Consider the following 54,600-nt stretch of genomic DNA (forward strand, 5'->3'; position numbering starts at 1 on the left):
GAGCCGGACACCTGGTAACCCAGGTTCAGCAACACTTCGGCGATTCCGCACATGCCCACGCCGCCGATACCGACGAAGTGGATGCGACGGATGCGGCGCATTTCCGGCTGCGGCATGGCTTTCTGATTCTCAACCATGGGCCACCTCCAGGCAGATATCGACCACGGTGCGGGTTGCGTCAGGTTTGGCCAGGCGGCTTGCGGTGCTCGCCATGCTGTTCAGTCGTTCCGGTTGCATCAAAACCTCGGTCAGGCGTGCGGCCAAATCGGCGGCGCCAGTCGTTCTTTGCGGCAGCAGGAAGGCAGCGCCCTCCCCGGCCAAATATTCGGCGTTGCGGGTCTGGTGATCGTCGATCGCGTGGGGCAAAGGCACCAGCAAGGACGGCAGACCGGCGGCGGCCAGTTCACTGACGGTCAACGCACCTGCGCGACAGACCACCAGGTCGGCCCAGCCATAGGCTTGGGCCATGTCTTTGATGAAGGGCTGCACATTCGCCTCCACACCCGCTTCGCGATAGCGCGTGGCGGTCACTTCATCGTGGTTCTTGCCGGCCTGATGAAAGATCTCGGGGCGCAATTCTTCAGGGAGTTGCGACACCGCTTCAGGCAGCAATTTGTTCAAGGGTTCGGCGCCCAGGCTTCCGCCCAGGATCAACAGGTGCGCCTTGCGACCGGCCAACGGCTGGCGGGCAATGTCCATGAACAGCTCGGTACGCACCGGGTTGCCGGTAGTGCGCAGCTTGTCCGCAGCACCAAAGGTCTTCGGGAAGGCCTCGCACACCCGGGCAGCCAAAGGCACCAGCAGGCGGTTGGCGGTGCCGGCCACGGCGTTCTGCTCGTGAACGATCACCGGCACACCGGCGAGTTTTGCCGCGACACCACCAGGGCCAGTCACGTAACCACCAAAGCCCAGCACGCACACCGGCTTCACTTCACGGATCACCTTGCGCGCCTGCCACACCGCTTTGAGCAACACGAACGGCGCCTTGAGCAGGGACAACTTGCCCTTGCCACGCAGGCCGGTGACGTTGATCAAATGCAGCGACAAGCCGGCATTCGGTACCAGATCGTTTTCGATGCCGCGCGGCGTACCGAGCCAATGCACGGTGTAGCCGCGGTTCTGGAACTCGCGGGCACAGGCCAGCGCCGGGAACACGTGGCCACCGGTGCCGCCCGCCATGATCAGCACGTTAGCGCCCATGGTTCGGCTCCTCGGCGAAGTCGCTTTCGCTGAACTCCATCTCTTCGCTGCCCAGGTGGGTTCGACTCTCCCACTCGATGCGCAGCAGTAACCCGAGACAGGCGCAGCAAATCACCAACGAACTGCCGCCGTAACTGAGGAACGGCAAGGTCAGGCCCTTGGTCGGCAGCAAGCCGACGTTCACCCCGATGTTGATCAGGAACTGGCCGATCCACAGGAACGACAAGCCGTACGCTACGTAAGCGGCAAAATATTGCTTGGCCTTTTCGGCCCACAAGCCGATGTACATGCCGCGTACACACACGAATACGAACAGCGCGACGGTGCACAACGAACCGACCACGCCCAACTCTTCGGCGAGCACCGAGAACACGAAGTCGGTGTGGGCTTCCGGCAGGTAGAACTGCTTCTGCACGCTGTTGCCCAGGCCAACGCCCAGCCACTCGCCGCGACCGAAGGCGATCAACGCCTGGGTCAGTTGGTAGCCGGAGCCGAATTGATCGGACCACGGGTCGGTAAAGGTAATCAGACGGGCCATCCGGTAGGGCTGCGCCTGCACCAGAATGGTCACGGCGGCCACCGCCAGCACCACCATCAAGGTGAAGCGGAACAGGCCCACGCCACCGAGGAACAGCATCGCCGCCGCCGCCCCCATCATTACGACGGTGGCACCGAAGTCCGGCTCCATCAGCAAAAGGCCGGCCATGGGCAGCAGCACGATGAACGGCTTGAAGAAGCCCATCCAGCTTTCGCGTACTTCTTTCTGGCGCCGCACCAGGTAACCGGCGAGGTAGATCACCACGAACACCTTGGCGATTTCCGACGGTTGCACGTTGAATGCACCGAAGCCGATCCAGCGCATCGAACCGTTCACCTCACGCCCGATGCCGGGCACGATCACCATGACCAACAGGCCGAACGCTCCCACCAGCATCAGCCAACCCAGGCGCTGCCAGGTGGCGATCGGGATCATCATGGTGACGATGCACGCACCGAGGCCGATGACCAGGTACACCAGGTGGCGGATCATCATGTACAGGGTGTTGCCCGACTGCACGGCGGCCACTTCCGAGGACGCCGAGGTGATCATCACCAGGCCCAGGCCCAGCAGCGCAAGGCAACCGGCGAGCATCGGGAAATCCAGGTCGATACCGCGCCCGGTAATGAGCGGCGACGGGTACGGCTTGATGATGTTCCGCAAATTGATACTCATGCCAAGGCCTCCACGGCGCGGGCGAACAGCTGGCCGCGCTCTTCGTAGTTCTTGAACATGTCGAAACTCGCGCAGGCAGGCGACAGCAGCACCACGTCACCCGGCTGGGCCAGGGCTTTGGATTGGGCGATGGCGTCATCCAGGGACTGCGCACGCACCTGCGGTACGGCGTCGCCCAGGGCATCGGCGATCAAGCCGGAATCACGGCCCATCAGCACCACGGCGCGGCAGTTAGCGGCGACCGGGCCTTTAAGGTCCTTGAAGTCAGCACCCTTGCCGTCGCCACCGGCGATCAGCACGACCTTGCCTTGAATATCGGCACCCAAACCTTCGATGGCGGCCAGTGCCGCACCGACGTTGGTGGCCTTGGAATCGTTGTAATAGCCGACGCCATCCAGCTCGCGAACCCACTGGCAGCGATGCTCAAGGCCGGCAAAGCTGCGCAAGGCCGAGAGCATGGCGTCGAACGGCAAGCCAACTGCGTGACCGAGCGCCAGCGCCGCGAGGGCATTGGCCTGGTTGTGGGCACCACGGATTTTCAGTTCGCGCACCGGCATCAGGTTCTGGAATTCGAAGGCCAGGTATTTCTCGCCGTTCTCTTCCCGAAGGCCGAAAGCCTTGAAGTCGGGTTTGTTCAGGCCGAAGGTCCAGCACGGCAGACCTTCGCCGATCAGCGGACGGCTCAGGGCGTCCTGACGGTTCACCACCACTTGCCGCGCGCCCCGGAAGATCCGATGCTTGGCCAGGTGATAGGCCGGCAGCCCGCTGTAGCGGTCCATGTGATCTTCGCTGACGTTGAGCACGGTGGCCACTTCGGCGTTTAGCTGGTCGGTGGTTTCCAGCTGGAAGCTCGACAGCTCCATCACGTAAAGCTCGACGTCGTCGTTGAGCAGGTCCAGCGCCGGAGTACCGAGGTTGCCGCCCACTGCCACGCGCTTGCCGGCCGCAGCCGCCATCTCGCCCACCAGGGTGGTGACGGTGCTTTTTGCATTGGAACCGCTGATGGCCACGATCGGCGCCTTCGCGTTACGCGCGAACAGCTCGATGTCGCCGGACAACTTCACGCCACGGGCCGCCGCCGCTTGCAGGGCCGGTGTCGCCAGGGCTAGGCCGGGGCTCACGTAGAGCTCATCGGCACGGCACAGAAACTCGACATCCAGCTCGCCACAACGCACTTCCACGTGCGGGTAGTCACGGCGCAGCGTGACCAGCTCCGGTGGATTTTCCCGCGTATCGGCCACGGCAAACGACGTGCCCCGGTTCGCCAGGAAGCGAACCAGGGACATGCCGCTCTTGCCGAGGCCGACAACGATGCGGAAGTGGTCTGAAGCGATCAGGGACACTCGTTTCTACCTCAGTTTCAGGGTGGCAAGGCCGAACAGAACCAGAATCACGGTGATAATCCAGAAACGGACAATCACCCGCGGCTCAGGCCAGCCCTTGAGTTCAAAGTGGTGGTGAATCGGCGCCATGCGGAACACGCGGCGCCCGGTCAATTTGAAGGAGGCAACCTGGATCACCACCGACAGGGTTTCCATCACGAACACACCGCCCATGATGAACAGGACGATTTCCTGGCGGACGATCACCGCGATGGTGCCCAGGGCCGCGCCCAGCGCCAGTGCGCCGACGTCGCCCATGAAGACTTGTGCCGGATAGGTGTTGAACCACAGGAACCCAAGGCCCGCACCGATCAAGGCGCCGCAGAACACAATCAGTTCGCCCGCGCCCGGTACATACGGGATCAGCAGGTATTCAGCGAATTTCACGTTACCCGACAGGTAGCAGAAGATGCCGAGCGCGCCGCCCACCATCACCGTCGGCATGATCGCCAGGCCGTCGAGGCCGTCAGTCAGGTTAACCGCGTTGCTCGAGCCGACGATCACGAAGTAAGTCAGTACCACGAAGCCAACACCCAGCGGGATGCTGGCGTCCTTGAGCATCGGGATGATCAGGGTGGTCTCGACCGCGCTTGGCGCAGTCGTATAGAGGAAGATTGCCGCCGCCAGGCCGAACACCGACTGCCAGAAATACTTCCAGCGGCTTGGCAGCCCCTTGGAGTTCTTCTCGATCACCTTGCGGTAGTCATCCACCCAGCCGATGGCGCCGAACAGCAAGGTCACCAGCAGCACGGTCCAGACGTAGCGGTTATGCAGGTCAGCCCACAGCAGCGTACTGATGCCGATGGACGACAGGATCAACGCGCCGCCCATGGTCGGGGTGCCGGACTTGGACAGGTGCGACTGCGGGCCGTCGTTGCGCACGGACTGGCCAATCTGCAGGTTTTGCAGGGTACGGATCATCCATGGCCCGAGGAACAGCGACAACGACAGCGCGGTCAGCACACCCAGAATCCCGCGCAGGGTCAGGTACTGAAAGACCGCGAAGCCTTTGTGGAACTGTTGCAGATACTCAGCCAGCAGCAGCAGCATTAATGTTTCTCCGTACTTGAGGCACACAAGGCCGCGACGACGTTTTCCATCACCGCGCTGCGCGATCCCTTGATCAAAATAGTGGTGTGTTTGTCTTGTTCAGCCGCACTCAGTGCCTGGATCAGTTCGGCCTGGCTGGCGAAATGCCTGGCGCCCGGCCCGAAGGTGTCCACGGCGTGAAGCATGTTCGGTCCAACGGCGTACAAGGCGTCGACCTTGCCGGCGGCATAGGCGCCGACTTCACGGTGAGACTGTTCGGCCCACTCGCCCAGTTCGGCGATGTCCCCCAGTACCAGCACCTTGCGACCGTCGAAGCTGGTCAGCAGATCGATGGCGGCACAGATCGAAGACTGGTTGGCGTTGTAGGTGTCATCAATCACGCGCATGCCGTTGCTGGCCAGTTGCGCGACGGTGCGACCCTTGACCGGTTGCACTGCGCCAAGGCCGGTGGCGATGCCAAACAACGACACGCCCAGCACATGGGCAGCAGCAGCGGCGGCCAGGGCGTTCGCGACGTTATGGTTGCCCAGCAGGTTCAGTTGTACGTGCTCGTCACCTTGCGGGGTATGCAGAGTGAAAGACGGGCAGCCACGAGCGTCGGCTTTGATATTCGAGGCATGGAAATCGGCAGCGGCGTTGTGCACCGCAAAGCTCAAGACCTTGCGACCGGCGGCACGTACACGCCAGGTTTCGAAGGCTTTGTCGTCGAGGTTCAGCACGGCGGTGCCGGACGCGTCGAGGCCTTCGATGATTTCGCCCTTGGCTTCAACGATCTTTTCAGGGCCGCCAAACTCGCCGACGTGGGCGGTGCCGGCGTTGCTGATCACCGCGACGTGAGGCTTGGTCATGGCCACGGTGTAGGCGATTTCGCCGACGCGCGAAGCACCCAGTTCGATCACTGCCGCCGTGTGTTCCGGGGCCAGTTCGAGCAGGGTCAGCGGAGCGCCGAAATCATTGTTCAGGTTACCGCGAGTCGCCAGGACCGGCCCGCGCGTGCGCAGGATCCCGGCCAGCAATTCCTTGACCGTGGTTTTGCCGCTGGAGCCGGTGATTGCCGCGACAGGATTGGTGAAAGCGGCACGGTTCAGCGCACCCAGTTGGCCGAGGGCCAGGCGGGTGTCGGCTACCAGCAATTGCGGCAGTGTCGAGCCAGCAACTTCGCGCTGCACCAGAGCGCCGACAGCGCCTTTGGCAGCGACGTCATTCAGGTAGTCGTGGCCATCAAAACTTGGGCCGGCCAAGGCGACAAACAGTTGCCCGGGCTTGATCGTCCGGCTGTCGATGCTGACGCCATCAAAGCGGCAATCAGCCGACAGCACGCGGGCCGACAAGGCCTGGGTCAGTTCGCTGAACTTGAGCGCCTTAAGCATGAGCCACCTCCCATGCGGTCAAGGCGTGATCGGCCTCGACCAGATCAGAGAAAGCGTGACGTTCGCCGTTGATTTCCTGGTAGTCCTCGTGGCCTTTACCGGCCAGCACCACCACGTCGTCAGCACTCGCGCTGGCGATCAGTTGGGCGATGGCTGCACCGCGACCGGCAACAAATGTGGCCTTGGACGCATTTTTAAAGCCGACACGAATGTCATCAAAAATCTGGCTTGGGTCTTCACTGCGCGGGTTGTCGTCCGTAACCAGAACACCATCAGCCAGGCGCTCGACGATTTCAGCCATCAGCGGGCGCTTGCCGCGATCGCGGTCACCGCCACAGCCGAACAGGCACAGCAACTTGCCCTTGGCGTGAGGACGCAGGGCTTGCAGGATTTTTTCCAGGGCGTCCGGGGTGTGGGCGTAATCGACCACTACCAGCGGCTGTGTGCCTCCGCCAAGACGCTGCATGCGACCGGCCGGGCCTTCCAGCTTCGGCAACACTCGCAGGATTTCGTCGAGGGCGTAATCCAGGCCGAGCAAGGCGCCGACGGCGGCCAATACGTTGCTCAGGTTGAAACGCCCGAGCAAGGTGCTGCGCAAATGGTGCTCGCCCTGCGGCGTCACCAGGGTGGCGCGCACGCCTTCGTCATCAAAGGTGGCTTCACGGCAATACAGGTAGGCGCTGGAATCTTCCAGGCTGTAGCTGATCAAGCGACCGTCACCTTTGGCGGCGGCCAACTGGCGACCGAATTCGTCGTCCAGGTTGACCACTCGACACTTCAGGTCATTCCAGGCAAACAGACGGGCCTTGGTGGCGGCGTATGCCTCCATGGTGCCGTGATAATCCAGGTGATCGCGGGACAGGTTGGTCATCACCGCCACGTCGAACGCCAGAGCGGTTACGCGGCCCTGGTCCAGACCGTGGGACGAGACTTCCATGGCAACCGCCTTGGCACCGGCCTTTTTCAGGTCGGCCAGGGTCGCCTGTACGGCAATCGGGTTAGGCGTGGTGTGCAGGCCGCTTTGCAGCGCGCCGTAGAAACCAGTGCCCAGGGTGCCGACGATGCCACAATGCTGGCCCAGCAGGTCAAGCGCCTGGGCAACCAATTGGGTCACGCTGGTCTTGCCGTTGGTGCCGGTCACGCCCACCAGGTTCAGGGTGCGGCTCGGGTCACCATAAAAGCGCCCGGCGATGTCCGACAGCTGCGCCGCCAGGCCCTTGACCGGAATCAATGGCACGTCGGTGATCGGCAGCACAGTGGCGCCTTCCACTTCATAGGCTACTGCCGCCGCACCGCGTTTCAGCGCGTCGGCAATATGGTCACGGCCATCGAACTTGCCACCCGGTACAGCCAGGAACAGGTCACCGGCACGCACGTTACGGCTGTCCAGCGTCAACTCGCGAATCAGCAGATCGCGGCCAGCGTGGGCAAAAATCTTGTTCAGGCTAAGAGACATCAGCCGCGCCCTCCATTGGCTTTTACCGCAGCGGCCGGTGGACCGGCGTTCGCTTGTTGGGTAGCCGGCAGGTTGTCCGGCGTGATGTTCATCAGGCGCAACGTCCCGGACATCACTTTGCTGAACACCGGCGCCGAGACCAGGCCACCGAAGTAACCGGCTTTGCTCGGCTCATCGATAACCACAACGATGGCGTAACGCGGATCGCTCATCGGGCCGAAGCCTGCGAACAGCGAGCGGTAGGAGTTCTCGGCGTAGCCCTTGGTGCCGACTGCGGTTTTACGCGCAGTACCGGACTTGCCTGCCACGTGATACGCCGGCACCTGGGCACGGAATACGCCGCGCGGTGCTTCGATCACTTGTTGCAGCATGCCTTGTATGGTCTTGGCGACGTTTTCCGGGATGACCTGGGTCGCAGGCGGTGCCTCGTCGAGGTGAATCAAACTCAGCGGCACCATGCGGCCATTGTTGGCCAGCACCGAGAAGGCGTGGGCCAGCTGGATCGCGGTGACCGACAGGCCATAACCATAGGAAAGCGTTGCGGTCTCGGCCTTTTTCCAGTCGCGGTAGTTCGGCAGGTTGCCTACACGCTCGCCCGGGAAGTCCAGGCCAGTGGGTTGCCCCAGGCCGACTTTTTGCGCGAGGTGGTAGATCGCTTCGCCGCCGATATCGAAGGCGACTTTACTCATGCCCACGTTACTGGAGTTGATCAGGATGCCTGTCAAATCCAACACCGGGCCTTCGCTACGGGACACGTCACGAATGGTGTATTTGCCCAACTGCAGGGTGCCCGGGTAGACCTCGACCTTGTCGGAGGGCTTCCAGCGCCCGGTTTCCAGGGCGGCACTCATGGAGATGGCTTTCATGGTCGAACCTGGCTCGAACACGTCGATCATGGCGCGGTTGCGCATCATCGCCGGCTGCAGGTTGCGACGGTTATTCGGGTTGTAGGTCGGCTGGTTGACCATGGCGAGAATCTCGCCGGTCTTCACGTCCATGATCACCAGGCTGCCGGCTTTCGCACCGTTCTCGATGATCGCGTTACGCAGCTCGCGGTTGGCCAGATATTGCAGGCGCAGGTCAATCGACAACGCCAAGGGCTTACCGGCCTTGGCGTTTTTGGTGACCTGGACATCCTTGATCAGTCTGCCGCGCCGATCCTTGATGACCTGCCGTTTGCCGGGAACCCCGGCCAGCCATTCGTCGTAGGCGAGTTCCACGCCTTCGCGACCGTGATCATCAATGTCGGTGAAACCCACCATATGGGCAGTGGTTTCGCCGGCCGGGTAGAAACGCCGAAATTCCTCGATGCCGTAGACACCGGGGACTTTAAGGTCGAGCACCTGCTGGCCTTGTTCAGGGGTAAGCCCGCGAACCAGGTAGATGAATTCTTTATTGGCCTGGGCTTCGAGGCGTTCGCTCAGGGCTTTCGGGTCCTGGCCCAAGGCAGCAGCGAGTTCCGGCCACTTGTCCTTGGCGGTCTGCATTTCCTTGGCGTTGGCCCACAGGGTGGTCACCGGAGTACTGACGGCCAGAGGCTCGCCATTACGGTCGGTGATCAGGCCGCGGTGCGCAGGAATCGGGATATGCCGCAGGCTACGGGCATCGCCCTGGCCGATCAGGAAGTCACGGTCCACCACTTGCAGGTCGATAATCCGCCAGGCAATCGCGCCCACCATCAGTGCCAACAACCCCAGCACCAAACGGAAACGCCATGGGTAGAGTGCGCCCTCAAGTTTCATCATGGCGCCACCATGCGAACTTCTGCAGCGCCAGGGATGTGCATCTTGAGCTGTTCAGTGGCCAGCACTTCGATACGGCTGTGGGCTGTCCAGGTACTTTGTTCCAGGATCAACCGGCCCCACTCTGCCTGCGCCTTGTCGCGCACACTCAGTTCCCCGTACAGGGTATTGAGCAGTTGACGGTTGTAGTGGGCGCTGTAGGACACCGCAATCGCGGACACCAGCACGCCAACAAACAACAGCAACATAAAGAAGCTGCCGCCCGGGAGGGGCTTGGCGAAAAGCTTGCTCACCGCAACTTCTCCGCAACGCGCATGACAGCGCTACGGGCACGTGGGTTGGCCTTGAGTTCGGCTTCGGAAGCGAACTGCGCTTTGCCATGGATTTTGATTTTCGGCACAAAGGCTTCGTAACGTACCGGCAGGTTGCGCGGCAGGTTGTCGGATTCGCCCTTGACCAGACGACGCATGAACAATTTGACGATGCGGTCTTCCAGGGAGTGGAAGCTGATCACCACCAGGCGACCGCCCACTTCCAGCGCTTCCAGAGCGGCTTCAAGGCCGGCTTCCAGATCGCCCAATTCGTTGTTTACGTGAATGCGCAGGCCCTGGAACGCACGGGTTGCCGGGTTCTTGCCCTTTTCCCATGCAGGGTTGGCGACTTTCAGCACTTCAGCCAGGTCAGCGGTGCGCTCGAACGGCTGGATTTCCCGGCGCTCGACCACGGCACGCGCCATGCGGCCAGCGAAGCGCTCTTCGCCGTATTCCTTGAATACACGGGTGATTTCTTCGTGGGGTGCGGTGGCGATGAACTGCGCGGCGCTGACGCCACGGCTTGGGTCCATGCGCATGTCCAGCGGGCCGTCGTTCATGAAACTGAAGCCCCGCTCAGGGTCGTCCAGCTGTGGCGAAGACACGCCCAGGTCCAGCAGAACCCCGGCCACCTTGCCCGCCATGCCACGCTTGGCCACTTCTGCGCCGAGCTCGGCAAAGCTGCGCTGCACAACGACAAAGCGGCCGTCTTCGGCCGCTAGCGCTTGCCCGGTGGCAATCGCTTGAGGGTCTTTGTCGAACCCGAGGAGCTTACCGTCCGGACCCAACTGGCTGAGAATCAGCCGACTGTGCCCGCCCCTGCCGAAGGTGCCATCCAAATAGCAGCCATCCGCGCGTACGGCGAGAGCCTCAACGGCTTCGTCAAGCAGTACGGTGATGTGGTTAAAGCCGCTATCAATAGTCACAGGATCAAATCACGCAGTTCATCAGGCATAGCGCCCGGTTGTTGAATAGCAGCCAGGTCAGCTGCAGAAACAGCATCCCAGGCATCTTCGTCCCACAACTGGAACTTGTTCAGTTGGCCTACCAGCATCGCGCGCTTGTCCAACTTGGCGTATTCGCGCAGACGCGGTGGAACCAGGAAACGACCACTGCCATCGAGTTCGAGGTCGACGGCATTACCAATCAGCAAACGTTGCAGGCGGCGGTTCTCTTCACGCAGTGAAGGCAGCGCACGCAACTTGGTTTCAATCAGCTCCCACTCATCGAGCGGGTAAACACATAAACAAGGGTCAACGGCATCGATGGTGATGATTAACTGTCCGGAACTTCGCGAAATGAGCTCGTCACGATACCGGCTCGGCATGGCGAGACGGCCTTTTGCATCGAGACTGATAGCGTTAGCTCCGCGAAACACAGATGCGTTTCTCCAAATTTTAGCGTTTTACGTTCAAAAAACCCACTTTGTGCCACTTTCCGCCACTTGCGCACACTATAGGAATGCGCCCACCACACCGTCAAGGCGCGGATTCAAGGAAAAGCCTTACAGAACGGAGATTTAGGAAGGTAAAAGGAGGAGAAACGAGAGTTTGACGGCAATTTTGACTCAACAACGCCAAATAGCTCAAAGAGCTAGGGCTTAAAGTTAAAGTAATTTATTAAGAGTAAGATTTTTTCGGTATTACGAAGACGCATCTGCTGATGATTCAGCAGGGAGGGATTCTCGCGTTACTACCAGGTTCCTGCCCGAGATTCGGACAGAAGGGAAAAAGGTGGAGAGTCGATCTATAAGCCGGGTTCTGTCTTGAACAGTCATTCGTCTACGATGGCCATCACTGGACATCTTTAGCAACCTACCCGGTCCCAGCGCGGGCCACGCCTTGGGACCCTATTTGGTCTTGCTCCAAGTGGGGTTTACCTAGCCACGAACTGTTGCCAGTCGTGCGGTGCGCTCTTACCGCACCTTTTCACCCTTACCGGTACCGAAGTACTTAGGCGGTTATTTTCTGTGGCACTTTCCGTAGGCTCACGCCTCCCAGGCATTACCTGGCACTTCGCCCTATGGAGCCCGGACTTTCCTCCCCCCTCTAATTTTCATAGAAGGCAGCGACTGTCCAATCGACTCTCCGCCGCGCAGGTTAACGGCACGGCGGCGTTAGAACAAGTATTAAAAGACACTAATGCCATCATGTTCAGACGGAGTGCAGGCTGGAACCCGGAACTATTCGCCCTTTTGTTTATCAAGCGCGGCTTGATACAACACGTTCTTGCGCACACCGGTAATTTCCGCAGCCAGGGCCGCCGCGCGCTTCAATGGCATCTCCTTGAGCAGCAGATCCAGAATGCGCATTGCCTCGCTGCCGACCGCGTCTTCACTTTCCGGCGCCGACCAGCCCGCTACCAATACCACGCATTCCCCGCGCTGCTGATTGCTGTCGCCTTCAACGAACGCCCGCAGCTCTTCCAGCGGCAGCCCCTTGAGGGTTTCGAAGGTTTTGGTGATTTCCCGCGCCAGCAAGGCCAGGCGATCGCCGCCGAATACCAGCTCCATGTCCTGCAGGCATTCAAGGATGCGGTGCGGGGCTTCGTAGAAGATCAGCGTGCGCGGTTCTTCTTTCACCAGTTCCAGGCGCGCCCGACGACCAACAGCCTTGGCCGGCAGGAAGCCTTCAAAGATAAATCGGTCCGACGGCAGGCCGGCTGCAGACAATGCAGCAATCAGCGCGCACGCTCCCGGAACAGGCACTACATTGATACCAGCGGCCCGCGCCTGGCGAACCAGGTGGTAGCCAGGGTCGGAAATCAGCGGCGTCCCCGCATCGGAGATCAATGCCACATCATCGCCCGCCAACAAACGGGTGATAAAACGACTGCCTTCTTCACGCTCGTTATGTTCATGGCACGCGGCCAAGGGTGTTGGAATGCCAAAATGCTGCATCAACCGCTGGGAGTGCCGAGTGTCTTCGGCGGCGATCAGCTTAACGTCACGCAGTACTTTCAATGCGCGCGCACTGATGTCGTCCAGGTTGCCAATGGGCGTCGCCACGACAAAAAGCGAGCCAGCAGTGGAATTCAAAGGACCTGGAGCAGTCAAAGCGCACACCTCTATGATTGGCAAAAGCCACATTGTAGCGCGTAGACGCCTTGAATATATGCCCTCGGGGCAAGCTCCATTTCAGCCAACTGTAGGCTCTTGCAACATTTACACGACCTAAATAGACGGTTTCACGCCAGTAACATCGCGCCCCGGCCAGTGCTTGGGTACAATTCCACGCTAATTTGATCGGTATCAGGAACACTTACATGATCGCTTGCCTGCGGCTGTTCTCTGCCCTCTGCCTCGCTGCCCTGTTGGCGGCTTGCGCCAGCTCGCCCTCGTCCAGCCTTGGCGACCTCCCCCGGACCCCGGATGCCAGCATCGAGCAACTGCTCGAACAGGCGACTTCGGCCAAGACTCCGGAAAAAGCCGCGCTGTTGCGCTTGAGTGCGGCTGACCTGGCGTTCCACCAAAACAACCCGGGACGCTCGGCGCAGATTCTTGCCCAAGTGCCACTGGACGCCCTGAAACCGGCGGCGCAGGTATTTGCCAGCACCCTGTCGGCTGAACTGGCGATGGCCCGCAACCAGCCCAAGGCCGCGTTGACGGCGTTGAACCACCCAAGCCTGCAAAACCTGAAGGAGCTGCCGCCTGAACAGCAGATCCGTACCGGTACCGTGCATGCTCGTGCTTATGAAGCCGACGGCCAGACCCTGGCCGCCGCTCGCGAGCGTGTCGCCATGGCTCCGCTGCTGACGGGCGACGCCTACAACAGCAACCACGAAGCCATCTGGGCATTGATTGCAGCCTTGCCTGCCGATCAGCTGCAAGCCAGCGGCAACCCGACGCTGGACGGCTGGATCAGCCTGGCCCAGGCGGTCAAGAGCGCCGGCACCCTGGAACAACAGCAAGCGGCCATCGACACCTGGCGCGCCCAGAACCCGGGCCACCCGGCGGCCTCGCAATTGCCGCAGCCGCTGACCAAGCTCAAGGAACTGGCCAGCCAGCCGTTGAACAAGATCGCCCTGTTGCTGCCACAGGAAGGCCCGCTGGCCGGCGTCGCGAAGGCGCTGCGCGAAGGCTTCATGGCCGCGCACTACCAGGCTGAACAAGCCGGGCAGAAGCCGCCGGTGATCGAGTTCTACGACAGCTCCCGCCTGACCTCCATCGATGACTTCTACGCCAAGGCACAAGCTGCCGGCGTGCAACTGGTGGTCGGCCCCCTGGAGAAACCGCTGGTCAAGCAACTCAGCGCTCGCCCGCAATTGCCAATCACCACCCTCGCCCTGAACTACAGCGAAGCCGACCAGAACCCGGCGCAACTGTTCCAGTTCGGCCTGGCCGCTGAAGACGAAGCCCGTGAAGTGTCCCGTCGCGCCCGTGCCGATGGCCTGCACCGCGCCGCCGCCATGGTGCCGAGAGGCGAATGGGGCGAGCGCGTCTACAAAGCCTTCCGTCAGGATTGGGAAGCCAATGGCGGCACCGTGGTAGGCGTCGAGTACGTTGACCAGCCGGTAGCCCTGGCCCAGCAGATCGCCGACCTGTTCCAGTTGCGCAAAAGTGAAGGCCGCGCCAAGAGCCTGCAAAGCACTGTAGGTTCGGATGTATCCGCCCAGCCGTCGCGCCGCCAGGACATCGAGTTCATCTTCCTGGCCGTCACGCCGCAACTGGCCCAGCAGATCAAGCCGACCCTGAACTTCCAATACGCTGGCGACGTGCCGGTGTATGCGACGTCCCACGTGTTCAGCGCCAGTGGCGACAAAAACCAGTACCTGGACATGACCAACGTGATGTTCTGCGAGACGCCTTGGCTCCTGAACACCACCGACCCGCTGCGCAACCAGGTCGCCGCCCAATGGCCACAAGCCAACGGCAGCCTCGGCCGTCTGTACGCGATGGGTGTGGATGCATACCGCCTGGCGCCGCGCCTGGGGCAACTCAAGGCACTGCCGGACACTCGCGTTGACGGCCTGTCGGGCAACCTGGGCGTCAGCGCCAACCAGCGCGTCGACCGCCAGATGCCATGGGCCAAGTTCGTCGGTGGCGAGATCCAGCGCCTGCCTGATACCCCGCGCTGATGCCTGAGCGGTCAAGCGCACAAAGCGGCAAGGACGCCGAACTTCAAGCCCTCGAGTACCTGCAACAACAAGGTCTGCGCCTTCTGGCGCAGAACTGGTTATGCAAGCGCGGCGAGCTTGATCTGGTCATGCTTGACGGCGATACAGTAGTATTTGTCGAAGTCCGCTACAGAAAACACGCACAATGGGGTGGTGCGCTCGCCAGTATCGACGGGCGCAAGCGCCAGAAGCTGATACTCGCCGCGCAGTTTTTCCTGCTCAAAGAGCGTCGCTGGGCCGATCATCCCTGCCGTTTCGATGTGGTTGCCATAGAAAGCACTCCCCGGGGAACAGCCGATCTGAACTGGCTGCAAGATGCCTTTGACAGCTGATTCGCCGGACATCTACACCGCACACTTTTGCTCTTTGCTTTGCGGGCTGCACATTCCTGTGCCAAACAGCCGCGCTACTTAAGGTCACACAGATGGACATGCAATCCCGAATTCGCCAGCTTTTCCAGGCCAGTATCGATACCAAGCAACAGGCGATGGACGTACTTGCACCGCACATCGAGCAAGCCAGTCAGGTCATGGTCAACGCCTTGCTCAACGAAGGCAAAATGCTTTCGTGCGGCAACGGCGGTTCGGCCGGCGATGCCCAGCATTTCTCCTCCGAGCTGCTCAACCGCTTCGAGCGTGAGCGCCCGAGCCTGCCGGCCATCGCCTTGACCACCGACACCTCGACGATCACCTCGATCGCCAACGACTACAGCTACAACGAAATTTTCTCCAAACAGATTCGCGCCCTTGGCCAGCCGGGTGACGTACTGCTGGCGATCTCCACCAGCGGTAACTCGGCGAACATTATTCAAGCGATCCAGGCCGCACATGATCGTGAAATGATTGTCGTAGCATTGACCGGACGCGACGGCGGCGGCATGGCTTCGCTGCTGCTGCCCGAAGACGTGGAAATTCGCGTCCCGGCCAATGTCACCGCACGTATTCAGGAAGTCCATCTGCTGGCGATCCACTGCCTGTGCGATCTGATCGACAGCCAACTGTTCGGGAGTGAAGAATGACCGTTAAACGCCTTAGCCTATTGGCAATCACGCTGTGCCTAGGCATCAGCGGCTGCAGTTCGGTAATCGAAGCAAGCCGCGACACGCCCATCCAGGACGACAAAGGCACCCGTACTTTCGGCAGCAAAATCGATGACTCGCTGATCGAAACCAAAGTATCCGTCAACGTTTCCAAGGCCGCTCCGGACCTGGGCAACGGTGCGTCGCGCATCGTGGTCGTCAGCTTCAACGGCGTGGTGCTGCTCACCGGGCAAACCCCGCGTGCCGACCTCAAGGCCCAGGCTGAACAAGCCGCCTCCGCCGTACAACGGGTCAAGAAAGTCCACAATGAATTGCAGGTGATGGAGCCGATCACGCTGCTGGCGATCAGCAACGATGCGCTGCTGACCACCAAGATCAAGACCCAGATGCTGACCGACAGTGCGATCCCCGGCTCGCGGATCAAGATCGTCACTGATAACGGCATCGTCTACATGATGGGCCTGCTGACCCAGGCAGAAGCCACCCGCTCTGCCAACCTGGTACAAGGTGTGTCGGGCGTACAGAAGATTGTGAAGGTGTTCGAATACATCGACTGATGTCATCAACGACCACAAAAAAGGGCGCCGTGCATTGATTGCACGGCGCCCTTTTTATTGGCTGGCGGTTACTGGTACTGCTGGTACGGGTTGCCTTGGAACTGGTTGTTCTGTTGCGGCGCCTGTTGCTGCTGGGCGCCCGGCTGACCGTATTGCTGGCCAGGAATCGGACCCAGGTTAACCTCTACGCGACGGTTCTGGGCACGGCCATTGACGTCGGCGTTGCTGGCAATCGGGTTATCCGGGCCGGCCCCGCGGGCACTCAGGTTGGTCGGGCTGACACCTTGGGACGTCAGGTAATTAGCCACGCTCTGCGCACGACGCTGGGACAGGTCCATGTTGAGCTGGCGGCTGCCGGTGCTGTCGGTGTAGCCAACGATCTGGATGGTGTTCTGGTTGAACTGCTTGAGGGAGTTCGCCAGGTTGTTCAGCGGCGTGTAGAAGCTGCTGGAGATCGCGTCCGAGTTGGTGGCGAAGGTGATGTTACCCGGCATGATCAGCTTGATCTGATCGCCCTGGCGCTGCACTTCAACCCCGGTATTGGCCATGCTTTCGCGCAGTTTCTTTTCCTGCTGGTCCGCGTAGTAGCCATAGCCGGCAGCGCCGAGGCCGGCGATAGCGCCACCGATCAGCGCGCCCTTGCCGCGGTTGTTGTGGTCAATGGCGGCACCTGCCAGCGCACCGGCCAGGGCCCCCAGGCCACCGTATTTGGCGGTTTTGCTGATGCCGCCCTCTGAACCATTATTCGCCTGTCCCTGGCTGCCGTCATAAGGATTAGGTGAAGCGCAGCCGGACAACAAGGCTACGGCGGTAGCGACAACAAGCAGACGACGAGAAGTGAACATGAAGGAAGCTCCTACTTTTGCATTCTGTGATGCAGAGGACATTGGCAATGGACCTGTGCCGAGCTTGGAACACGACAAACGGCAAAAATTCCATGTCCGGTCACCGGTGTGCACAGTCAAACCCTAGCAGAGACTTGCTGAACGGTAATTGTCATTTTTTCTATAAGTTTCGTCCGATAGTCGCCATTTGGTATCCGAAAAACTACCCCGGTTTCCCTTCACGCCCGCACGAACGGATTCTCACGCATTTCATCTCCCAGGCGCGTGTCCGGACCATGCCCCGCCACCACAACCGCCGTCTCATCCAGGGTGTAGAGCCGTTGCTTGATCGAACGCACAATGGTCGCCTGGTCTCCGCCCCACAAATCCGTACGCCCGACGCCACGCCGAAACAGGGTGTCGCCGGCAATCAGCAACTTCGCATCGGCGAACCAGAAACTCATTGAGCCCGGTGTGTGTCCAGGTGTGTGCAAGGCGACCCCACAACCGCAGGCCAGCTCCTCTTCATCCTCCAGCCAGCGATCCGGCGGCGGCACGGGTGTGTACGGCACGCGGAACATCTGGCACTGCATTTCCAGGTTGTCCCACAGAAACTGGTCCTCCTTGTGCAGGTGCAACGTGGCGCCGGTCTTTTCCTTCAACTGCCCGGAAGCCAGGAAGTGATCCAGATGGGCGTGGGTGTGAATAATGCTGACGACCTTCAGGCCCAGCGCATCGAGGCGCGCCAGGATCAACTCGTGATTGCCGCCCGGATCGACCACGATGGCTTTCTTGGTGACGGGGTCGCCGATAATTGTGCAGTTGCACTGCAACGGGCCAACCGGGAAGGTTTCGCGGATCAGCGCGGGGGACTGAATATTCATGGCTATTCCTGCAAATTCGAAGACACACTCTTGGGCACAGTATGTTCGACGAGACGCCCGATCCGAAAGCACCCGCAAGTGCACGGGTATCAAACCAGCCAACTGCTAAGCTACTCTGGCGCCAGACGTACAACGCGCAACCTATAGCGCTTGGAGTGGGACTCGTGGCGACCCTCAGCCCATTGATCATCTGTGAACACTGCGATTGCGTGTACGAAAAAGTCACGCTCGGCAAACATCAGAAAACCCTCTGCACCCGATGTGCAGGCGTGCTCCAGCGCTATAACGGGCTGTCGGTGGAGCAACGCATGGCGCTGACCCTGACTGCCGCCATGCTGTGGGTTTTCGCCAACTTCTACCCGGTAATGAGCATCAGCCTGCAAGGCCTGAAAAGCAGCGCCACCTTATGGGACTCCGTGGTTGCGCTGGCCCAGGGCCCGATTACCTTTATCGCGCTGGTGGCGGCGATCTCCATCATCATCGCGCCAGTCTTCCAGTTGCTGCTGCTGATGTGGGTGCTGGGCTTTGCGATGAAGGGCAGGCGCTCACCGGCGTTCAAAGTCTGCATGCGCTGGCTCGAAGCCCTCCGGCCCTGGAGCATGCTGGAAGTTTGCCTGCTGGGCGCGATGGTGGCGGTGTTCAAGCTCGCCGGGATGCTGGATGTATTGCCCGGCACCGGCCTGTTTGCCCTGGCGGCGCTCAGCCTGTTGCTGATCCGCATTGCCGGGCGCGATATTCGCGACTTGTGGGATACCTTATGAGCCGGCCACCGACCGCCAGCGAGCTGAACCTGTGCCTGTGCCACAGCTGCGGCCAGGCCTGTGACACCCGCGCCAACCCCGATGCGTGCGAACGCTGTGATGCGCCCTTGCACCGGCGCAAGGTCCACTCATTGACCCGCACCTGGGCCTACATGCTGACGGCACTGGCGTTTTACGTGCCCGCCAACCTGCTGCCGGTGATGAACACCTCGATGCTCGGCTCCGGCGCCGACAGCACCATCATGAGTGGCGTGCTGGAGTTCTGGCAGCACGGCGCCTGGGACATTGCCCTGATCATTTTCATCGCCAGCATCGCGGTGCCGGGTATCAAGTTCGTTGCGCTGACCCTGCTGCTGGTCACCGTGCAACGCAATAACCAGTGGGCACGCAAGCAGCGCTCGAAGCTGTTTCGCTTCGTCGAGGTGATTGGCTACTGGTCGATGCTGGATGTCATCGTAGTGGCGCTGGTGGCGGCCCTGGTGCGGTTCCAGGCCCTGGGTACCATCGAGCCACGTTTGGGTATTCTGTTCTTTGGCCTGGTGGTGGTGTTCACCATGCTCTCGGCAATGAGTTTCGACCCCCGCCTGATCTGGGAAAACCCCCACAACGAGGAGATGCCGGATGGCGTCGCAAACCACTGACAAACCGCTGCCCCCCGGCCAACCCGCGATCAAGACAGGGCGCTTCAGCGTTTCGCTGGTGTGGATAGTGCCGATTGTCGCGGTGCTGGTGGGCATTTCGCTGGTGGTGCACAGCATCCTTCAGCAAGGGCCGAGCATCACCATTACCTTCAAGACCGGCAGCGGCCTGACCGCCAACAAGACCGACGTCAAATACCGCAATGTGGTGATCGGCCAGGTGACTGACGTGGAGTTGAGCGATGACCAGAAAAGCGTCAACGCCACGATCAAACTGTCCAAGCAGGCTGAAAGCTTCACCCGGGAAGACTCGCAATTCTGGGTGGTGCGCCCGCGTATTGGCGCGGGCGGCGTTTCCGGCATCGACACGCTGCTCTCCGGGGATTACATCGGCGCCGACATCGGCCAGTCCGATACCCGCGCCAACCGCTTCACAGGCCTGGAAAACCCGCCGCCCATCACCTATGGCGAGCCTGGCAAGCGCTTCACCTTGCACACCCAGGATTTGGGCTCGCTGGACATCGGCTCCCCGGTCTATTACCGCAAAATCCCCGTCGGCCAGGTGGTGGCCTATGCCTTGGACACCGACGGCAAAGGCGTGAACATCGATGTGTTCGTGCATGCGCCGAATGACGCCTACGTCACCGAGAACACCCGGTTCTGGAACGCCAGCGGGATTGACGTGAGTGTTGGCGCCAATGGGTTTGCGCTGAAAACCGAATCCTTGTCCTCGATGCTGGTGGGCGGCATCGCTTTCCTGGCCCCGCCGTACAGCCCCAACGACAAACCGGCAGGTGAGGAGCACTCCTATGAACTGTTCGCCGACCAGCAATCCGCGCTGGCCCCGCCCAATGGCAAGGGGCAATACCTGAACCTGCGTTTCGATCAAGCCTTGCGCGGGCTCACCGTCGGTGCGCCGGTGGAGTTCCTGGGCATCGAGTTTGGCAAAGTGGTGTCGATCAACCTGGATTTCGACGAGAAAAAACGTAGCTTCCCGGTGAACGTCGGCATCGTGATTTACCCGCAACGCCTCGGCGAAGCCAACACCAAAATGCTCACAGTCCTGAAGCATGACCCTAACGATGAGGCCGGCGGCGTGCGCCTGATGGGCAACTTCATTGAACACGGCCTGCGGGCCCAGGCTCGCAGCGGCAACCTGCTCACCGGCCAGTTGTACATCGCCCTGGACTTCTTCCCCAAGGCCGAAAAAGTCGTGTTTGACCCAAACCAGCGCCCCGTCAATATTCCAACCATCCCCGGCAACCTGGAACAACTGCAGGAAAAACTCGAAGGCATCGTCAACAAGATCAACCAACTGCCGATCGAGCGGATTGCCGGCAACCTCGACGGGAGCCTGGTCGAATTGCGCAAAAGCCTCGGTCAGGTCAACGCCAAGACACTCCCGCGCGTGCAGAACACTCTGGCCGACGTGAGTAAAACCTTGCAGTCAGCCAGTTCGACCCTGGCCGAGGATTCGCCGCAACGGGAGCAGTTGACCCAGACGCTGGATGAACTGAGCCGCATGTCGCGCTCCCTGCGAGAGCTTTCGGATTACCTGGCACGCCATCCCGAATCCCTGATTCGTGGTCGCCCCGACAACGCTGCGCCATCGGACCTGCAAGGGCCACCGCGCAAATGACCACAGGAGCAACCACCATGGCCTTCCCGCTGAAGATCACGCTGCTCGCCGGGTTGCTGCTGCTTGCGGCGTGCCGCAGCGAGCCGATTCAATTTCACACCCTGACGCCGGTGCATCGCAGCAATGCGTCCCTGACCGCGGGGGGTGAAATCCGCATTGAAAGCATTACGGTGCCGCCGCAGGTCGACCGGCCGCAGATTGTCATCCGCCAGGGCGACAGCGGCGTGGCGATTCTTGAGACGCAATGGTGGGCCGCCAGCCTGGTGGATGAGCTGCGCAGCGCGCTGGTGGACCAACTCGCCAGCAACCGGAAAAACCTGGCGGTGCGTATTGAAGTACAGCGCTTTGACTCGATCCCCGGGCAGTACGCCCTGCTCGACGTCAAATGGCGACTGCGCCAGACGGGCACAGACGAACGCACGCCGCTGACGTGTCGCACGGTGGTGCAGTCGCCATCCGGCCCAACCATTGATGACCTGGTGATCGCTCAGCAAAACAACGTCAAACGGTTTGCCGCACTGCTCAGCCAGGCCGCCGACAAGTTACCGAGTGAATGCCCTGCCGCGCAGTAAACATCGAGCCAAGGATTGAGCCATGCGCACATTCTGGAAATGGTATTTGCAACTGCTGGAAAATGATTTCAGCACTCAGGTCTTCGACAATGTGAAGAACCTGCTGGTGTGTGCGCTGCTGTTTGCCGCGGGTACCAACGCGCTGTCCGGGAAGCATGAGCTGTTCCTCGGCGTCCTGGCGTCAAGCGTGGCCGGTTGGGGCTTGATCGTGGTTTCCACCTTGCTGATGGTGCTGAATGTCAGCGACGGAATCCGCAGGCTGGCCAAGCTTCGTTATCACTTGGTGCTTCAGCTGCTGCTGATCCTGGTTTATGTGCTGGTAGCAGAGCGCGTGGTGGAAATCGTTTGGGGCTTCCGGTCCCATTGATCGAGGTGCCTACCCCAACAACCCCATCTCCTGCGCCCGCGCTACCGCCTGCGTGCGCCGCTCCACTCCGAGCTTGCTGTTGATATGACTGGCGTGGGTTTTCACGGTGTGCAGGGAGATAAACAGCTGATTGCTGATCTCCTGGTTCGAACAACCCTGGGCGATCAGGTGCAGCACCGCCAGTTCGCGGGAGCTTAGGGTTTCAAGGGTGTGTGGGGTTTCAACCACCGCAACATCCGGCAAGCGTGCCAGCAGGCTCTGGTTCATCTGACCATAGGGATCCCGCAAAAGCTGCTCCCGCGTCCAGTCGGGATAGCGCTCCAGCAAGCGCTGAAAGGGTTGCATCGCGCCACCGGCAGCCGCTGCAAGCGCGCGGGCAAACACGGGGCGGGCCAGCGCTTCCTGACCACCGTCCAACAGCAACTGCGCCTGCTGGGTCAGCGCCATCAGGCTGATCATCTGCCGGCCGCTGTTATGGGCCTGGTGCGCCAGTTCGTCGAGCCGTTGCAGTGAGGCCGCCGGCTGATGCCGGATGGCGTCGAGCGCTGCCTGTTGCAGCTCGATATGTTGCGGAAGGTGCGGGTGAAACTCCGGCGCGGCCGCGGCCTGTTCACCGTTGTACGTTTGCCCCAGCCGTGTCAGCCAGGCGTCGGCCAGGTCGGTGCGACCCTGGGCCAGCCAGAGTTCGCATTTGACCAGGGTGATCATCGCCAGGTAGAAAATCGGCGGCACGTCCCAGATGTGCATCAAGCGCTCGGCCTCGGCCAGTTCGGCAAAGGCCATGGGAAAGTCGCCACGGCGACCTTCGAAGCTGGCGATCACGCAATGACCGATCAGCACGCTGATATCCCGGCAGGCCCGCGCCTCAGCCAGACCGGCACGCAGGCGAGCCAGCCCGGCTTCAGGCTGGCAACGCACCAGCAGCAGATAACCTTCGTACAGCGCCAAGCGGGCACGCACCGCATACAGGCGTTGCGGCGCGAGGCCCTGCAAGCGTTGCAGGCCCTGACGCACTTCATCCAGAGAGCGCAGGATCTCGCCACGGGCTTGTAGCACCCGCGCCCGGTCGTAATGGGCCAATGCCTCGAACAACGGATTGCCGACGCGCTGCGCCAGCTCCAGGGACTCTCGGTTCAAGCCACGGGCGCGCCACAGGTCAGCATCGACGATGGCCAGGTTGGACAGGGTCGACAGGCACATCAACCGCTGGCCATAGCGTTTGTGCGGCAGGCTTTCCAGGGCCTCGCTGCAGTACAACTGGGTCAACTCGCGGTCGCCACGCCCCCGGGCAATGATCCCGCTGAGGGCCAGCCATTGGGCCAACATCGACTTTTGCGCGGTGGCTGACGGCGCCGGCAGAAAGCGGCTGAGATGGCTGGCCAACTCTTGCGCCGCGTCCAGTTGGCAGGCCAACCCCAACGCCCAGCTGTAGAGCACGATCAGACGGGGCGTGCTCATCAACAGACTGTCGGGCAAGTCCATTTTCCAGCGCAGCAACATGCCGACGTTTTGCTCCGCCAGCAGTTGCTCTTCGGAGAGGTTCTGCACCAGGTTTGCCGCCACATCCAGGTGACCGGCCCGCAACGCCTGCTCCACCGCCTCATCGATCAAGCCCTGGGTATTGAACCAGCGACAGGCCCGCAGGTGCAGGCTGGCAGCCGGCAACACGGCATTACTCGCGCGCCGAGTGCGCAGCAGGTCGGAAAACAGATGGTGATAACGGTACCAGTGGCCCTGTTCGTCCAGCGGGACCAGGAATACCTGGTGGGCCTGCAGGTAGCGCAGGATTTCGGTGCTGTCGTGGGCTTCGCGCACGGCGTCGCACAGTTCGCTGCAAAAGCGCTCCTGGGACGCGGTGTCGTAGAGAAACGCCTGGACTTCCGCTGGCAGGCAGTCAATGACTTCCTCGAGCAGGTAATCGCGGATCAGCCCTTCCCCGCCGTGCAGGCCTTGGGGCAAGGCGCCTTCGCTGCCGGCTTCGGAGGCCGCCAGCAGCCAGAAACGCAGGCCGGCGACCCAGCCTTCACTGCGTCGGATCAAGTTATCCAGGGCTTCGCCGCGCAATGAACTGCTGTGGCGATCCAGCAGGGCCAGAGATTCGGCGTGAGTCAGGCGCAGGTCCTGCTCGTTCAGCTCCAGCAAATGCCGGGACAGGCGCAAGCGCGCCAGGTGCCAGTCGGGGCGCTGACGGCTGGTGACCAGCACCAACAGGCCGTCGGGCAGATGGTTGAGGAAAAATTGCAGGCAGCGGTCGAGTACCGGACCCTGGGCCAAATGGTAGTCATCCAGCACCAGCAACAGCGGCGTCTGGGTCGACAGGTGCACCGTCAGTTCATCCAGCAGGCCGTCGAGCCACTCTTCAAACGCAAAGGGTTGATGGCGCTGGCGCATTTTCAGCAAGCCCAGGGACTGGGCTCCCAACTGCGGAAAGTATTGCTGCAGGCCGTCGAGCAGGCGTTCAAGGAAACGTCCCGGGTCGTTATCTCGGGGGCTGAGCCCCAACCACAGGCTTTGCCAGTGGGCCGGCAGGCTTTGGCAGAACTCCACCGCCAGCGAACTCTTGCCGAAGCCGGCCGGAGCACTGACCAGCAACAGACGCCCGGCCAAACCTTCACTCAGCCGTTCGCACAGGCGCGGTCGCAACACGTAGCCGTCAGGCAGTGGGGGTCGATAGAAGCGCCCTTCCAGGGTCGGAATGACCGCGCTGGCAGGCCCTTGAATTCGGGACAGATCAGTCATCGCCGGGCTCTTGTAGAAGGCTGTTGTCGGCATTGCAGATGTCCGCAGACTAGCGGTAAAAGCGGCAGCTTTGTAGATCTTTGCAACAATTGTCTGAAAAAGACTACAACAAAAAATATCCGGACTTCTTCTGGAACGACCGACACTCTGTGGCGAGGGAGCTTGCTCCCGCTGGAGTGCGCAGCGCTCCCGTTTTTGGGGCTGCTACGCAGCCCAGCGGGAGCAAGCTCCCTCGCCACAGTGGTCCCGCAAAAAAAAGCCCCGAACCAGTCGGGGCTTCTTTCGAGGATGCGGCCTCTGTTACAGCAGGTTAGCGAACACCATCCTGGCGCAGGGCCGCCGGGGTGAAGTCGCTGGTGGTGGCGGTGAAACCGAAGTCATAGGCCTGCTTCTCTTCGTTCTTCATGCCCAGTGCCAGGTAGCGGCCGGACTGCAGGTCGTAGAGGGTTTCGAGGGCGTACCACGGCACTTGCTTGTCGTAGTAGTTCTCGGCATGGGCTTCAGCCACGCGCCACAGTTGGCCACGACCGTCGTAGTGGTCGATCACCGCAGCTTGCCAGGTGTCTTCGTCGATGAAGAAGTCACGCTTGGCGTAGATGTGGCGCTGGCCTTCCTTCAGGGTTGCAACCACATGCCACACACGACGCAGCTCGTAGCGCGCCAGGTCCTGGTTGATGTGGCCGGCCTTGATGATGTCGACATACTTGAGCTTCGGATCGTCGAGTTTGTAGCTGTTTTCGGCGATGTAGAGCTCTTTCTTGCCTTCCAGTTTCCAGTCGTAGCGGTCTGGCGCACCGTTGAACATGTCGAGGTTGTCGGAAGTACGCAGGCCGTCGGCGGCGGTACCCGGACCGTCATACGACACTTGCGGTGCCCGGCGCACACGGCGCTGGCCGGCGTTGTAGACCCACGCCGAACGCGGTTCCTTCACCTGGTCGAGGGTTTCGTGCACCAGCAGCACACCACCGGCCAGACGTGCCGGCGCGGTCACTTGCTGCTTGAAGTAGAACAGGATGTTGCCCGGGTTTTTCGGGTCGTAGTCCTTCATCTTGTCGCGGAACACGAACTGGTCGCGGAAGTACACCAGGCTGAACGAGCCGTTGGTTTGCGGCGTAGCCTGGGTCACCAGGCGGGTCACGCTGCCACCACGATAGCGGGTGATGTGGTTCCAGATGACTTCCACGCCGCTTTTCGGAATCGGGAACGGTACGGCGGTTTCGAAGTTTTCCAGGCCGTTGCCGCCAGACACCAGGTTGGTGCTGGTGGCGTTTTTCTTGATGGCGGCGAACACATCAGCCGGCACCGTGGCGCCGCGATGGGTCGGGTAGACCGGCATCTTGAAGGTGTCCGGGTAGCGCTTGAACATCGCGTACTGCCCCGGCGCCAGCTTGTCCTTGTACTGCTCGACGTTCTGCGCGGTGATGGTGAATTGCGGTTGTTCGCTGGCGTACGGGTTGGCCAGGAAGCCACGGGCATCCACGGCGCCGGCATTGGTTGGCAGTGGCGACCATTTAGGGATGGTGCCGGCCGCGTTGCCGGCCATTTCAGCGCCCATCGGGGTCAGGGTCGTGCCGAGCTTGGCGGCTTCATCGGCCGAGACAGCGGCCATGACGCTACCCGCCATGATCGACAGCCCCAGCACACCCACCTGCAACAGATTTTTAGTTATTTTCATGTTCTGGTTCTTCCTGAAAACATACTGCTTAAAGAGAGTGTGCTTAGAAGTTCACGCCAGCGCTCAAGGCGATGAAGTCACGGTCATCCACCGTGGTGAATTTGCCGCCAAAGAAGTTGGTGTAGTTGAGGCTGACGGTGTAGGTGTTCTGGTACTCGGCATCGACACCCAGGCTGACGGCCTTGCGACCCTCTTCGAAGTTGCCGCCAGGACCTGGCGAGTAGCCTTTGACGTCATGGGACCACGCCACGTTGGGCTTGAGGTTTACACCGGCGAAGACATCCGGGTATTCCCAGATGGCACGAGCGCGATAGCCCCAGGAGGTGGCCGTGGTGTAGCCATCGTTGTTGCAGTTGGTGTTCAGGCCAGCGGCATTCGGCAGACCGGCGCCGTTGGCCGTCGAGTTGTTAAGGGCGTTACAGAACCCGCCTGGCAGCGTGCCAGGACCGAAGACCGGATCACGGCCATAACGCGCCTCGGATTTGCTTTCCAGGCCACCGACGTGGGTCACGCCAATTTCACCGACCGTGGTCAAACGGCTGGCGCCCATGACCTGATCAAAGAAGTGCGTAAAGGTGGTCTGGAACTGCGTAACTTCCTTGCGGTTATAGCCATGCAAGTCCTGGCCGGGGCTGCCCTTGAGCACCGAGGCATTCCCGAAGCCCGGGATCGGCGTAACACCCGCATAGAGAATGTCGGTGGTGCTGAGCTGGACTGGCGCGTTTGGCCGATAGCTCAACTCACCGCTCCAGGCGGTACCGGTAGGCAGCGTGGTGGAGAAGCTCAAGCCGTACAGGCGGATGTCTTCAGGGTACTCAATGAAGTAGTTGGAACTGCCCGCAACAATCAGCGGCCGCAGCGCACCCAGCGGCCCAAGAGGCCGGGTATAGGCCGATGCTGGCGCACCTTGGGCGCTGAAGATCGGCGCACGGCTGTGGTAGTTCATGAAGTAGGCGCCGAACTCGGTATCCAGCGGCTCGAAGTTGTAGTGCATCGCCACGCCGAACTGGCCGCTGTCGCGGGCGTCACGGTCCGGCCCACGGCGCACCAGCACACCTTCGTTGTTCACATCCACGCCCAGGGCGTTGAGGGTAGGCAGTGCCGCGCCTGGAATGGTCGAGCGCTTGTTCAGCACCCGCAGGTTGTTGCTGCAACCGTCGGAAACCACGTCCGGCTGCGAGAAGAACGTGCCGCAGTTGTCGGTTACCGTCTGGTCCCATTCCAACTGGTAGAACGCTTCTGCCGACAAGTTATCGGTCAGCGTCTGCGACACATAGAACATGTTGACCGGGATCAGGCCTTCCTTGATCTCGGCCCCGGGACGACGGAATGCGGACACGTCGATCGGGTTGATGGAGTTGATCCCCCCACCGATGAACGTACTCTCACCCCAGCTCACCACCTGCTTGCCGAACCGCACGTTACCGGGCTGATCGGCAATGGTGTAGTTGTGATAGATGAACGCATCGAGAATCTGCCCGCCAGAGGACTTGGCGCCCTCTTTGCGGTTGTTGTTGCTGACATTCTTGAAGTCCAGGTCTTCGTTTTGCAGCGCGAAGTCATACCAGTACTTGCCCCGGACAAACACGCCGGTGTCGCCGTATTTCAACTCAAGGTCATGGATACCCTTGAAGATCTTCGAGAAGGAATCACCTTTGTCGAAGTTCAGGTGACCGTCATCAGAGGTTTGCGACAACCCCCTGCCGCCGTTGTTGGCACCGATCAGGTCTTTGTTGCGACCCGCCGTCGACCAACTGGCCCCGACCGACAGGGACGAATCAAAGCTGCCTTCGATTTCACCGATGTTGAAACTGACGCCGAATGCAGGCCCGGCGAGCGTAGAGGCGAGGCTGACGGCCAAAGGCAGTTTTGCCCGGCGCCAGAACTGGTTTGCTGAGATCATCGACGCTACTCCATGTGCATTATTGTTATGGCAGTGAGTCGTTTCCAAGAGCTTGTAACGGCCGGAATACAACGATTCCAATGCCGGGCGAACACATGAACCCGCCGGGTTCACAGCACCGCACCTTGAAAAACTCTGGGATGAACTATAGCCAGCAGGGGGTACCGCTTGATCCCTCTAAAGTGTGATTTGCATCACCAACCCGTCTGCCACAGTCCTTTTCGCCATGCTGACGAAGGTCAGCGACGGAAGGATGGCTGAAAATTGGCAAATCACAAGTGAAGGCTCGGAATAGAGCGCCGCCGTGCCCGCGAGGGCACGGCAAGCAGTGTCAGAGGGTAGAGAGGAAGGTGCTGTTGTTCGCTTGCCATTCGATGATGTCGATACGGATACGTTTTTTGTCGAGCTTGCCGACGCTGGTCTTGGGAATTTCCGTAACAACGGCGATCTGGCTTGGAATCGCCCACTTGCTCAAGTGGCCCAATTCCACAAATGGCTTGAGATGTTCCTTGAGCTCCTTGGCCCCTATCACATGGCCATCACGCACCACCAGCAACGCAAACGGGCGCTCGCCCCACTGCGGGTCGGCAATCCCCACCACCGCTACTTCGCGTACCGCCGGGTGACGGCTGACCAGGTCTTCCAACGCCAGGGACGAGATCCACTCGCCGCCAGTCTTGATCACATCCTTGATGCGGTCGCGAATATCGATCACGCCAAACGCGTCGAGGGTGGCCACATCACCTGTGTGCATCCAGCCGCCGGCCCAGAGCTCCGCGCCCTTTTCCGGCTCGTTGAAGTAGCCTTCGCTGAGCCACGGTGCGCGCAGTACCAATTCGCCTTGGGATTCACCGTCGGCGGGCAGGAAGTTGCCGTCGCCATCGATGATCGCCGCTTCCACCAAAGGCCCGGGCACGCCGGCCTTGATGCGATAGGTGGTGCGTTCGTCTTCGGTACCGGCCATCAATTCTTCATTGAGGTGTGCGCAGGACACCAGCGGCCCGGTCTCGGACATGCCGTACGCTGCCGTCAGTTGAATCCCACGGGCCTTGGATGCTTCATACAGCGAACGATTGAGCGCGCTGCCGCCGATGACGATTTTCCAGCCGCTGAAATCCACGCCCTGGCCAGCCTTGGCGTTGAGCACCATTTGCAGGATGGTCGGCACGCAATGGGAGAACGTGACCTTCTCTTTGCGCCACAGCTCCACCAGGTATTCGGGGTCGTAGCGGCCAGGATAAACCTGCTTCAGGCCGAGCATGGTCGCCACATAGGGCAAGCCCCAGGCGTGCACATGGAACATCGGGGTGATCGGCATGTAGACGTCGTTGGTGCCCAGCAGGCGCACGCTGTCGACGCTGCCCATGATGGTCGCCACGCCCATGGTGTGCAGCACCAGTTGGCGATGAGTGAAATACACGCCTTTGGGATTGCCGGTGGTGCCGGTGGTGTAGAAGGTGGTGGCGACGGAGTTTTCGTCGAAATCCTGGAAGTCGTACCGCGGGCTTGCTGCTGCCAATGACGTTTCGTACTCACCCACGAGGTTGGGCAGCTCGGCGGTTTTGTCCGCGCCGTCGGTGAGCAACAGCGTTTTGTCGACGGTGGTGAGGTGGCCGGCGATGGCCTGGTAGAGCCCCACAAACTCGCTGTTGACCAGCACAAAGCGGTCCTCGGCGTGGTTCATGGTGTACAGAATCTGTTCCGGCGAGAGGCGCACGTTGATGGTGTGGATGACTGCGCCAATCATCGGGATGGCAAACATGCATTCCAGGTAGCGGTGGCTGTCCCAGTCCATCACGGCCACGGTGTCACCGGCCTTGACCCCAGCCTCGGTCAGCACATTGGCCAGGCGGGCGACGCGCTCGATCAGAGTCGGATAGGTATAACGCAACTGGTCGCGGTAGACGATTTCCCGGGTTTTTTCGTAGCGTGTCCCGGACATCAACAGGCGTTTGATCAACAGCGGGTATTGGTAGGCGCCTTCGGCGGGCGGGATAACACGAGTCTGCAACATACGAATCCCTTATCTGACTGCACGGTCTTGGCTGAAACATCTGCACTGTAGAGCGCTTATGTTTCAGCCAAATCAGCCAAAGGAATGATTTGCAGAACCCAATGAATGCTAGCTTTGCGCCAGCATCCGGCTTATTTCATGCTGGTAAACGCCAGCTTCACACCGATGGCAATCAGCACCGCGCCCATCGTCCGATCAAACCAATGCCCCATGCGTGCAAAGCCGGCACGCACACGCTGCTGGCTGAACAGCATGGCCACCAGGCAAAACCAGATCGCGGTGGCCACAGCCAGGTAAACCCCGTAACCGGCCTGGACCGCCAGCGGTGTGTGGGGATTGATCACCACGGTGAACAGCGACAGGAAGAACAGCGTGGCCTTGGGGTTCAAGCCATTGGTGACGAAACCCGAGGTGAACGCGCCACGGGCGGTGCGCTCGCCGACTTCCAGGTGCAGGTCTTCTTCACTGGCAGGCTTGGCCGGCTGGGCGCGCAGGGCCTTGAAGCCGATGTACAGCAGGTAGGCCGCCGCCGCCCATTTCAATGCGTTGAACAGCACAATGGACTGGGACACGATCAAGCCGATGCCCAGCAGCGAATACCCCACGTGCAGGAAAATCGCCGACCCGACGCCCAACGCCGTCCAGGTGCCGGCGCGCCGGCCATGGGTCACGCTTTCACGTACCACCACGGCGAAGTCCGGGCCAGGGCTGGCCACCGCCAACAGGTGAATCAGTGCCACGGTCAAGAACTCGGTGAGGTACATGCACACTCCAGGAAGTAACTGATTATTTCATCTGATAGGCTCGGCAGATTACGCCTTCGAACCTCGCCGCAAAAGGTACAGTTGATAATGAACAATCGCCGCGCCGTCTTCCTTGATCACCCTTCCCTGGACCTCGGGGACCTGGACCTCAGCGGGTTGCGGGCACTCTTCAGCGAACTGAGCCTGCACCAGCAGACCACACCCGAAAACATTATCGAACGCCTGCAAGGCGCGCAGGTGGCCATCAGCAACAAGATCGCGCTGAATGCCGAGACCCTGGCGGCCTGCCCCGAGCTGAAGCTGATCCTGGTCACCGCCACCGGCACCAACAACGTCGACCTCGCCGCCGCCCGCGCCCACGGCGTTACCGTGAGCAATTGCCAGGGTTACGGCACGCCGTCGGTGGCGCAGCATACGATCATGCTGTTGCTCAATCTGGCGACGCGCTTGAACGACTATCAGCGGGATGTGCAAGCGGGGCTCTGGCAGAAAGCCAAGCAGTTCTGCCTGCTGGACCATCCGATCGTCGAGCTGGAAGGCAAAACCCTCGGCCTGCTGGGCCATGGTGAGTTGGGCGGCGCCGTTGCGCGCCTGGCTGAAGCCTTCGGTATGCGCGTGATCCTGGGTGCGATTCCAGGCCGCCCGGCCCGCGCCGATCGCGTGCCGCTGGACGAACTGCTGGCGCAGGTCGACGCGCTGACCCTGCACTGCCCGCTCAACGAGCACACCCGTGACTTTATCGGTGCCCGCGAACTCGCCTTGCTCAAGCCCGGCGCCTTCATCGTCAACACGGCCCGCGGTGGTCTGATCAATGAACAAGCCTTGGCCGATGCCCTGCGCAGCGGTCATCTGGGCGGCGCGGCGACCGATGTGTTGAGCGTGGAACCCCCGGTCAACGGCAACCCGTTGCTGGCCGGCGACATCCCGCGCTTGATCGTCACGCCCCACAACGCCTGGGGCAGCCGCGAAGCCCGGCAGCGGATCGTCGGCCAATTGATCGAAAACGCTCAGGGCTTTTTCAGCGGCGCCCCGCTGCGCGTCGTCAGTTGATAAACTGCGCCCCTTTTCAAGGAGCAGACCATGGATCCGCGCAGTGAAGTACTGCTTCGCCAGGCCGAACTTTTTCAAGGCGACGTGCTGCTGGTGGGCTTGCCCGCCGACGACCTGCTGGGCCGCCTGCCCAACGCCCATGGCTGGAGCTGGCACGCCGGCGACCAGGCCGCGCTGGACGCGCGTTTTGCCGAGCGCAGCCAGTTCGGCGTGAACGTGCCCGAGCGCTCGTTCGACACGGCGGTGGTGTTCCTGCCCAAATCCAAGGACCTCACCGACTACCTGCTCAATGCCGTGGCGGCGCGTTTGCCCGGCAAAGAGTTGTACCTGGTCGGGGAAAAGAAAGGCGGTATCGAAAGTGCGGCCAAGCAACTGAACCCGTTCGGCAAACCGCGCAAGCTCGACAATGCGCGGCACTGCCAGTTGTGGCTGGTCACGGTGGCCAACGCCCCCGAACCGGTTGAGCTGGAAAGCCTGGCGCAGGTGTTCGAAGTGCCGCTGGCTGAAGGGCCGCTCAAGGTGGTGAGCCTGCCGGGCGTATTCAGTCACGGTCGCCTGGACCGCGGCACTGCGCTGCTGCTGGAACATCTGGACAAGTTGCCAAGCGGTCACTTGCTGGATTTCGGTTGTGGGGCTGGCGTGCTTGGGGCTGCAGTCAAACGTCGCTATCCGCATAACACGGTGACGATGCTCGACGTGGATGCCTTTGCTGCCGCCAGCAGTCGCCTCACCTTGGCGGCCAACGGCCTGGAAGCCGAGGTGTTGACCGGTGATGGCATCGACGCAGCACCGATGAATCTGAACACGATTTTGAGCAACCCGCCGTTCCATGTCGGGGTGCACACCGATTATTTCGCCACCGAGAACTTGCTGCGAAAAGCGGCCAAACATCTGGCAAAAGGCGGCGAACTGCGACTGGTAGCGAATAGCTTCCTGAAGTATCAGCCGCTGATCGAAGAGCATCTTGGGGTGTGCGCAATCAAGGCAGAAGGCCAGGGTTTTCGCATTTACCGTGCCAAGCGCGGCTGAAATCTTTTTCCAAAAGAAGGCTTGCCGAATGGATTTTGCCTAGGCAGAATCCGCTCCGTCCTAGGGGAGTAGTCTCCCACGAGCGCCACGCTCGTCCGGCATACGTCAACATACTTGGTCAACAGGCCATGGCGTATGCGACCCAGGAGTCCGCACAGACGGACCGGGGTTTGACAAGACCTATGACACGAACACCTTACCCGGGGCGGGAAGGCTGTACGTGTCATAGCCGTGTCGACCCGCCCCTGGAACTTACCTGATGCTGGATTCCCTGCTTGTCCCTACCGCAATCGTTGCCTTGGCCGAAATTGGCGACAAGACGCAACTGCTCGCGCTCATTCTCGCTGCACGCTTTCGCAAACCCTGGCCGATCATCGCCGGCATCGTCGCCGCGACCCTGGCCAACCATGCGGCCGCCGGTGCCGTGGGGGCCTGGTTCGGGAGTTTCTTCTCGGATGCGGTGTTGCACTGGATCCTCGCGGCGAGCTTCTGTGCCACCGCGCTCTGGACCCTGGTGCCCGACAAGCTCGACGATGACGAAGCCAGTACTTCCCGCAAGTTCGGGCCATTCCTGACCACGCTGATCGCGTTCTTCCTCGCGGAAATCGGCGACAAGACCCAGATCGCTACCGTGATGCTCGCGGCGCAATACCCGGAACTGTGGCTGGTGATTATCGGCACGACCCTGGGCATGTTGATTGCCAACGTACCGGTGGTGCTGGCGGGGAATTTCGCGGCGGACAAATTGCCGCTGACGCTGATTCGTCGACTGGCGGCTACGGCGTTTTTCATCCTGGCCATTGTCGCGGTGTACAAGGCCATGCAGAGCAGTGGCTGGATCTAGGTAAGCCAGGTCATTCCCACACACGGTGTGGGAATGATCATTCTCAGGATTTTTTGGCCTGCTGATACAACGGCATCACCTTCGGAATCGCCGCCTGCAACGAGGCGATCCGGCTGTCGGAGGCCGGGTGAGTGCTCATGAACTCAGGTGGCGAGCCTTCCGAGGCCTTGGCCATTTTGTTCCACAGGGTAATTGCCGCGTTCGGGTTGTAACCGGCACGCGCCGACAACTCCAGGCCAATCAGGTCCGCTTCGTTTTCGTTGCTGCGGCTGTTGGGCAAGGTCATGCCGTAGTTGGCCACGGTATCGGCCAGCGCCAGGCTGTCCTGACCCAGGCCGAACAAGGCACCGGCTCCCTGCTTCGCCATTTCGATACCGTAAGCCTTGGACATGGCTTCTCGGCCGTGTTCACGCAAGGCGTGGGCAATTTCATGACCCATCACGGCGGCGAGTTCGTCGTCGGTCAGTTTGAGATTGTCGATCAACGCGCTGTAGACAAAGATCTTGCCGCCAGGCCCGCAGTTGGCGTTCATCTCGTCACTTTTGATCAGGTTCACTTCCCACTTCCACTGCGCCGCATCCGGGCGGAAGGTGGGCGCCTGGGCGATCAAGCGGTTGGCTATTGCCTGCACGCGCTTGGCGTTGGCACTGGTCTTGTCCACCAGCCCTTTGCCACTGGCTTCACCCAGGGTCTGCTGGTACGACTGCGCATACATCTGGTCGACTTCCTGGCTCGACAACATACTGAACATGTACTGCTTGCGCTCAACGCCCACGGCGCCGCCGCTGGTGGTGTTGACCGACTGACAACCCGCGAGCAATACCGCCGCGCCCAACGCACATACCGCTACCGTCTTTTTCATCAACCTGCTCCCTGGAAACATGGCGCGTATCGTAGTCGGCCAATTGTATCGGCGCCAGATACAACAGACGTGTAGCGGCCAGATTTCAGACATATCCCACATTGACGTCCTCGAGGCTAACCCGGAGTCAGGCACTCCGGCCCATTCAGCTTCGGATCGTTGACCATATTGGCCAGCACCCGCTCGCGCAACGCAGTGGGTTCACTGGCCAACAAAGCCTGCAAGGTGTGCAACGGTGTCTCGGGGTTCAACCAGGCGGCCTGCCCCGCCGCATCCAGAATGAGCGGCCGGCGCTGACTCTGCGCAGCCTGGGTCACTACCGCCGTGCTCAGCCACACCTGCTCCTGCACCGGATACGCTTCCCAGATTGCCGCAAAAAACAGCGTGCTGCCCTCCCCCGGCGTCAGCCAGTACGGGCGCTTGCGCTGGGTGCCGCGCCATTCGTAGAAACCATTGGCCGGCAACAGGCAGCGGCGCTGGCGAAAGGCTTCGCGAAACATCGGTTGCTCTGCCAGGGTTTCCGCGCGGGCATGAGCCGGGGTGCGCGAGAGATCGGTCAGCCAGGGCGGCGTCAGGCCCCAGCGCGCCCGAGCCAGGGTGTGCTGGCCGTCGCTGAGGCGCTGGATCAGCACCGAATCATTCGGAGAAATGTTCCACTGGGCCTGCTGGTCGGCCGGAAAGCCCGGCAAGGCAGCAAACGAGGGGTTCCAGCGAAACAGGGCATAACGTCCACACATGGGGCAACACGACTCTTGGAGAAACTGGCCGACAGCCTAACAGACCAACACGTCGGGAAAGCTGTCGGGTTCATCGCCGGGCACCGGTTGCGCGCCGTTGTAGGCAGTGATCAGCTCACGGGCGTAGGCCGCCTGGTCATTCTCCACTGCCAGGGCCAGCAGGCCATAGATCGGTAATTCGCCGGTGCCACCGAGCAAATCGCGCCCCACCAGGTGCGCGGTGACGCCCTCGCTTTCGAGCATGCCTTGCAGCAGCTCACCTTCCATCAGGTTTTCCGGCTCGTAGATTCGCTGCATGGGCGTACCTTTTATTTATTCGTTCTCGCTGCGTACGTTGAGCATCCATTCGCCGTCATGAACCTGCAGCTCGAAAACAATAGGCCGGCAGCACACCGGGCAATCCTCTATATATTCCTGATCGCCCGCCGACAGGTCCAGTAGCGCGGTGACTACCTCTCCACAATAAGGACATTCGTACGACTCTTCTTCCATCGCGGTCTCCAAGGTGACTTGTGCGTATAATCGCCGGTCTATTTACAGGGCTATTTTTCGTCCCGGCCAATTGCCCGGACCACGCCCTGATATTTATTGTTCCAAACCTTTACTTACCCTAGCCGTTTCTAACAAGAGAGCATGATGGGCGAATTCGATACCATCCGACCTTACAACGACAGCGAAGTCCCGGCAGTGCTGGCCCGACTGTTCAGTGACAAGGCCTTTCTGGACATCCTGACCCACTTTCGCTTCCCGCGCTTTGCCGGCGCCTTCGGCTGGCTGCTCAAGCCGATGATCGCCCATAAACTGCGCCGTGAGTTTGCCGGCGTCACCACCGTGGCCACGCTACAGGACAAAGTCGAGTTTTACGTCGACCACACCATCGAGCGGGCGACCGACGGGGTGACCTACACCGGCGTCGAGCAGTTCAAGTCCGGCAGCGCCTACCTGTTCCTGGCCAACCACCGCGACATCGTGATGGACCCGGCCTTCGTCAACTACGCCGTGTACCACGCCGGCCTGCCCACGCCACGGATCGCCATCGGTGACAACCTGCTGCAAAAGCCGTTTGTCAGCGACTTGATGCGCCTGAACAAGAGTTTCATCGTGCACCGCTCGATCACCGGGCGCAAAGAGAAGATGGCGGCTTATCAGTTGCTGTCGGCGTACATCAACCATTCGATTCGCAATGACTGCCAGTCGATCTGGATCGCCCAGGCCGAAGGCCGCGCCAAGGATGGGGATGATCGCACCGAATCGGCGATCCTCAAGATGTTCCACATGAGCCGCAAGGACGAGCCGTTCGCCGAAGTCATCCAGTCACTGAACCTGACGCCGGTGTCCATCAGCTACGAATACGACCCGTGCGACGCAGCCAAGGCCCGCGAGCTGTACATCCGCGCCACCACCGGCACCTACAGCAAGGCGCCGGGGGAAGATGACGTGAGCATTGCGCTGGGCATCACCGGTTACAAGGGCCGGGTGCACGTCAACTTCGCGCCGCCGTTCACCGAGGCGTTCGAAGACACCAAACTGCTGGCGATCGAGATGGACCGGCAGATTCTGGGCGGTTATCGGTTGTTCCCGGTGCACTACCTGGCGTACGCCCAATGGAGCGATGCCGACCCCCAATTGCAGGTGCCGACCGCAGCCGAGGTGTTCCCTGCGGATGAGTTGGCCAAGGCGAAAGCCGAGTGGGAACGGCGCTTGAATGCATGCCCGGTAGAGCATCGGCCGTATCTGGTGCTGCAATACGCGACGCCGGTGAGGAATCAATACCGGGTCAAGGCCGGGATTGCCCTGTAACCCGGTACCAGCAACAGCGCAAACCTAATGTGGGAGCGGGCTTGCTCGCGAATGCAGAGTGTCAGTCAATACATCTGGTGACTGATACACCGCATTCGCGAGCAAGCCCGCTCCCACATTTGTTTTCAGGGTGTTCTTACAATCGGGTACTGAGCAAGGAAACCAGCAACGCCAGCCCCAGACAGACAAAACCCAGCCGGTAGAACAGGCGATGGGTACGTTGCGTCAGCACATCAAGAAACAACATCGGTTGATCAATGGCCCGCAGTTCGCTTTGTGCGGCAAGCCTGGCCATCGCGCGCTGTTCGCGCAGGCGTGTGACAAACAACAACCAAGCCGCCGGGCAGGCGAGCAACAGGGCAAGGGAATTGAGCAGTAGTGCGGTCAGCGACATCGCAAACCTCGATGTATCAGTGTCCAGGTATCAATCCAGATACAAACCTGAATGATATGCGCCGCCTGCGCGTCATTACTCCTTCCCCATTGACGGCTAATGTATCCAGTAATTTACAGCGTCACCTGAACGTCACCTTAACAAGCCACTCTGTTGCCCTTCGAAAGCCCGGGAGCTTGTCATGTTGCACGCGCAGAATCAGGATCGGCTGTATCTGATTTCCCCAAGTGATGAGCAAGAGGCGCTGGTGGGCGGCCTCGCGTTCAATGTGCAGGACCGCCACTGGCTGGTGTACTGCGCCCTCGGCGGGCATCAGCATGCCGACCTGCCGGAGCTGGATTTGCTGACGGGAGTGAGTGTGCTGGACTTTTATGTCGAAACGGCTGCATGAAAACTGCAGGCGAAAAAAAACCGGGCTCATCGCTGAGCCCGGTGATCGTTCCCACGCGCCGCAAAGGAATGCCGACTGGGGCGCTCCGCGCCCGCCTGACAGTTATTGCGAGCTAAGCAGCGAACCGATGCTCGGATCCTTGAACAGACGCGTCAGGGCATCGCTCAACACATCGCTGACCAGCTTGGTGTTGGTCTCCTGGTTCGGCGCCATGCCGAAGCGCTGGTCCAGGGATGCGCCGTAACGGCCGCTGTAGCGACGGGTGCCGGCGGTCACGTCGGACTTGAAGGTCGCGCCGATGGTGGCTTCAGTCACGTACAGGCCTTCCTTGGGCGACTGATACTTCAGCTCGGCCAGGGTGATGGTCAGTTGCGGAGCACCGGGCGAGTTGGACGGGGTGAAGCCCAGCAGGCGCACAGCCGCTTCGGCCTGGGCTTGCAACTTGGGCAGCACGTCGGCACCGGTCACCGTGATGGCGCTGGTTTCCGGGTACAGGCCGCCACGGGTGCCGAGGGTCGGCGACGGACGCCCATCAACCACACGCACCGACACCGGCTGGCCATGGCCCACAGGCGCCAGTTGGGTGGTGATTTTCGGTTGCGGGCTGAGTTGTTGCGGGCTGTGGGCGCAGCCAACCAGGGTCAAACTGGTCACAGTGATCAAACCGAACAACAGGCGTTGCAACATACTCATTTCTCCAGGACTAGATGCAAACAGGGCGCCAGTATAACGGTGAGCGCTCGCCACTCACCACAAATCCTGAACGGCGCCTGAACTGTCGGCGAAATTACAATTTTCACACAGAACCGTCACCACGTTGTCATGCCAGACTGCCAACCTTCGCAGCATGTAACGAACCGGGTACACACCATGCGCCTTCTCAAATCATTGTTCTTTTCCCACACCAGCCATCGTCACTTTGCCCTGCTCGATGCCCAGGGCTGCTGCCAGGCCTTCAAGCAATGCAGCCTGCCGCCCGTCGGTGACGGCTGGGTCGAAGTCGAAGAGACTCGCCTGAGCTGGATGCACCGCCCGCTGCCGGCCAGCGCCCGGATCAACCCACGGGTTTCGCAGCCACAGCAACGGCATGTGTTGGCCTCCTGACCAGACTGCTAATAAAAGTCATTAAACACGCCCATTTGCGCGCATTTCTTCGCTACAATCTCCCCCCGATTATAAGGACGTCTCCTGATCGGGCCTCGCAGCATCGCTAATGCTCCTGTATTAGCTCCCCGCACCGCCCACAGAGAGCCGCCCACACAGATCGAGTGAAGCTGGCGAGCTTGCTGTTTTCTCTGCAAACCATCGTCTTTACCCGAATCTGCCAGAGCTGCCATGCGCTCGGCCACTTGAGTTGTTTGCCCGTTTTGCCGCTTGCCGGCAGTGATTTCGGGCCAGGTGCCAGGCTGGGGCAGCCCTTTTTTGAGGTTCACGTCTTCAAAAGAGCGTGAAAAAAACGGGTTTTCACAACTTCACAAGAGTGTGGCGAGCAAATGAATAGTTTTGCGTTTGTACAAGCACCATCAGCGTCTGGAACAGCCCCACCACACAGGACCGAGTACTCCTCAAGAACCGGAGCTTGAAGCCTGTCCGCTACGGATTTGGTTGCACGATCGGACGAGCTTGACCATAAGTCGAATTGCCACAGGCGCCCTTAAATGCGTTCATACGCAGATCAGGCCCGGTCGGCAGCGTCCGCTTGCGATAAATTGCGAAGAATCGGACATGGCGATCCTGGCCATGGGTAACCTGGGGCATCACGTGAACCGCCCCGTCACTCCTGGCAGCCATGCCGTCAATTTGGTGCTGCAGATTTTGGAGACGCGTTAAATGGCGCATAACGAAGCAGTCGACGTAGTACTGGTAGGTGCGGGCATCATGAGTGCCACCCTCGCCGTACTGCTCAAAGAGCTCGACCCCGGCCTCAAGCTGGAAGTCGTTGAGCTGATGGATTCGGGTGCCGCGGAAAGTTCCAACCCGTGGAACAACGCCGGTACCGGCCACGCCGGGCTGTGTGAGCTGAACTACACACCGCAGGCAGCTGACGGCTCCATCGACATCAAGAAAGCCGTGCACATCAACACCCAATTCGAGGTGTCGAAGCAGTTCTGGGCCTACTTGACCAAGAAAGGCACCTTCGGCTCGTCCAAGTCCTTTATCAGCCCCGTGCCGCACCTGAGCTTCGTGCAGGGCGAGAAAGGCGTGTCGTTCCTCAAGAAGCGCTTTGAAACCCTCAGCCAGCACCACGCGTTCTCGGACATGCATTACACCGAAGATCGCAGCGAGATGGCCGAGTGGATGCCGCTGATGATGCCCGGTCGCCCGCTGGACGAAAAAATCGCTGCCACCCGCGTGATGAACGGCACCGACGTCAACTTCGGCGCCCTGACCAACCAGTTGCTCTCGCACCTGACCAGCGCACCGGATGCCCAGGTCAAGTACAGCAAGCGCGTCACCGGCCTCAAGCGCAACGGCGCCGGCTGGACCGTGAGCATCAAGGACGTCAACAGCGGCAACTCCCGTGATGTCGACGCCAAGTTCGTGTTCCTTGGCGCCGGTGGCGCGGCCCTGCCGCTGCTGCAGGCTTCGGGTATCGAAGAAAGCAAAGGTTTCGGCGGCTTCCCGGTCAGCGGCCAGTGGCTGCGTTGCGACAACCCGGAAGTGGTCAAGCACCACCAGGCCAAGGTCTACAGCCAGGCGGCCGTGGGTTCGCCACCGATGTCGGTGCCGCACCTCGACACCCGCGTGGTGGATGGCAAGAAGTCCCTGCTGTTCGGGCCATACGCCGGCTTCACCACCAAGTTCCTCAAACACGGTTCGTTCCTTGATCTGCCGATGTCGATTCGTGCCGGCAACATCGGCCCGATGCTGGCCGTGGCCCGGGACAACATGGACCTGACCAAGTACCTGGTCAGCGAAGTGCGCCAATCCATGGAGCAGCGCCTGGAATCCCTGCGCCGCTTCTATCCTGAAGCGAAAGCCGAAGACTGGCGCCTGGAAGTGGCCGGCCAACGGGTGCAGATCATCAAGAAAGACCCGAAGAAAGGCGGCGTGCTGCAATTCGGTACCGAACTGGTTGCGGCCAAGGACGGTTCGTTGGCGGCTCTGTTGGGTGCTTCTCCGGGTGCGTCTGTGACGGTGTCGATCATGCTGGAACTGATCGAACGCTGCTTCCCGGAAAAAACCGCCGGTGAGTGGGCGACCAAGCTGCACGAGATCTTCCCGGCTCGGGAAACGGTCCTGGAGACCGATGCCGAGCTGTATCGCAAGATCAACACGCAGAACAACATCAGCCTGGAACTGGTTGACGCAGGAGCGAGCTTGCTCGCGAAAAACGTTAACGATGACGCAGCGCGCCTGGTTTAACGCGGCGTTCTCAGGTTCTTCGCGAGCAAGCTCGCTCCTACAGTAATAAGCAAAAACGCCCCGATCTCACGATGAGACCGGGGCGTTTTTTTTCGTCCGCAACAATCAGCCGCGGGCTTGTTCGATCAGCTCGATGTACTCGGCGGCGTTGCGCTGGTCCTTGATCACTTCAACGAAGGTCTGGCCGTGCTCGTCCTTGCCGTCGAGGTCCAGGCCGGCTTCCTTGAAAAAGCCCAGGAAGCGCTCGAAGTCGTCGATACGCAGGCCACGGTAGGCCTTGATCAGTTTGTGCAGGGACGGCGAAGTGGCGTCTACCGGCTCGAAATCCAGGAACAGCTTGATTTGCTCGTCGCCGATTTCATCACCAATCAGCTGTTTCTTATCTTTACGCATTACCGACTCCAGCCTGCAGACATTTACACGGGAAAAGCAGTTTACCTGCGGCACAGCGGCTTCGAAAGCTACACGGACCAATGTGGGAGCTGGCTTGCCTGCGATAGCGGTAGGTCAGTTGACCCCTTTATCACTGACACATAGCTATCGCAGGCAAGCCAGCTCCCACATTGAGTGTATTTACACGGCCGAATCCGCGTCGGCTTGATTATTTGGCGCGCACGGCGCCGGTGTGCAAATCAGCCCAGATATGGCCGTTGGCGTAACTGAGGAACTGCACATACACCGTGTCGTTGCGCAACAAATCGACGATGACCCGATACTGGGTCATCGGGTACGACAAGGTCAGGGTTTTGCTTTTATCGTCGAACACCGGTTTTTTCAGGCTTTTGCTTTCAGCATCGAAATTGAGGATCACCTGGGCGATGGTCGCGCCCTTGTTCAGGGACTTGCCCTTGAGGCGGATCATCAACGGCGAGGTCACCGGGATCGGCTGCTGGGTGGATTGGCGCTGATTACCCACCACCACCGAATACTCGGTGACTTGCAGCAATTGCTGCTGATCCGGGGTTTCGGCGCGCAGGGTCAGGTCGTCAGGCGGCAGGAACTGGCTGTGCAACGGCGCCGGTGCGGCCGCCAGGGGCAAACTGAGGGTCAGCGCCAGGGCGGCGCAACTGCGGATCAAAAAGCGCATGGGCCGCTCCGTGGAAGATGGCCCAGCACTTTAGCTCAATCGAACTGGGCAAGCATCCAGCGCTGATACTCAGCCACTTCAGCATCGCCTTCACGGGGAGCCCAACTCGCCAGCTCACCCTCGCCCACCGGTCGATACGGTCCGGCTTTGCACTCGAACATCAAGGTATCGGGCTCCAACACCACCAGTCCGTGAAACACACCGGGTGGCAAATCGACGCCTTGGCACTCACCGCCCGCCTGCATCACGCGTTTGGTCAACACCTCGCCGGTCTCGCTGAAAATCAACAGGCCCAGGCGGCCCTTCAGCACCAGTAAGGTTTCTGCCTTATCGGCACTCAAATGACGATGAGGCGGCACATAGGTGTTGGGCTGCATCCCGACGGCCATGCGATGGCACGGCTCTTCCATCTGATGAAAGTTGTGGTGATGCCGGCCACGAGGGCTGTCAGCCGCTTTCTCGGCCAACTCCGCAAACAGCGTTTGATCAAGAAAGCTGGCCATTGATTACATCCCCTTAACGGCGTAGATCCCGTTGGCATTACGCCAGTAGCCTTTGTAGTCCATGCCGTAACCGAAAATGTAGCGGTCGATGCACGGCAGGCCCACATAATCGGCCTTGAGGTCCGGACGGGCCTTGCGGTCGTGGTTCTTGTCGATCAGCACAGCGGTGTGCACTTTGCGCGCGCCGGCGTGTTTGCAGAAGTCGATGATCGCGCCCAGGGTGTGCCCTTCGTCGAGGATGTCGTCGATGATCAACACATCGCGGTCGATGAACGAGACTTCCGGCTTGGCTTTCCAGAACAGGTCGCCGCCGCTGGTTTCATTGCGATAGCGGGTGGCGTGCAGGTAGGACGCTTCCAGCGGGAATTGCAGGTGAGTGAGCAATTTACCGGCGAAAATCAGGCCACCGTTCATCACGCAAAAGACCACCGGGTTAGTGTCGGCCATTTCGCGGGAGATGTGCGCGCCGACCTTGGCGATGGCCTCTTCGACTTGCGCTTCGGTGTACAGGCAGTCAGCCTCGCGCATGATTTGACGGATATGCTCGAGATCAGCGGACATGGCGCTCTCCAAGGGGTGCTGTGGCAAGAAAAGCGGGCAAAGGTACGCATGTGAGGCGCAACGTTCAAGCCTTAATGGACTAACGTACTAGATGTCTATAGGACAACACCCTCGGATAGATTAATCTAGGCCGGTTTTTTTGCCCGCCGCCGGAGCCTTTCCCCATGCCCATCCGTGAGATCCGCCACCCGCTGATCCGACATAAACTCGGCCTTATGCGCCGCGCCGACATTAGCACGAAGAACTTCCGTGAGCTTGCTCAGGAAGTCGGAGCGCTGCTCACCTACGAGGCGACCAAAGATCTGCCCCTGGAAAACTACTTGATCGACGGTTGGTGCGGTCCCGTCCAGGTCGAGAAAATCGCCGGCAAGAAGATTACCGTGGTGCCGATCCTGCGCGCCGGTATCGGCATGCTTGAAGGCGTGCTCAGCCTGATCCCGGGCGCCAAGGTCAGCGCCGTGGGCGTGGCCCGCAATGAAGAAACACTGCAGGCCCACACTTATCTGGAAAAACTGGTACCGGAAATCGACGAGCGCCTGGCGATGATCATCGACCCGATGCTCGCCACCGGCAGCTCCATGGTTGCCACCATCGACCTGCTGAAAAAAGCCGGCTGCAAGGACATCCGCGCCATGGTGCTGGTAGCCGCTCCCGAAGGCATCGCCGCCGTCGAGAAAGCCCACCCGGACGTGTTGATCTACACCGCGTCCATCGATGAACGCCTGAACGAACACGGCTACATCATCCCGGGCCTGGGCGATGCCGGCGACAAGATCTTCGGTACCAAGCAGAAGGACGCGTGACCATGCAGGATGAATTCAACGACCCGCTTTGGCGCCAGATTCTGTCTGGCGCACAGATGCTCTTCGTAGCATTTGGTGCGCTGGTGTTGATGCCGCTGATCACCGGTCTCGATCCAAACGTCGCCCTGTTTACCGCAGGCTTGGGCACCTTGTTGTTCCAAGTGGTCACCGGGCGCCAAGTCCCGGTGTTCCTGGCGTCGAGCTTTGCCTTTATCACCCCGATCATCCTCGCCAAGCAGCAGTTCGGCCTGGCGGCGACCATGGGTGGGGTGATGGCGGCCGGTTTCGTTTATACCTTCCTCGGCGCTGCGGTGAAGATCAAAGGCACTGGTTTCATCGACCGGCTGCTGCCGCCAGTGGTGATCGGCCCGGTGATTATCTCCATCGGCCTGGCCATGGCGCCGATTGCCGCCAACATGGCAATGGGTAAAGGTGGCGACGGTGCCGAGCTGATCCCTTACAAAACGGCCATGCTGATCTCGATGCCGGCGCTGCTGACGACGTTGATCGTGGCGGTATTCGGCAAAGGCATTTTCCGCCTGGTGCCGATCATCTCCGGCGTGTTGGTGGGTTTCGCCATGGCGTTCTACTTCGGCGTGGTGGATACCGCGAAGATCGCCGCTGCACCGTGGTTCGCCCTGCCCCACTTCACTGCACCAGAGTTCAACTGGCAGGCGATCCTGTTTATCGTCCCGGTGGCCCTGGCCCCGGCGATCGAACACATCGGCGGTGTGATTGCCGTGGGCAGCGTGACCGGTCGCGACTACCTGAAGAAGCCTGGCCTGCACCGCACGCTACTGGGTGACGGCATCGCCACCACCGCTGCCGGCCTGTTCGGCGGCCCGCCCAACACGACCTACGCGGAAGTGACGGGCGCCGTGATGCTGACCAAGAACTACAACCCGAAAATCATGACCTGGGCGGCGGTGTTTGCCATCAGCCTGGCGTTTATCGGCAAGTTCGGCGCGCTGCTGCAGAGCATTCCAATCCCGGTGATGGGCGGCATTCTGTGCCTGCTGTTCGGCTCGATTGCCGCGGTGGGGATGAACACGCTGATCCGCCACAAGATCGACCTTGGCGAAGCGCGCAATCTGGTGATTGTGTCGGTAACCCTGGTGTTCGGGATTGGCGGTGTGCTGGTAGGTACCGGCACTGGCCCGAATGACTTTGGCCTGAAGGGCATCGCCCTGTGTGCGGTGGTAGCGATTGCCTTGAATCTGCTGCTGCCGGGCAATGATGGCTGGAAGAACAAGAAGCCGGATGAGCCGCTGATCTAACTGCCAACGCAAAACCAATGTGGGAGCGGGCTTGCTCGCGAAAAACCTGAGGGCGCCGCGTTTATTCTGAATAAACGCGTCATCGTTAACGTTCTTCGCGAGCAAGCTCGCTCCTACAGTGGAGCCTTACGGCCCCGTTAGAGCTCGCCCAACGCATCAATCAGCGCCTGGTTCTGCTCCGGCGTGCCGATGCTGATCCGCAGGAACTGGGCAATCCGCTCCTGCTTGAAGTGCCGCACAATCACCCCTTGCTCCCGCACTTTGGCTGCCAGTCCGGCGGCGTCATGCCGTGGGTGACGGGCAAAGATGAAGTTGGCCGCCGACGGCAACACTTCAAACCCTTTGGCCTGCAACTGCCCCACCAGCTTTTCACGGCTGTCGATCACCAGTTGGCAGGTGTTCTGGAAGTGTTCACGGTCTTCAAACGCAGCCGCCGCACCGACAATCGCCAGACGGTCCAGCGGGTAGGAGTTGAAGCTGTTCTTGACCCGCTCCAGCGCCTCGATCAGGTCCGGATGGCCCACGGCCAGGCCTACCCGCAAACCGGCCAGTGAGCGCGATTTAGAAAGGGTTTGGGTCACCAGCAGGTTCGGGTAACGGTCCACCAGGCTGATGGCGGTTTCGCCGCCGAAGTCGATATAGGCTTCATCGACCACCACCACCGAGTCCGGGCTGGCCTTGAGGATTTGCTCCACGGCATCCAGCGCCATCACGCAGCCGGTCGGCGCGTTCGGGTTCGGGAAGATGATCCCGCCGTTGGGCCTGGCGTAGTCCGACACGCGGATCTGGAACTGTTCATCCAGCGGCACTGCATCGAACGCAATGCGGTAAAGGCCGCAGTACACCGGGTAGAAGCTGTAGCTGATGTCCGGGAACAACAGCGGCAAGTCGTGCTGGAACAAACCGTGGAAGATGTGCGCCAGGACTTCATCGGAACCGTTGCCGAGGAACACCTTGCCCGCGTCGATCCCGTAATACTTCGCCACCGCCTGCTTGAGCAGGTCGCTGTTGGGGTCCGGGTACAAACGCAGGTTGTCGTTCAGCTCGGCCTGCATGGCAGCCAGCGCCTTGGGCGATGGACCGTAGGGGTTCTCATTGGTGTTGAGTTTCACCAGCTTAGTCAGCTTCGGTTGCTCACCGGGCACGTAAGGCACGAGATCCTTGACGAGCGGGCTCCAGAATTTGCTCATGTTTCAGTTCCCCTGCTTATCGTCAACGATGCGGTATTCGGCGCTGCGGGCGTGGGCAGTCAGCGACTCGCCACGGGCCAGCACGGAAGCGGTCTTGCCCAGCTCCGACGCGCCCTGTGGCGAACAGAAGATGATCGACGAGCGCTTCTGGAAGTCATACACACCCAATGGCGAGGAGAACCGCGCGGTGCCTGAGGTCGGCAGCACGTGGTTGGGGCCGGCGCAGTAGTCACCCAAGGCTTCGCTGGTGTGGCGGCCCATAAAGATCGCACCGGCGTGACGAATCAGCGGCAGCCAGGCTTGTGGGTCGGCGACGGACAACTCCAGGTGCTCCGGTGCGATGCGGTTGGCCACTTCGATGGCTTGGTCCATGTCGCGCACCTGGATCAGGGCGCCACGGCCATTGATCGACTTCTCGATGATCTCGGCGCGCTCCATGGTCGGCAGCAGTTTGGCGATGCTGGCGGCGACCTTGTCCAGGAATTCGGCGTCCGGGCTGACCAGGATCGCCTGGGCGTCTTCGTCGTGCTCGGCCTGGGAGAACAGGTCCATGGCGATCCAGTCCGGGTCGGTCTGGCCGTCACACACCACGAGGATTTCCGAAGGACCGGCGATCATGTCGATGCCGACCTGGCCAAACACATGGCGCTTGGCAGTGGCCACGTAGATGTTGCCCGGGCCAACCACCTTGTCGACCTTCGGCACGCTTTCGGTGCCATAGGCCAGCGCCGCCACCGCTTGGGCACCGCCGATGGTGAAGACACGATCAACGCCCGCGATGCAGGCCGCTGCCAGCACCAGTTCGTTAATTTCGCCGCGCGGCGTAGGCACGACCATGACCACTTCGGTCACGCCGGCCACCTTGGCCGGAATCGCGTTCATCAGGACAGAGGACGGGTACGACGCTTTACCGCCCGGCACGTACAGGCCGGCGCGATCCAGCGGCGTGACCTTCTGGCCCAGCACGGTGCCATCGGCCTCGGTGTAGCTCCAGGAGTCCTGCTTCTGTTTCTCGTGGTAGCTGCGCACCCGCGCGGCCGCCACTTCCAGGGCTTCGCGCTGGGGCGCGGTGATGCGGGTCAGGGCCAGTTCCAGGCGTTCGCGGGGCAGGATCAGGTCGGCCATGGAGGCAACGTCCAGGCCATCGAACTGCCGGGTGAAATCCACCAACGCCGCATCACCGCGCTCGCGCACGGCCTTGATGATGTCGAGCACCCGCTGGTTGACCGAATCGTCGGACACGCTTTCCCAGCTCAGCAGATGATCCAGATGATGGGCAAAATCCGGGTCGGCAGCGTTGAGTCGGGCAATTGCAGTGGACGTGGTCATAGCGAGGGCCTCAATAGAATTGGCAAAAACTCAGGCGCCCTAAACTAGCAGTCGTTTCCGCTTGGGCACCTGAGAATTCTGGCTATGAGGCGGATAGACGGGCGCGGCTTAGGGCCGCGCGGGTGAGTCAACCGCGGTGTCGAGACTCCACTGCCTTGCGCAGGGTGTCGATCAACGCCTGGATACGGGCGTGCTGCATTTTCATCGAAGCTTTGTTGACGATCAGCCGGGAGCTGATGTCGGCGATAAAGTCCTGGGGTTCCAGGCCGTTGGCGCGCAGGGTGTTGCCGGTGTCGACCACGTCGATGATCTTGTCGGCCAGGCCGATCAGCGGTGCCAGCTCCATCGAGCCGTAAAGCTTGATGATGTCGACCTGGCGGCCTTGCTCGGCGTAGTAACGCTTGGCAACGTTGACGAACTTGGTCGCCACCCGCAGGCGGCCCTTAGGCTCGACATCACCAACACGGCCGGCGGTCATCAGCTTGCACAGGGCAATACGCAGGTCCAGCGGCTCGTACAGGCCCTGACCGCCGTATTCCATCAACACGTCTTTACCCGCGACGCCGAGGTCGGCCGCGCCATGCTCAACGTAGGTTGGCACGTCGGTGGCACGCACGATCAGCAGGCGAACGTCGTCCTGGGTCGTGGGGATGATCAGCTTGCGGCTCTTGTCCGGATTCTCGGTCGGCACGATGCCCGCTTCAGCCAGAAGCGGCAAAGTGTCGTCAAGGATGCGGCCCTTGGACAGTGCGATGGTCAACATGGGAAACGTCAGTCCTTCATCAGGCTATTGCTGTCCGGTCGCAATCGGCGCCAGACACAGATCGAGGCCATTACAGCCTCGATTTGAAACAAATCAGTTAACAGCATACATCGTCCTGTGGCGAGGGAGCTTGCTCCCGCTGGGGCGCGAAGCGGCCCTGATCTTTGTTTAAAAAGACTGGGACTGCTGCGCAGTCCAGCGGGTGCAAGCTCCCTCGCCACGATGACCGTGTTTGCAGTTCCTGGAACTAGCCCGGTACGCGGCGGATTTTCGCGCCGAGCATCTGCAGCTTCTCTTCGATGCACTCGTAACCACGGTCTATGTGGTAGATGCGGTCGATCAGGGTGTCGCCGTCAGCGCACAGCGCCGAAATCACCAGGCTGGCGGAGGCACGCAGGTCGGTAGCCATCACTGGCGCGCCCTTGAGCTTCTCGATGCCGGTCACGATGGCAGTGTTGCCTTCGACCTGGATCTTGGCGCCCATGCGGTGCAACTCGTACACGTGCATGAAGCGGTTTTCGAAGATGGTCTCGATCACAGCGCCGGTGCCTTCGGCAATCGCGTTCAGGGAAATGAACTGCGCTTGCATGTCGGTCGGGAACGCCGGGTACGGAGCGGTACGCACGTTGACGGCTTTTGGCCGCTTGCCGTGCATGTTCAGCTCGATCCAGTCTTCGCCGGTGGTGATCTCGGCGCCAGCTTCCTTGAGTTTTTCCAGGACGGCTTCAAGGATGGTCGGATCGGTGTCCTTGACCTTGACGCGGCCACCGGTAACGGCGGCAGCCACCAGGTAGGTACCGGTCTCGATGCGGTCCGGCATCACTTTGTAGGTGGCCGAATGCAGGCGTTTCACACCGTCGATGGTGATGGTGTCGGTACCGGCGCCGGTAATGTTGGCACCCATGGCGATCAGGAAGTTCGCCAGGTCGACCACTTCCGGCTCGCGCGCGGCGTTTTGCAGCACGCTGCGGCCGTTGGCCAGGGCAGCGGCCATCATGATGTTCTCGGTACCGGTCACACTGACGGTATCAAAGAAGAAGTTCGCGCCACGCAGGCCGCCTTCCGGCGCCTTGGCCTTGATGTAGCCGCCTTCGACGTCGATGGTTGCGCCCATGGCTTCGAGGCCACGGATGTGCAGGTCCACCGGACGCGAACCGATGGCGCAACCGCCAGGCAGTGCGACTTCGGCTTCGCCAAAACGGGCAACCATCGGACCCAGCACCAGGATCGAGGCACGCATGGTTTTCACCAGTTCGTACGGCGCGATCAGGGTCTTGATGGTGCGCGGGTCGATTTCGACGCTGAGTTTCTCGTCGATCACCGGCTCGATGCCCATGCGACCGAACAGCTCGATCATGGTGGTGATGTCGTGCAGGTGTGGCAGGTTGGCCACGGTAACCGGGCCATCGCACAGCAAAGTCGCTGCCAGGATCGGCAGGGCGGAGTTCTTCGCCCCGGAAATACGGATCTCGCCATCAAGACGAGCACCGCCGGTAATAATCAATTTATCCATAAGAATCTCGACGCCTTGGGGGCTCAGGTGCGCTCGGCCCAGGCCGCGCGGCTGAAAAATTTCATAGTGACCGCATGGATGCTGCCATCGGTGATCCACGGGTTCAAATGGGCATAGATCTGCTGCTGACGCTTGACCGGGCTCAATGCCGCCAGTTCATCGCTAATCACGTTCAGCTGGAAGTTGCAGCCTTCGCCCTCAACTTCAACATTAGTTTGGGGCAGCTTTCCTTCAAGGAAGCTTTTAACTTCTAGGGCCTGCATGATCAACCTCTATGGGCGCCCAGTGCGCGCGGGTCGCACATCATACAAAAAAGCCCCGCGCCTGCGAACCCCGCATAGCAGGACTCTGACGGGGGGCTTCTTTAATAATGTGTATTAAGGATGCGCCAACAGCTCGGTCAGACCGGAAACCTCAGCGATTTCACGCATGTCTTCGGGCAATGCACGGATGCTCACCGGCTTTTTGACGGCCTGTGCATCACGCATGAAACACAGCAGCAACGACAAGCCGACGCTGCTGGACTTGACCACCGCCGAGCAATCCAGCACCAGCGCGGAGGCAGTGCTGGCATTGATCAGCGCCTGGCCCTGCTTGCGCAGGGCTGGCCCGGTGCTGTAATCCAGCACGCCGCTGAGCAGCAGCTCACCGGACTCGCCAAGGCGAATGGCCGACTCGGTCATTGGGCAGGTTTCCCGGCAGCTTTGTCGGTTTCTTCCTTGGCCTTGGCCACTTCACCGGCCCAACCGTTGATGGTTTTGTCCAGGTCGTTGCCATTGCGCTGCATGGCGTCCGCGAACTGGTCACGGAACAGCTTGCCAATGTTGATACCGTTGATGACGACGTTACGCAGTTTCCACTCGCCATTGATCTTCGTCAGGGTGTAGGACACCGGATACACCGCGCCATTGCTGCCCTTCACGGTCATGCCGACTTCTGCACGGTCACCCGTTTCGGACTTCGGCGCATCAACCGTAATGCCCTGGTTGTTGTACTCGAGCAATGCGTTGCCATAAAACTGGAACAGGCCGCGCTTGAAGTTTTCCTGGAAGCGGGTCATCTGCTCAGGCGTCGCCTTGCGCGAGTACTTGACGGTCATGATGCTTTTGGAAATGCCTTCAGCATCCACCACTGGGCCAACAATCGTATTCAGCGCGTTATAAAACTGACTCGGGTCTTGCTTGTACTTTTCCTTGTTGGCACTCAGGTCGGCCAACATCTTGGTGGTCGTATCCTGCACCAGGTCATGCGCAGAACCGCCGGCAGCGGCGTTAGCCATCAACGGCAGTGCCGCGAGCAGTACCAACAGGCCACGTCGCAAAGTAGAGATCATGAACACATTCCTCATTTGGCGTCTTTATTGACGGTATTGAGCAGGAATTTACCGATCAAGTCCTCCAGCACCAACGACGACTGTGTGTCATGAATGGTCGAACCATCCTTGAGCAGAGCTGTTTCCCCGCCCACGCTGATGCCGATGTACTTCTCGCCCAGCAAACCAGCGGTGAGGATAGACGCGGTGGAGTCAGTCGGCAGGTTATCCACCTTCTTGTCCACTTGCATCGTCACTCGGCCGGTGAAGCTGTCGCGGTCCAGATCGATCGCCGTGACCTTGCCGATGGTTACACCCGCCATGGTCACTTTAGCTCTGACAGTCAAACCGGCGATATTGTCGAAGTAGGCGTAAAGTTTATAAGTATCGGCGGTGGGGCTGGCCGATAGGCCGCTGACTCGCAGGGCGAGCAACAGTAAAGCCAGGATGCCAGCCAGCAAGAAAAGGCCGACACCGATTTCCACAGTGCGGTTTTGCATCAGAAATCTCCAAACATCAAGGCGGTCAAAATGAAGTCAAGGCCCAGTACCGCCAGCGAGGCGTACACAACGGTCTTGGTGGTGGCGCGACTGATCCCTTCTGAGGTGGGCTCACAGTCATAGCCTTGGAATACGGCAATCCAGGTCACTACAAAGGCGAAAACGATGCTTTTAATGATGCCGTTTAGCACGTCGCCGCTGAAGGTCACGCTGTTTTGCATGTTGCCCCAGTAGGAACCGTCGTAGACGCCCAACCAGTCAACCGCCACCCATGAACCGCCCCAGATCCCGACCACGCTGAATACCATCGCCAGCAGTGGCAGGGAGATGAAGCCGGCCCACAGGCGCGGGGCAACAATGTACTTGAGTGGATCGACGCCGATCATTTCCAAGCTGGACAGCTGCTCGGTAGCCTTCATGTTGCCGATTTCGGCCGTCAGCGCAGAACCTGCGCGCCCGGCAAACAGCAGCGCGGTCACCACCGGGCCCAACTCACGTAACAGCGTCAGCGCAACCATCTGCCCTACCGCCTGCTCGGAACCGTAGCTGGAAAGGATATTGAAGCCTTGCAGCGCCAGCACCATGCCGATGAATACCCCGGAGACCACAATGATCACCAGGGACATCACACCCACGGAGTGCAGTTGCTTGATCAGCAAGCCAAAACCGCCGCCAATACCGCCGCGGCCGAGCAACGCATGAAACAGGAAAATCGTCGAACGGCCCAGCACACCGATGATATCGATGCCGGAGCGTCCGAAAAGGCGAACCTTTTCGAGTAAAGATGTCTTGCGCATCAGCGCTTCCCCAGAAGATCTGAGCGGTAGTCCGCTGCCGGAAAGTGAAAAGGCACCGGGCCATCGGGATCGCCGGTCATGAATTGGCGAATGCGCGGGTTATCAGCGTTCATCAGCTCTTCAGGCGTGCCCTGCCCCAACACCTGGCCATCGCCTACTACATAAAGGTAGTCGGCAATGCTCGCGGTCTCGGCCAGGTCGTGGGAGACCACGATACTGGTGATACCCAACGCATCGTTGAGCAGGCGGATCAGGCGCACCAGGACGCCCATGGCAATCGGGTCCTGGCCAACGAAAGGTTCGTCGTACATGAGAATTTGCGGGTCGAGGGCGATGGCACGCGCCAGGGCGACACGGCGCTTCATGCCACCAGACAATTCGTCGGGCATCAAATCGATGGCGCCGCGCAGCCCAACGGCCTGCAATTTCAGCAACACGATGTCACGAATCATTTCATCGGACAGCTGTGTATGCACCCGCAGCGGGAACGCTACGTTTTCGAAAACGTCGAGGTCGGTAAACAACGCACCACTCTGGAACAACACGCCCATGTGCTTGCGCGCATCGAACAGGTCGCTGCGCGAGAGCGTTGGCAGATTCTGGCCATTGACCCAGACTTCACCGGCAGACGGGCGCAATTGCATGCCCATCAGGCGCAGCAGCGTGGTCTTGCCACAGCCGGACGGCCCCATGATGCCCGTGACTTTGCCGCGGGGAATGCGAATATCCACATTATTGAAGATGCTGCGCGTACCGCGCTTGAAGGAAAGACCCTTCAGCTCGACCGCGTAGGCGTTATCGGCACTCATCTAAACTCCTTGGGATGCAGCCTTTCACTCAGACACCTTGTTTTCGACAAATGCTTGCGCCGAATAGACAAAAAAGCTGCGCGGACCGAACTGGCGGCGAACTATATCACTGCTGGTACAGCGCCCCCAAGGCCGGAACAGAGCTTGTTCAGAAACAGGACAGCTAAAAAAACCTTGCTGAGGTTCAATCTCAACCACGGGTGTAATGAATAAAGCCTGACGAACTTGCGTGAGGGAATTGATCATTACCGCTATAATCGCCGACTTTTCGTCAGGCTATACGATTTCAGACATGAGCCAATCCAGCGACCTTATCCAATCCGCACAACGCACCATCCGCCTCGAGCTCGAAGCCGTAGAAGGCTTGCTGGCCCATATCGACGCGGATTTCGTACGCGCATGCGAGATGATTCTGGCCAGCAAAGGCCGCGTTGTCGTGGTCGGCATGGGCAAATCCGGGCATGTTGG

At 60.5% G+C, this 54,600-nt stretch carries 60 protein-coding genes, 1 other RNA gene and 1 riboswitch (2 of these 62 running past the window's edge); of the genes, 19 read left to right on the forward strand and 42 right to left on the reverse strand.

Translation table 11 applies throughout. From position 1 onward, the window contains the following. From murC to rsmI, 13 genes are all read right to left on the reverse strand, one after another. Positions 1-137, reverse strand: partial view of a UDP-N-acetylmuramate--L-alanine ligase gene (murC, locus tag AU074_RS08710; RefSeq protein ID WP_003216219.1) — the 5' end (the start) only. The gene continues 1,309 nt to the left of window position 1, outside the view; 137 of the gene's 1,446 nt are visible here — the first part of the coding sequence; the start codon lies at positions 135-137; its stop codon lies beyond the left edge, outside the window. Next, complete coding sequence (gene murG, locus AU074_RS08715; RefSeq protein WP_076014384.1) at positions 130-1,200, reverse strand: undecaprenyldiphospho-muramoylpentapeptide beta-N-acetylglucosaminyltransferase; 1,071 nt, start codon at positions 1,198-1,200, stop codon at positions 130-132. Before murG ends, murC begins: the two co-directional genes overlap by 8 nt. Continuing rightward, positions 1,190-2,413 (reverse strand): putative lipid II flippase FtsW, encoded by a 1,224-nt coding sequence (gene ftsW, locus AU074_RS08720; protein ID WP_076014385.1) that lies wholly within the window; start codon positions 2,411-2,413, stop codon positions 1,190-1,192. Before ftsW ends, murG begins: the two co-directional genes overlap by 11 nt. Next, positions 2,410-3,756 (reverse strand): UDP-N-acetylmuramoyl-L-alanine--D-glutamate ligase, encoded by a 1,347-nt coding sequence (murD, locus tag AU074_RS08725; protein ID WP_076014386.1) that lies wholly within the window; start codon positions 3,754-3,756, stop codon positions 2,410-2,412. The genes ftsW and murD overlap by 4 nt, the downstream gene beginning before the upstream one ends. 6 nt (positions 3,757-3,762) lie before the next feature. Then, positions 3,763-4,845 (reverse strand): phospho-N-acetylmuramoyl-pentapeptide-transferase, encoded by a 1,083-nt coding sequence (gene mraY, locus AU074_RS08730; RefSeq protein WP_017477688.1) that lies wholly within the window; start codon positions 4,843-4,845, stop codon positions 3,763-3,765. Continuing rightward, positions 4,845-6,215, reverse strand: coding sequence for a UDP-N-acetylmuramoyl-tripeptide--D-alanyl-D-alanine ligase (murF, locus tag AU074_RS08735; RefSeq protein WP_076014387.1), 1,371 nt, complete (start codon positions 6,213-6,215; stop codon positions 4,845-4,847). The genes mraY and murF overlap by 1 nt, the downstream gene beginning before the upstream one ends. Beyond that, positions 6,208-7,671 carry a UDP-N-acetylmuramoyl-L-alanyl-D-glutamate--2,6-diaminopimelate ligase gene (locus AU074_RS08740; protein ID WP_076014388.1) on the reverse strand — a complete coding sequence of 488 codons (1,464 nt, stop codon included), beginning with the start codon at positions 7,669-7,671 and terminating at the stop codon, positions 6,208-6,210. The genes murF and AU074_RS08740 overlap by 8 nt, the downstream gene beginning before the upstream one ends. After that, the gene (locus AU074_RS08745) at positions 7,671-9,413 is read right to left on the reverse strand and encodes a penicillin-binding protein 2 (protein ID WP_167663429.1); all 1,743 of its coding nucleotides are present in this window, start codon (positions 9,411-9,413) and stop codon (positions 7,671-7,673) included. The genes AU074_RS08740 and AU074_RS08745 overlap by 1 nt, the downstream gene beginning before the upstream one ends. After that, positions 9,413-9,706, reverse strand: a complete 294-nt coding sequence (gene ftsL / locus AU074_RS08750; RefSeq protein WP_003216203.1) for a cell division protein FtsL — start codon at positions 9,704-9,706, stop codon at positions 9,413-9,415. The genes AU074_RS08745 and ftsL overlap by 1 nt, the downstream gene beginning before the upstream one ends. Continuing rightward, the gene (gene rsmH, locus AU074_RS08755; protein ID WP_076014390.1) at positions 9,703-10,650 is read right to left on the reverse strand and encodes a 16S rRNA (cytosine(1402)-N(4))-methyltransferase RsmH; all 948 of its coding nucleotides are present in this window, start codon (positions 10,648-10,650) and stop codon (positions 9,703-9,705) included. Before rsmH ends, ftsL begins: the two co-directional genes overlap by 4 nt. Next, entirely contained in the window at positions 10,647-11,102 is a 456-nt protein-coding gene (gene mraZ, locus AU074_RS08760; RefSeq protein ID WP_003171868.1) for a division/cell wall cluster transcriptional repressor MraZ, read from the reverse strand. Before mraZ ends, rsmH begins: the two co-directional genes overlap by 4 nt. A 355-nt stretch (positions 11,103-11,457) precedes the next feature. Then, an RNA gene (gene rnpB, locus AU074_RS08765) (RNase P RNA component class A) lies at positions 11,458-11,811 on the reverse strand. 95 nt (positions 11,812-11,906) lie between these two features. Beyond that, complete coding sequence (gene rsmI, locus AU074_RS08770; protein ID WP_173860368.1) at positions 11,907-12,812, reverse strand: 16S rRNA (cytidine(1402)-2'-O)-methyltransferase; 906 nt, start codon at positions 12,810-12,812, stop codon at positions 11,907-11,909. Positions 12,813-12,988: 176 nt separating this feature from the next. On the opposite strand from rsmI, the gene AU074_RS08775 reads away from it, so the two are divergent. From AU074_RS08775 to AU074_RS08790, 4 genes are all read left to right on the forward strand, one after another. Further along, on the forward strand, positions 12,989-14,800 hold the full coding sequence (locus tag AU074_RS08775; RefSeq protein ID WP_076014392.1) for a penicillin-binding protein activator: 1,812 nt from the start codon (positions 12,989-12,991) through the stop codon (positions 14,798-14,800). Next, positions 14,800-15,171, forward strand: a complete 372-nt coding sequence (locus AU074_RS08780) for a YraN family protein (protein ID WP_076014393.1) — start codon at positions 14,800-14,802, stop codon at positions 15,169-15,171. The genes AU074_RS08775 and AU074_RS08780 overlap by 1 nt, the downstream gene beginning before the upstream one ends. 92 nt (positions 15,172-15,263) lie before the next feature. After that, positions 15,264-15,857 (forward strand): phosphoheptose isomerase, encoded by a 594-nt coding sequence (locus tag AU074_RS08785; protein WP_003216190.1) that lies wholly within the window; start codon positions 15,264-15,266, stop codon positions 15,855-15,857. Continuing rightward, a complete protein-coding gene (locus AU074_RS08790; protein WP_076014394.1) occupies positions 15,854-16,435 on the forward strand; it encodes a BON domain-containing protein in 582 nt (193 codons plus the stop codon). The genes AU074_RS08785 and AU074_RS08790 overlap by 4 nt, the downstream gene beginning before the upstream one ends. Positions 16,436-16,503: 68 nt before the next feature. Here the strand turns inward: AU074_RS08790 and AU074_RS08795 are convergent, their stop codons facing one another. Next, the gene (locus tag AU074_RS08795) at positions 16,504-17,280 is read right to left on the reverse strand and encodes an OmpA family protein (RefSeq protein ID WP_076014395.1); all 777 of its coding nucleotides are present in this window, start codon (positions 17,278-17,280) and stop codon (positions 16,504-16,506) included. A gap of 218 nt (positions 17,281-17,498) precedes the next feature. Further along, on the reverse strand, positions 17,499-18,143 hold the full coding sequence (locus tag AU074_RS08800) for an MBL fold metallo-hydrolase (protein ID WP_076014396.1): 645 nt from the start codon (positions 18,141-18,143) through the stop codon (positions 17,499-17,501). A gap of 164 nt (positions 18,144-18,307) precedes the next feature. Here AU074_RS08800 and AU074_RS08805 point away from each other — a divergent pair, with 164 nt between their 5' ends. Genes AU074_RS08805 through AU074_RS08825 form a run of 5 tightly spaced genes read left to right on the forward strand, consistent with a single transcriptional unit; the run spans position 18,308 to position 22,120 of the window. Continuing rightward, complete coding sequence (locus AU074_RS08805) at positions 18,308-18,904, forward strand: paraquat-inducible protein A (protein WP_076014397.1); 597 nt, start codon at positions 18,308-18,310, stop codon at positions 18,902-18,904. Continuing rightward, positions 18,901-19,545 (forward strand): paraquat-inducible protein A, encoded by a 645-nt coding sequence (locus tag AU074_RS08810; RefSeq protein WP_076014398.1) that lies wholly within the window; start codon positions 18,901-18,903, stop codon positions 19,543-19,545. Before AU074_RS08805 ends, AU074_RS08810 begins: the two co-directional genes overlap by 4 nt. Beyond that, complete coding sequence (locus tag AU074_RS08815) at positions 19,526-21,181, forward strand: intermembrane transport protein PqiB (RefSeq protein ID WP_076014399.1); 1,656 nt, start codon at positions 19,526-19,528, stop codon at positions 21,179-21,181. The genes AU074_RS08810 and AU074_RS08815 overlap by 20 nt, the downstream gene beginning before the upstream one ends. Positions 21,182-21,198: 17 nt before the next feature. Beyond that, the gene (locus tag AU074_RS08820; RefSeq protein WP_076014400.1) at positions 21,199-21,753 is read left to right on the forward strand and encodes a membrane integrity-associated transporter subunit PqiC; all 555 of its coding nucleotides are present in this window, start codon (positions 21,199-21,201) and stop codon (positions 21,751-21,753) included. 22 nt (positions 21,754-21,775) lie between these two features. Beyond that, entirely contained in the window at positions 21,776-22,120 is a 345-nt protein-coding gene (locus AU074_RS08825) for a hypothetical protein (RefSeq protein WP_076014401.1), read from the forward strand. Positions 22,121-22,129: 9 nt separating this feature from the next. Here the strand turns inward: AU074_RS08825 and AU074_RS08830 are convergent, their stop codons facing one another. The 5 genes from AU074_RS08830 to AU074_RS08855 form a co-directional block, all read right to left on the reverse strand. After that, the gene (locus AU074_RS08830) at positions 22,130-24,859 is read right to left on the reverse strand and encodes a LuxR C-terminal-related transcriptional regulator (protein WP_076014402.1); all 2,730 of its coding nucleotides are present in this window, start codon (positions 24,857-24,859) and stop codon (positions 22,130-22,132) included. 310 nt (positions 24,860-25,169) lie between these two features. Next, complete coding sequence (locus AU074_RS08840; protein ID WP_008434250.1) at positions 25,170-26,534, reverse strand: DUF1329 domain-containing protein; 1,365 nt, start codon at positions 26,532-26,534, stop codon at positions 25,170-25,172. Positions 26,535-26,577: 43 nt separating this feature from the next. Further along, on the reverse strand, positions 26,578-28,437 hold the full coding sequence (locus AU074_RS08845) for a DUF1302 domain-containing protein (RefSeq protein WP_076014404.1): 1,860 nt from the start codon (positions 28,435-28,437) through the stop codon (positions 26,578-26,580). A gap of 331 nt (positions 28,438-28,768) precedes the next feature. Then, the gene (locus AU074_RS08850; protein WP_076014405.1) at positions 28,769-30,451 is read right to left on the reverse strand and encodes a fatty acid--CoA ligase; all 1,683 of its coding nucleotides are present in this window, start codon (positions 30,449-30,451) and stop codon (positions 28,769-28,771) included. Positions 30,452-30,582: 131 nt separating this feature from the next. After that, positions 30,583-31,215: a LysE family translocator gene (locus AU074_RS08855; RefSeq protein WP_076014406.1), complete on the reverse strand. Its 633-nt coding sequence runs from the start codon at positions 31,213-31,215 to the stop codon at positions 30,583-30,585. 87 nt (positions 31,216-31,302) lie between these two features. On the opposite strand from AU074_RS08855, the gene AU074_RS08860 reads away from it, so the two are divergent. From AU074_RS08860 to AU074_RS08870, 3 genes are all read left to right on the forward strand, one after another. Further along, the gene (locus AU074_RS08860) at positions 31,303-32,265 is read left to right on the forward strand and encodes a 2-hydroxyacid dehydrogenase (protein WP_371916615.1); all 963 of its coding nucleotides are present in this window, start codon (positions 31,303-31,305) and stop codon (positions 32,263-32,265) included. Between the two features lie 30 nt (positions 32,266-32,295). Continuing rightward, positions 32,296-33,294 carry a class I SAM-dependent methyltransferase gene (locus AU074_RS08865; protein WP_063027185.1) on the forward strand — a complete coding sequence of 333 codons (999 nt, stop codon included), beginning with the start codon at positions 32,296-32,298 and terminating at the stop codon, positions 33,292-33,294. A gap of 51 nt (positions 33,295-33,345) precedes the next feature. Continuing rightward, positions 33,346-33,465: riboswitch (yybP-ykoY riboswitch) on the forward strand. Positions 33,466-33,553: 88 nt separating this feature from the next. Further along, complete coding sequence (locus AU074_RS08870; protein ID WP_003216166.1) at positions 33,554-34,138, forward strand: TMEM165/GDT1 family protein; 585 nt, start codon at positions 33,554-33,556, stop codon at positions 34,136-34,138. A 43-nt stretch (positions 34,139-34,181) separates the two neighbouring features. Here the strand turns inward: AU074_RS08870 and AU074_RS08875 are convergent, their stop codons facing one another. The 4 genes from AU074_RS08875 to AU074_RS08890 all read right to left on the reverse strand — a co-directional run bounded on the left by AU074_RS08875 (position 34,182) and on the right by AU074_RS08890 (position 36,229). Beyond that, a complete protein-coding gene (locus tag AU074_RS08875; RefSeq protein ID WP_076014407.1) occupies positions 34,182-35,000 on the reverse strand; it encodes a M48 family metallopeptidase in 819 nt (272 codons plus the stop codon). A gap of 116 nt (positions 35,001-35,116) precedes the next feature. Further along, the gene (locus AU074_RS08880) at positions 35,117-35,737 is read right to left on the reverse strand and encodes an SOS response-associated peptidase (protein ID WP_076014408.1); all 621 of its coding nucleotides are present in this window, start codon (positions 35,735-35,737) and stop codon (positions 35,117-35,119) included. Between the two features lie 36 nt (positions 35,738-35,773). Continuing rightward, positions 35,774-36,034, reverse strand: a complete 261-nt coding sequence (locus tag AU074_RS08885) for a putative signal transducing protein (protein WP_076014409.1) — start codon at positions 36,032-36,034, stop codon at positions 35,774-35,776. 15 nt (positions 36,035-36,049) lie between these two features. Beyond that, a complete protein-coding gene (locus AU074_RS08890) occupies positions 36,050-36,229 on the reverse strand; it encodes a CPXCG motif-containing cysteine-rich protein (protein ID WP_003216161.1) in 180 nt (59 codons plus the stop codon). 144 nt (positions 36,230-36,373) lie between these two features. On the opposite strand from AU074_RS08890, the gene AU074_RS08895 reads away from it, so the two are divergent. After that, a complete protein-coding gene (locus tag AU074_RS08895; RefSeq protein WP_173860369.1) occupies positions 36,374-37,537 on the forward strand; it encodes a 1-acyl-sn-glycerol-3-phosphate acyltransferase in 1,164 nt (387 codons plus the stop codon). A gap of 136 nt (positions 37,538-37,673) precedes the next feature. On the opposite strand, the gene AU074_RS08900 is transcribed toward AU074_RS08895, so the two are convergent. Next, positions 37,674-37,931 carry a hypothetical protein gene (locus tag AU074_RS08900; protein ID WP_076014411.1) on the reverse strand — a complete coding sequence of 86 codons (258 nt, stop codon included), beginning with the start codon at positions 37,929-37,931 and terminating at the stop codon, positions 37,674-37,676. A gap of 181 nt (positions 37,932-38,112) precedes the next feature. On the opposite strand from AU074_RS08900, the gene AU074_RS08905 reads away from it, so the two are divergent. Next, positions 38,113-38,322 (forward strand): hypothetical protein, encoded by a 210-nt coding sequence (locus tag AU074_RS08905; RefSeq protein WP_076014412.1) that lies wholly within the window; start codon positions 38,113-38,115, stop codon positions 38,320-38,322. Positions 38,323-38,424: 102 nt separating this feature from the next. Here the strand turns inward: AU074_RS08905 and AU074_RS08910 are convergent, their stop codons facing one another. Next, positions 38,425-39,009, reverse strand: coding sequence for a YajG family lipoprotein (locus AU074_RS08910; protein WP_003216157.1), 585 nt, complete (start codon positions 39,007-39,009; stop codon positions 38,425-38,427). Between the two features lie 183 nt (positions 39,010-39,192). On the opposite strand from AU074_RS08910, the gene AU074_RS08915 reads away from it, so the two are divergent. Next, entirely contained in the window at positions 39,193-39,426 is a 234-nt protein-coding gene (locus tag AU074_RS08915) for a hypothetical protein (RefSeq protein ID WP_076014413.1), read from the forward strand. An 8-nt stretch (positions 39,427-39,434) separates the two neighbouring features. Here AU074_RS08915 and AU074_RS33105 read toward each other — a convergent pair whose 3' ends face one another. Further along, positions 39,435-39,755 (reverse strand): hypothetical protein, encoded by a 321-nt coding sequence (locus AU074_RS33105; RefSeq protein ID WP_143503552.1) that lies wholly within the window; start codon positions 39,753-39,755, stop codon positions 39,435-39,437. A gap of 397 nt (positions 39,756-40,152) precedes the next feature. On the opposite strand from AU074_RS33105, the gene mqo reads away from it, so the two are divergent. After that, on the forward strand, positions 40,153-41,688 hold the full coding sequence (mqo, locus tag AU074_RS08920) for a malate dehydrogenase (quinone) (RefSeq protein ID WP_076014414.1): 1,536 nt from the start codon (positions 40,153-40,155) through the stop codon (positions 41,686-41,688). Positions 41,689-41,793: 105 nt separating this feature from the next. Here the strand turns inward: mqo and AU074_RS08925 are convergent, their stop codons facing one another. The 4 genes from AU074_RS08925 to AU074_RS08940 form a co-directional block, all read right to left on the reverse strand. Then, a complete protein-coding gene (locus AU074_RS08925; protein WP_076014415.1) occupies positions 41,794-42,081 on the reverse strand; it encodes a PA4642 family protein in 288 nt (95 codons plus the stop codon). A gap of 208 nt (positions 42,082-42,289) precedes the next feature. Beyond that, the gene (locus AU074_RS08930; RefSeq protein WP_076014416.1) at positions 42,290-42,775 is read right to left on the reverse strand and encodes a hypothetical protein; all 486 of its coding nucleotides are present in this window, start codon (positions 42,773-42,775) and stop codon (positions 42,290-42,292) included. Between the two features lie 35 nt (positions 42,776-42,810). After that, a complete protein-coding gene (locus AU074_RS08935; protein WP_076014417.1) occupies positions 42,811-43,278 on the reverse strand; it encodes a WbuC family cupin fold metalloprotein in 468 nt (155 codons plus the stop codon). 3 nt (positions 43,279-43,281) lie between these two features. Then, positions 43,282-43,839: a hypoxanthine-guanine phosphoribosyltransferase gene (locus tag AU074_RS08940; RefSeq protein WP_076014418.1), complete on the reverse strand. Its 558-nt coding sequence runs from the start codon at positions 43,837-43,839 to the stop codon at positions 43,282-43,284. A gap of 164 nt (positions 43,840-44,003) precedes the next feature. On the opposite strand from AU074_RS08940, the gene upp reads away from it, so the two are divergent. Then, on the forward strand, positions 44,004-44,642 hold the full coding sequence (gene upp / locus AU074_RS08945; RefSeq protein WP_076014419.1) for a uracil phosphoribosyltransferase: 639 nt from the start codon (positions 44,004-44,006) through the stop codon (positions 44,640-44,642). 2 nt (positions 44,643-44,644) lie between these two features. After that, positions 44,645-45,919 carry a uracil-xanthine permease family protein gene (locus AU074_RS08950; RefSeq protein ID WP_076014420.1) on the forward strand — a complete coding sequence of 425 codons (1,275 nt, stop codon included), beginning with the start codon at positions 44,645-44,647 and terminating at the stop codon, positions 45,917-45,919. A 137-nt stretch (positions 45,920-46,056) separates the two neighbouring features. On the opposite strand, the gene hisC is transcribed toward AU074_RS08950, so the two are convergent. The 11 genes from hisC to AU074_RS33110 all read right to left on the reverse strand — a co-directional run bounded on the left by hisC (position 46,057) and on the right by AU074_RS33110 (position 54,378). Continuing rightward, positions 46,057-47,109: a histidinol-phosphate transaminase gene (hisC, locus tag AU074_RS08955; protein ID WP_076014421.1), complete on the reverse strand. Its 1,053-nt coding sequence runs from the start codon at positions 47,107-47,109 to the stop codon at positions 46,057-46,059. 3 nt (positions 47,110-47,112) lie between these two features. Further along, complete coding sequence (hisD, locus tag AU074_RS08960; protein WP_076014422.1) at positions 47,113-48,438, reverse strand: histidinol dehydrogenase; 1,326 nt, start codon at positions 48,436-48,438, stop codon at positions 47,113-47,115. 127 nt (positions 48,439-48,565) lie between these two features. Continuing rightward, on the reverse strand, positions 48,566-49,201 hold the full coding sequence (hisG, locus tag AU074_RS08965) for an ATP phosphoribosyltransferase (protein WP_003188599.1): 636 nt from the start codon (positions 49,199-49,201) through the stop codon (positions 48,566-48,568). A gap of 247 nt (positions 49,202-49,448) precedes the next feature. After that, complete coding sequence (gene murA / locus AU074_RS08970) at positions 49,449-50,714, reverse strand: UDP-N-acetylglucosamine 1-carboxyvinyltransferase (RefSeq protein ID WP_003216140.1); 1,266 nt, start codon at positions 50,712-50,714, stop codon at positions 49,449-49,451. Positions 50,715-50,737: 23 nt separating this feature from the next. Next, positions 50,738-50,977 carry a BolA family protein gene (locus AU074_RS08975; protein WP_010170570.1) on the reverse strand — a complete coding sequence of 80 codons (240 nt, stop codon included), beginning with the start codon at positions 50,975-50,977 and terminating at the stop codon, positions 50,738-50,740. A gap of 114 nt (positions 50,978-51,091) precedes the next feature. Next, the gene (locus AU074_RS08980; RefSeq protein WP_010170571.1) at positions 51,092-51,397 is read right to left on the reverse strand and encodes a lipid asymmetry maintenance protein MlaB; all 306 of its coding nucleotides are present in this window, start codon (positions 51,395-51,397) and stop codon (positions 51,092-51,094) included. Then, complete coding sequence (locus tag AU074_RS08985) at positions 51,394-52,047, reverse strand: phospholipid-binding protein MlaC (protein ID WP_076014423.1); 654 nt, start codon at positions 52,045-52,047, stop codon at positions 51,394-51,396. Before AU074_RS08985 ends, AU074_RS08980 begins: the two co-directional genes overlap by 4 nt. Positions 52,048-52,058: 11 nt before the next feature. Next, entirely contained in the window at positions 52,059-52,526 is a 468-nt protein-coding gene (gene mlaD, locus AU074_RS08990) for an outer membrane lipid asymmetry maintenance protein MlaD (RefSeq protein WP_010170575.1), read from the reverse strand. Then, positions 52,526-53,323, reverse strand: a complete 798-nt coding sequence (gene mlaE / locus AU074_RS08995) for a lipid asymmetry maintenance ABC transporter permease subunit MlaE (protein WP_003216131.1) — start codon at positions 53,321-53,323, stop codon at positions 52,526-52,528. The genes mlaD and mlaE overlap by 1 nt, the downstream gene beginning before the upstream one ends. Continuing rightward, a complete protein-coding gene (locus AU074_RS09000; RefSeq protein ID WP_003216128.1) occupies positions 53,323-54,132 on the reverse strand; it encodes an ATP-binding cassette domain-containing protein in 810 nt (269 codons plus the stop codon). Before AU074_RS09000 ends, mlaE begins: the two co-directional genes overlap by 1 nt. A gap of 24 nt (positions 54,133-54,156) precedes the next feature. Further along, positions 54,157-54,378 (reverse strand): hypothetical protein, encoded by a 222-nt coding sequence (locus tag AU074_RS33110; RefSeq protein WP_143503553.1) that lies wholly within the window; start codon positions 54,376-54,378, stop codon positions 54,157-54,159. Between the two features lie 46 nt (positions 54,379-54,424). Between AU074_RS33110 and AU074_RS09005 the strand changes: the two genes are divergently transcribed. Beyond that, positions 54,425-54,600, forward strand: the beginning of a protein-coding gene (locus AU074_RS09005) for a KpsF/GutQ family sugar-phosphate isomerase (RefSeq protein WP_076014424.1). 799 nt of this gene lie beyond the right edge of the window; 176 of the gene's 975 nt are visible here — the first part of the coding sequence; the start codon lies at positions 54,425-54,427; its stop codon lies off the right edge, out of view.

The organism is Pseudomonas sp. ATCC PTA-122608 (assembly GCF_001952855.1).
In the GTDB taxonomy this organism is placed as follows: Bacteria; Pseudomonadota; Gammaproteobacteria; order Pseudomonadales; family Pseudomonadaceae; genus Aquipseudomonas.

What these genes read in the sequence shown, in the direction of transcription:
- hisD (WP_076014422.1), bottom strand. Translation starts at nt 48,438, where the DNA reads ATGACCACGTCCACTGCAATTGCCCGACTCAACGCTGCCGACCCGGAT.
- AU074_RS08845 (WP_076014404.1), bottom strand. Translation starts at nt 28,437, where the DNA reads ATGATCTCAGCAAACCAGTTCTGGCGCCGGGCAAAACTGCCTTTGGCC.
- AU074_RS08975 (WP_010170570.1), bottom strand. Translation starts at nt 50,977, where the DNA reads ATGCAGGCCCTAGAAGTTAAAAGCTTCCTTGAAGGAAAGCTGCCCCAA.
- AU074_RS08785 (WP_003216190.1), top strand. Translation starts at nt 15,264, where the DNA reads ATGGACATGCAATCCCGAATTCGCCAGCTTTTCCAGGCCAGTATCGAT.
- upp (WP_076014419.1), top strand. Translation starts at nt 44,004, where the DNA reads ATGCCCATCCGTGAGATCCGCCACCCGCTGATCCGACATAAACTCGGC.
- murF (WP_076014387.1), bottom strand. Translation starts at nt 6,215, where the DNA reads ATGCTTAAGGCGCTCAAGTTCAGCGAACTGACCCAGGCCTTGTCGGCC.
- AU074_RS08850 (WP_076014405.1), bottom strand. Translation starts at nt 30,451, where the DNA reads ATGTTGCAGACTCGTGTTATCCCGCCCGCCGAAGGCGCCTACCAATAC.
- hisG (WP_003188599.1), bottom strand. Translation starts at nt 49,201, where the DNA reads ATGTTGACCATCGCACTGTCCAAGGGCCGCATCCTTGACGACACTTTG.
- AU074_RS08870 (WP_003216166.1), top strand. Translation starts at nt 33,554, where the DNA reads ATGCTGGATTCCCTGCTTGTCCCTACCGCAATCGTTGCCTTGGCCGAA.
- AU074_RS08815 (WP_076014399.1), top strand. Translation starts at nt 19,526, where the DNA reads ATGGCGTCGCAAACCACTGACAAACCGCTGCCCCCCGGCCAACCCGCG.
- murA (WP_003216140.1), bottom strand. Translation starts at nt 50,714, where the DNA reads ATGGATAAATTGATTATTACCGGCGGTGCTCGTCTTGATGGCGAGATC.
- AU074_RS08915 (WP_076014413.1), top strand. Translation starts at nt 39,193, where the DNA reads ATGCGCCTTCTCAAATCATTGTTCTTTTCCCACACCAGCCATCGTCAC.
- AU074_RS08875 (WP_076014407.1), bottom strand. Translation starts at nt 35,000, where the DNA reads ATGAAAAAGACGGTAGCGGTATGTGCGTTGGGCGCGGCGGTATTGCTC.
- AU074_RS08740 (WP_076014388.1), bottom strand. Translation starts at nt 7,671, where the DNA reads ATGTCTCTTAGCCTGAACAAGATTTTTGCCCACGCTGGCCGCGATCTG.
- AU074_RS08935 (WP_076014417.1), bottom strand. Translation starts at nt 43,278, where the DNA reads ATGGCCAGCTTTCTTGATCAAACGCTGTTTGCGGAGTTGGCCGAGAAA.
- AU074_RS08810 (WP_076014398.1), top strand. Translation starts at nt 18,901, where the DNA reads ATGAGCCGGCCACCGACCGCCAGCGAGCTGAACCTGTGCCTGTGCCAC.
- AU074_RS08905 (WP_076014412.1), top strand. Translation starts at nt 38,113, where the DNA reads ATGTTGCACGCGCAGAATCAGGATCGGCTGTATCTGATTTCCCCAAGT.
- AU074_RS08900 (WP_076014411.1), bottom strand. Translation starts at nt 37,931, where the DNA reads ATGTCGCTGACCGCACTACTGCTCAATTCCCTTGCCCTGTTGCTCGCC.
- AU074_RS08885 (WP_076014409.1), bottom strand. Translation starts at nt 36,034, where the DNA reads ATGCAGCGAATCTACGAGCCGGAAAACCTGATGGAAGGTGAGCTGCTG.
- AU074_RS08880 (WP_076014408.1), bottom strand. Translation starts at nt 35,737, where the DNA reads ATGTGTGGACGTTATGCCCTGTTTCGCTGGAACCCCTCGTTTGCTGCC.
- AU074_RS33110 (WP_143503553.1), bottom strand. Translation starts at nt 54,378, where the DNA reads ATGATCAATTCCCTCACGCAAGTTCGTCAGGCTTTATTCATTACACCC.
- AU074_RS08775 (WP_076014392.1), top strand. Translation starts at nt 12,989, where the DNA reads ATGATCGCTTGCCTGCGGCTGTTCTCTGCCCTCTGCCTCGCTGCCCTG.
- mqo (WP_076014414.1), top strand. Translation starts at nt 40,153, where the DNA reads ATGGCGCATAACGAAGCAGTCGACGTAGTACTGGTAGGTGCGGGCATC.
- mlaE (WP_003216131.1), bottom strand. Translation starts at nt 53,323, where the DNA reads ATGCGCAAGACATCTTTACTCGAAAAGGTTCGCCTTTTCGGACGCTCC.
- AU074_RS08930 (WP_076014416.1), bottom strand. Translation starts at nt 42,775, where the DNA reads ATGCGCTTTTTGATCCGCAGTTGCGCCGCCCTGGCGCTGACCCTCAGT.
- AU074_RS08745 (WP_167663429.1), bottom strand. Translation starts at nt 9,413, where the DNA reads ATGAAACTTGAGGGCGCACTCTACCCATGGCGTTTCCGTTTGGTGCTG.
- AU074_RS08790 (WP_076014394.1), top strand. Translation starts at nt 15,854, where the DNA reads ATGACCGTTAAACGCCTTAGCCTATTGGCAATCACGCTGTGCCTAGGC.
- AU074_RS08830 (WP_076014402.1), bottom strand. Translation starts at nt 24,859, where the DNA reads ATGACTGATCTGTCCCGAATTCAAGGGCCTGCCAGCGCGGTCATTCCG.
- AU074_RS08950 (WP_076014420.1), top strand. Translation starts at nt 44,645, where the DNA reads ATGCAGGATGAATTCAACGACCCGCTTTGGCGCCAGATTCTGTCTGGC.
- AU074_RS08840 (WP_008434250.1), bottom strand. Translation starts at nt 26,534, where the DNA reads ATGAAAATAACTAAAAATCTGTTGCAGGTGGGTGTGCTGGGGCTGTCG.
- AU074_RS08865 (WP_063027185.1), top strand. Translation starts at nt 32,296, where the DNA reads ATGGATCCGCGCAGTGAAGTACTGCTTCGCCAGGCCGAACTTTTTCAA.
- murG (WP_076014384.1), bottom strand. Translation starts at nt 1,200, where the DNA reads ATGGGCGCTAACGTGCTGATCATGGCGGGCGGCACCGGTGGCCACGTG.
- AU074_RS08795 (WP_076014395.1), bottom strand. Translation starts at nt 17,280, where the DNA reads ATGTTCACTTCTCGTCGTCTGCTTGTTGTCGCTACCGCCGTAGCCTTG.
- AU074_RS08940 (WP_076014418.1), bottom strand. Translation starts at nt 43,839, where the DNA reads ATGTCCGCTGATCTCGAGCATATCCGTCAAATCATGCGCGAGGCTGAC.
- AU074_RS08890 (WP_003216161.1), bottom strand. Translation starts at nt 36,229, where the DNA reads ATGGAAGAAGAGTCGTACGAATGTCCTTATTGTGGAGAGGTAGTCACC.
- AU074_RS08895 (WP_173860369.1), top strand. Translation starts at nt 36,374, where the DNA reads ATGGGCGAATTCGATACCATCCGACCTTACAACGACAGCGAAGTCCCG.
- AU074_RS08980 (WP_010170571.1), bottom strand. Translation starts at nt 51,397, where the DNA reads ATGACCGAGTCGGCCATTCGCCTTGGCGAGTCCGGTGAGCTGCTGCTC.
- AU074_RS08860 (WP_371916615.1), top strand. Translation starts at nt 31,303, where the DNA reads ATGAACAATCGCCGCGCCGTCTTCCTTGATCACCCTTCCCTGGACCTC.
- AU074_RS08925 (WP_076014415.1), bottom strand. Translation starts at nt 42,081, where the DNA reads ATGCGTAAAGATAAGAAACAGCTGATTGGTGATGAAATCGGCGACGAG.
- rsmI (WP_173860368.1), bottom strand. Translation starts at nt 12,812, where the DNA reads ATGTGGCTTTTGCCAATCATAGAGGTGTGCGCTTTGACTGCTCCAGGT.
- AU074_RS08780 (WP_076014393.1), top strand. Translation starts at nt 14,800, where the DNA reads ATGCCTGAGCGGTCAAGCGCACAAAGCGGCAAGGACGCCGAACTTCAA.
- mlaD (WP_010170575.1), bottom strand. Translation starts at nt 52,526, where the DNA reads ATGCAAAACCGCACTGTGGAAATCGGTGTCGGCCTTTTCTTGCTGGCT.
- AU074_RS08855 (WP_076014406.1), bottom strand. Translation starts at nt 31,215, where the DNA reads ATGTACCTCACCGAGTTCTTGACCGTGGCACTGATTCACCTGTTGGCG.
- AU074_RS08985 (WP_076014423.1), bottom strand. Translation starts at nt 52,047, where the DNA reads ATGATCTCTACTTTGCGACGTGGCCTGTTGGTACTGCTCGCGGCACTG.
- AU074_RS08820 (WP_076014400.1), top strand. Translation starts at nt 21,199, where the DNA reads ATGGCCTTCCCGCTGAAGATCACGCTGCTCGCCGGGTTGCTGCTGCTT.
- AU074_RS08800 (WP_076014396.1), bottom strand. Translation starts at nt 18,143, where the DNA reads ATGAATATTCAGTCCCCCGCGCTGATCCGCGAAACCTTCCCGGTTGGC.
- AU074_RS08825 (WP_076014401.1), top strand. Translation starts at nt 21,776, where the DNA reads ATGCGCACATTCTGGAAATGGTATTTGCAACTGCTGGAAAATGATTTC.
- ftsW (WP_076014385.1), bottom strand. Translation starts at nt 2,413, where the DNA reads ATGAGTATCAATTTGCGGAACATCATCAAGCCGTACCCGTCGCCGCTC.
- mraY (WP_017477688.1), bottom strand. Translation starts at nt 4,845, where the DNA reads ATGCTGCTGCTGCTGGCTGAGTATCTGCAACAGTTCCACAAAGGCTTC.
- hisC (WP_076014421.1), bottom strand. Translation starts at nt 47,109, where the DNA reads ATGAGCAAATTCTGGAGCCCGCTCGTCAAGGATCTCGTGCCTTACGTG.
- AU074_RS09000 (WP_003216128.1), bottom strand. Translation starts at nt 54,132, where the DNA reads ATGAGTGCCGATAACGCCTACGCGGTCGAGCTGAAGGGTCTTTCCTTC.
- AU074_RS08910 (WP_003216157.1), bottom strand. Translation starts at nt 39,009, where the DNA reads ATGTTGCAACGCCTGTTGTTCGGTTTGATCACTGTGACCAGTTTGACC.